General features: G+C 42.5%; 52 protein-coding genes and 3 pseudogenes. 48 read left to right on the top strand and 7 right to left on the bottom strand.

Features of this window, described 5'->3' with window-relative positions:
- Positions 1 to 150 precede the first annotated feature (150 nt).
- The 9 genes from STRDD13_RS02395 to STRDD13_RS02355 all read left to right on the top strand — a co-directional run bounded on the left by STRDD13_RS02395 (position 151) and on the right by STRDD13_RS02355 (position 10,427).
- Positions 151 to 822, top strand: a complete 672-nt coding sequence (locus STRDD13_RS02395; RefSeq protein ID WP_067101396.1) for a GTP diphosphokinase — start codon at positions 151 to 153, stop codon at positions 820 to 822.
- Positions 806 to 1,624 carry an NAD kinase gene (locus tag STRDD13_RS02390; RefSeq protein ID WP_156471230.1) on the top strand — a complete coding sequence of 273 codons (819 nt, stop codon included), beginning with the start codon at positions 806 to 808 and terminating at the stop codon, positions 1,622 to 1,624. Before STRDD13_RS02395 ends, STRDD13_RS02390 begins: the two co-directional genes overlap by 17 nt.
- Positions 1,624 to 2,538, top strand: a complete 915-nt coding sequence (locus tag STRDD13_RS02385) for an RluA family pseudouridine synthase (RefSeq protein WP_067101390.1) — start codon at positions 1,624 to 1,626, stop codon at positions 2,536 to 2,538. Before STRDD13_RS02390 ends, STRDD13_RS02385 begins: the two co-directional genes overlap by 1 nt.
- Positions 2,525 to 3,511: a phosphate acetyltransferase gene (gene pta / locus STRDD13_RS02380; RefSeq protein ID WP_067101388.1), complete on the top strand. Its 987-nt coding sequence runs from the start codon at positions 2,525 to 2,527 to the stop codon at positions 3,509 to 3,511. The genes STRDD13_RS02385 and pta overlap by 14 nt, the downstream gene beginning before the upstream one ends.
- Positions 3,512 to 5,245: an ABC transporter ATP-binding protein gene (locus STRDD13_RS02375; protein WP_067101385.1), complete on the top strand. Its 1,734-nt coding sequence runs from the start codon at positions 3,512 to 3,514 to the stop codon at positions 5,243 to 5,245.
- Positions 5,242 to 7,008 carry an ABC transporter ATP-binding protein gene (locus tag STRDD13_RS02370; RefSeq protein WP_067101381.1) on the top strand — a complete coding sequence of 589 codons (1,767 nt, stop codon included), beginning with the start codon at positions 5,242 to 5,244 and terminating at the stop codon, positions 7,006 to 7,008. Before STRDD13_RS02375 ends, STRDD13_RS02370 begins: the two co-directional genes overlap by 4 nt.
- Positions 6,989 to 8,734, top strand: coding sequence for a glycosyltransferase family protein (locus STRDD13_RS02365; RefSeq protein ID WP_067101378.1), 1,746 nt, complete (start codon positions 6,989 to 6,991; stop codon positions 8,732 to 8,734). Before STRDD13_RS02370 ends, STRDD13_RS02365 begins: the two co-directional genes overlap by 20 nt.
- 92 nt (positions 8,735 to 8,826) lie before the next feature.
- Complete coding sequence (gene mutY, locus STRDD13_RS02360; protein ID WP_067101375.1) at positions 8,827 to 9,981, top strand: A/G-specific adenine glycosylase; 1,155 nt, start codon at positions 8,827 to 8,829, stop codon at positions 9,979 to 9,981.
- Positions 9,978 to 10,427 carry a low molecular weight protein-tyrosine-phosphatase gene (locus STRDD13_RS02355; RefSeq protein ID WP_067101372.1) on the top strand — a complete coding sequence of 150 codons (450 nt, stop codon included), beginning with the start codon at positions 9,978 to 9,980 and terminating at the stop codon, positions 10,425 to 10,427. Before mutY ends, STRDD13_RS02355 begins: the two co-directional genes overlap by 4 nt.
- 149 nt (positions 10,428 to 10,576) lie before the next feature.
- Here STRDD13_RS02355 and STRDD13_RS02350 read toward each other — a convergent pair.
- The 4 genes and pseudogenes from STRDD13_RS02350 to STRDD13_RS02335 form a co-directional block, all read right to left on the bottom strand.
- Positions 10,577 to 12,291, bottom strand: a pseudogene (locus STRDD13_RS02350) (phospho-sugar mutase).
- A 72-nt stretch (positions 12,292 to 12,363) separates the two neighbouring features.
- Positions 12,364 to 12,933 carry an ECF transporter S component gene (locus STRDD13_RS02345; RefSeq protein WP_067101369.1) on the bottom strand — a complete coding sequence of 190 codons (570 nt, stop codon included), beginning with the start codon at positions 12,931 to 12,933 and terminating at the stop codon, positions 12,364 to 12,366.
- Positions 12,920 to 13,468: a phosphopantothenoylcysteine decarboxylase gene (gene coaC, locus STRDD13_RS02340; protein ID WP_067101366.1), complete on the bottom strand. Its 549-nt coding sequence runs from the start codon at positions 13,466 to 13,468 to the stop codon at positions 12,920 to 12,922. The genes STRDD13_RS02345 and coaC overlap by 14 nt, the downstream gene beginning before the upstream one ends.
- Before the next feature lie 4 nt (positions 13,469 to 13,472).
- Positions 13,473 to 14,153, bottom strand: coding sequence for a phosphopantothenate--cysteine ligase (locus tag STRDD13_RS02335; RefSeq protein WP_067101362.1), 681 nt, complete (start codon positions 14,151 to 14,153; stop codon positions 13,473 to 13,475).
- 201 nt (positions 14,154 to 14,354) lie between these two features.
- Between STRDD13_RS02335 and STRDD13_RS02330 the strand changes: the two genes are divergently transcribed.
- From STRDD13_RS02330 to STRDD13_RS02225, 25 genes are all read left to right on the top strand, one after another.
- Positions 14,355 to 16,025 (top strand): formate--tetrahydrofolate ligase, encoded by a 1,671-nt coding sequence (locus STRDD13_RS02330; RefSeq protein ID WP_067101359.1) that lies wholly within the window; start codon positions 14,355 to 14,357, stop codon positions 16,023 to 16,025.
- A 70-nt stretch (positions 16,026 to 16,095) separates the two neighbouring features.
- The gene (locus STRDD13_RS02325) at positions 16,096 to 16,614 is read left to right on the top strand and encodes a GNAT family N-acetyltransferase (protein WP_067101356.1); all 519 of its coding nucleotides are present in this window, start codon (positions 16,096 to 16,098) and stop codon (positions 16,612 to 16,614) included.
- Positions 16,615 to 17,059: 445 nt separating this feature from the next.
- Positions 17,060 to 18,136 carry an aspartate-semialdehyde dehydrogenase gene (locus tag STRDD13_RS02315; RefSeq protein WP_067101350.1) on the top strand — a complete coding sequence of 359 codons (1,077 nt, stop codon included), beginning with the start codon at positions 17,060 to 17,062 and terminating at the stop codon, positions 18,134 to 18,136.
- A gap of 85 nt (positions 18,137 to 18,221) precedes the next feature.
- On the top strand, positions 18,222 to 19,157 hold the full coding sequence (gene dapA / locus STRDD13_RS02310) for a 4-hydroxy-tetrahydrodipicolinate synthase (RefSeq protein ID WP_067101347.1): 936 nt from the start codon (positions 18,222 to 18,224) through the stop codon (positions 19,155 to 19,157).
- Positions 19,158 to 19,246: 89 nt separating this feature from the next.
- Positions 19,247 to 19,585, top strand: coding sequence for an ATP cone domain-containing protein (locus STRDD13_RS02305; protein WP_067101344.1), 339 nt, complete (start codon positions 19,247 to 19,249; stop codon positions 19,583 to 19,585).
- A gap of 917 nt (positions 19,586 to 20,502) precedes the next feature.
- Positions 20,503 to 21,357 carry a ribosome biogenesis GTPase YlqF gene (ylqF, locus tag STRDD13_RS02300; RefSeq protein WP_067101341.1) on the top strand — a complete coding sequence of 285 codons (855 nt, stop codon included), beginning with the start codon at positions 20,503 to 20,505 and terminating at the stop codon, positions 21,355 to 21,357.
- On the top strand, positions 21,344 to 22,114 hold the full coding sequence (locus STRDD13_RS02295; RefSeq protein WP_067101338.1) for a ribonuclease HII: 771 nt from the start codon (positions 21,344 to 21,346) through the stop codon (positions 22,112 to 22,114). Before ylqF ends, STRDD13_RS02295 begins: the two co-directional genes overlap by 14 nt.
- Positions 22,115 to 22,263: 149 nt before the next feature.
- On the top strand, positions 22,264 to 23,106 hold the full coding sequence (dprA, locus tag STRDD13_RS02290; protein ID WP_067101335.1) for a DNA-processing protein DprA: 843 nt from the start codon (positions 22,264 to 22,266) through the stop codon (positions 23,104 to 23,106).
- 225 nt (positions 23,107 to 23,331) lie between these two features.
- Positions 23,332 to 25,416, top strand: a complete 2,085-nt coding sequence (gene topA / locus STRDD13_RS02285) for a type I DNA topoisomerase (protein WP_067101332.1) — start codon at positions 23,332 to 23,334, stop codon at positions 25,414 to 25,416.
- 267 nt (positions 25,417 to 25,683) lie between these two features.
- A complete protein-coding gene (locus STRDD13_RS02280; protein WP_067101329.1) occupies positions 25,684 to 26,115 on the top strand; it encodes a zinc ribbon domain-containing protein in 432 nt (143 codons plus the stop codon).
- A 9-nt stretch (positions 26,116 to 26,124) separates the two neighbouring features.
- The gene (locus STRDD13_RS08195) at positions 26,125 to 26,355 is read left to right on the top strand and encodes a double zinc ribbon domain-containing protein (protein WP_082781160.1); all 231 of its coding nucleotides are present in this window, start codon (positions 26,125 to 26,127) and stop codon (positions 26,353 to 26,355) included.
- Positions 26,352 to 27,782, top strand: a complete 1,431-nt coding sequence (locus STRDD13_RS02275; protein ID WP_067101325.1) for a zinc ribbon domain-containing protein — start codon at positions 26,352 to 26,354, stop codon at positions 27,780 to 27,782. Before STRDD13_RS08195 ends, STRDD13_RS02275 begins: the two co-directional genes overlap by 4 nt.
- Positions 27,779 to 28,123 (top strand): TcaA NTF2-like domain-containing protein, encoded by a 345-nt coding sequence (locus STRDD13_RS02270; protein WP_067101321.1) that lies wholly within the window; start codon positions 27,779 to 27,781, stop codon positions 28,121 to 28,123. The genes STRDD13_RS02275 and STRDD13_RS02270 overlap by 4 nt, the downstream gene beginning before the upstream one ends.
- A gap of 168 nt (positions 28,124 to 28,291) precedes the next feature.
- Positions 28,292 to 30,076 (top strand): excinuclease ABC subunit UvrC, encoded by a 1,785-nt coding sequence (uvrC, locus tag STRDD13_RS02265; RefSeq protein WP_067101319.1) that lies wholly within the window; start codon positions 28,292 to 28,294, stop codon positions 30,074 to 30,076.
- Positions 30,077 to 30,147: 71 nt separating this feature from the next.
- Positions 30,148 to 30,273 (top strand): DUF4044 domain-containing protein, encoded by a 126-nt coding sequence (locus tag STRDD13_RS08190; protein ID WP_082781159.1) that lies wholly within the window; start codon positions 30,148 to 30,150, stop codon positions 30,271 to 30,273.
- 82 nt (positions 30,274 to 30,355) lie between these two features.
- Positions 30,356 to 31,672: a GTPase ObgE gene (gene obgE, locus STRDD13_RS02260; RefSeq protein WP_067103156.1), complete on the top strand. Its 1,317-nt coding sequence runs from the start codon at positions 30,356 to 30,358 to the stop codon at positions 31,670 to 31,672.
- Positions 31,673 to 31,717: 45 nt separating this feature from the next.
- The gene (locus STRDD13_RS08410) at positions 31,718 to 31,885 is read left to right on the top strand and encodes a hypothetical protein (RefSeq protein ID WP_156471229.1); all 168 of its coding nucleotides are present in this window, start codon (positions 31,718 to 31,720) and stop codon (positions 31,883 to 31,885) included.
- 282 nt (positions 31,886 to 32,167) lie between these two features.
- Positions 32,168 to 32,362, top strand: coding sequence for a helix-turn-helix transcriptional regulator (locus STRDD13_RS02255; protein ID WP_067101315.1), 195 nt, complete (start codon positions 32,168 to 32,170; stop codon positions 32,360 to 32,362).
- A 24-nt stretch (positions 32,363 to 32,386) separates the two neighbouring features.
- Entirely contained in the window at positions 32,387 to 32,863 is a 477-nt protein-coding gene (locus STRDD13_RS02250) for a DUF6773 family protein (RefSeq protein ID WP_067101312.1), read from the top strand.
- Positions 32,864 to 33,265: 402 nt separating this feature from the next.
- Positions 33,266 to 33,691 (top strand): hypothetical protein, encoded by a 426-nt coding sequence (locus STRDD13_RS08680; RefSeq protein ID WP_231852542.1) that lies wholly within the window; start codon positions 33,266 to 33,268, stop codon positions 33,689 to 33,691.
- A gap of 41 nt (positions 33,692 to 33,732) precedes the next feature.
- Entirely contained in the window at positions 33,733 to 34,170 is a 438-nt protein-coding gene (locus STRDD13_RS08675; protein WP_231852541.1) for a hypothetical protein, read from the top strand.
- Between the two features lie 222 nt (positions 34,171 to 34,392).
- Positions 34,393 to 35,379 carry an oxygen-dependent tRNA uridine(34) hydroxylase TrhO gene (gene trhO, locus STRDD13_RS02240; RefSeq protein WP_067101309.1) on the top strand — a complete coding sequence of 329 codons (987 nt, stop codon included), beginning with the start codon at positions 34,393 to 34,395 and terminating at the stop codon, positions 35,377 to 35,379.
- 123 nt (positions 35,380 to 35,502) lie between these two features.
- Positions 35,503 to 36,369 carry a DUF4299 family protein gene (locus STRDD13_RS02235; protein WP_067101306.1) on the top strand — a complete coding sequence of 289 codons (867 nt, stop codon included), beginning with the start codon at positions 35,503 to 35,505 and terminating at the stop codon, positions 36,367 to 36,369.
- Positions 36,370 to 36,799: 430 nt separating this feature from the next.
- Positions 36,800 to 38,128 (top strand): branched-chain amino acid transport system II carrier protein, encoded by a 1,329-nt coding sequence (gene brnQ / locus STRDD13_RS02230; RefSeq protein ID WP_067101302.1) that lies wholly within the window; start codon positions 36,800 to 36,802, stop codon positions 38,126 to 38,128.
- A gap of 111 nt (positions 38,129 to 38,239) precedes the next feature.
- Positions 38,240 to 38,806: a DNA-3-methyladenine glycosylase I gene (locus STRDD13_RS02225; protein ID WP_067101299.1), complete on the top strand. Its 567-nt coding sequence runs from the start codon at positions 38,240 to 38,242 to the stop codon at positions 38,804 to 38,806.
- Between the two features lie 217 nt (positions 38,807 to 39,023).
- Here the strand turns inward: STRDD13_RS02225 and STRDD13_RS02220 are convergent, their stop codons facing one another.
- Both STRDD13_RS02220 and STRDD13_RS02215 read right to left on the bottom strand, forming a co-directional pair.
- Positions 39,024 to 39,764: an amino acid ABC transporter ATP-binding protein gene (locus STRDD13_RS02220; protein WP_067101296.1), complete on the bottom strand. Its 741-nt coding sequence runs from the start codon at positions 39,762 to 39,764 to the stop codon at positions 39,024 to 39,026.
- The gene (locus STRDD13_RS02215; protein WP_067101293.1) at positions 39,764 to 41,935 is read right to left on the bottom strand and encodes an ABC transporter substrate-binding protein/permease; all 2,172 of its coding nucleotides are present in this window, start codon (positions 41,933 to 41,935) and stop codon (positions 39,764 to 39,766) included. Before STRDD13_RS02215 ends, STRDD13_RS02220 begins: the two co-directional genes overlap by 1 nt.
- A gap of 326 nt (positions 41,936 to 42,261) precedes the next feature.
- On the opposite strand from STRDD13_RS02215, the gene uvrB reads away from it, so the two are divergent.
- The 5 genes from uvrB to STRDD13_RS02185 all read left to right on the top strand — a co-directional run bounded on the left by uvrB (position 42,262) and on the right by STRDD13_RS02185 (position 47,941).
- Complete coding sequence (gene uvrB / locus STRDD13_RS02210; RefSeq protein WP_067101290.1) at positions 42,262 to 44,250, top strand: excinuclease ABC subunit UvrB; 1,989 nt, start codon at positions 42,262 to 42,264, stop codon at positions 44,248 to 44,250.
- 14 nt (positions 44,251 to 44,264) lie between these two features.
- Complete coding sequence (locus tag STRDD13_RS02205; RefSeq protein WP_067101287.1) at positions 44,265 to 44,888, top strand: NAD(P)H-dependent oxidoreductase; 624 nt, start codon at positions 44,265 to 44,267, stop codon at positions 44,886 to 44,888.
- A gap of 29 nt (positions 44,889 to 44,917) precedes the next feature.
- Complete coding sequence (locus STRDD13_RS02200) at positions 44,918 to 45,448, top strand: hypothetical protein (RefSeq protein WP_067101285.1); 531 nt, start codon at positions 44,918 to 44,920, stop codon at positions 45,446 to 45,448.
- Positions 45,449 to 45,899: 451 nt separating this feature from the next.
- A complete protein-coding gene (locus tag STRDD13_RS02190) occupies positions 45,900 to 46,367 on the top strand; it encodes an 8-oxo-dGTP diphosphatase (RefSeq protein WP_067101282.1) in 468 nt (155 codons plus the stop codon).
- A 755-nt stretch (positions 46,368 to 47,122) separates the two neighbouring features.
- Positions 47,123 to 47,941 carry a transporter substrate-binding domain-containing protein gene (locus STRDD13_RS02185; protein WP_067103154.1) on the top strand — a complete coding sequence of 273 codons (819 nt, stop codon included), beginning with the start codon at positions 47,123 to 47,125 and terminating at the stop codon, positions 47,939 to 47,941.
- Positions 47,942 to 48,021: 80 nt separating this feature from the next.
- Here STRDD13_RS02185 and STRDD13_RS02180 read toward each other — a convergent pair whose 3' ends face one another.
- Positions 48,022 to 48,951, bottom strand: coding sequence for a LysR family transcriptional regulator (locus STRDD13_RS02180; RefSeq protein ID WP_067101279.1), 930 nt, complete (start codon positions 48,949 to 48,951; stop codon positions 48,022 to 48,024).
- A gap of 296 nt (positions 48,952 to 49,247) precedes the next feature.
- Here STRDD13_RS02180 and STRDD13_RS02175 point away from each other — a divergent pair, with 296 nt between their 5' ends.
- The 9 genes and pseudogenes from STRDD13_RS02175 to STRDD13_RS08580 form a co-directional block, all read left to right on the top strand.
- Positions 49,248 to 50,048 carry a dihydroorotate dehydrogenase electron transfer subunit gene (locus STRDD13_RS02175; protein ID WP_269450093.1) on the top strand — a complete coding sequence of 267 codons (801 nt, stop codon included), beginning with the start codon at positions 49,248 to 49,250 and terminating at the stop codon, positions 50,046 to 50,048.
- Between the two features lie 8 nt (positions 50,049 to 50,056).
- On the top strand, positions 50,057 to 50,998 hold the full coding sequence (locus STRDD13_RS02170; protein WP_067101272.1) for a dihydroorotate dehydrogenase: 942 nt from the start codon (positions 50,057 to 50,059) through the stop codon (positions 50,996 to 50,998).
- A gap of 232 nt (positions 50,999 to 51,230) precedes the next feature.
- Positions 51,231 to 51,928 (top strand): annotated as a pseudogene (gene pyrF / locus STRDD13_RS02165) (orotidine-5'-phosphate decarboxylase).
- A gap of 60 nt (positions 51,929 to 51,988) precedes the next feature.
- Positions 51,989 to 52,624, top strand: a complete 636-nt coding sequence (pyrE, locus tag STRDD13_RS02160) for an orotate phosphoribosyltransferase (protein ID WP_067101269.1) — start codon at positions 51,989 to 51,991, stop codon at positions 52,622 to 52,624.
- A gap of 110 nt (positions 52,625 to 52,734) precedes the next feature.
- Positions 52,735 to 54,258 (top strand): glycosyltransferase family 39 protein, encoded by a 1,524-nt coding sequence (locus STRDD13_RS02155; protein WP_067101266.1) that lies wholly within the window; start codon positions 52,735 to 52,737, stop codon positions 54,256 to 54,258.
- A gap of 278 nt (positions 54,259 to 54,536) precedes the next feature.
- Entirely contained in the window at positions 54,537 to 55,190 is a 654-nt protein-coding gene (locus STRDD13_RS02150; protein WP_067101263.1) for a uracil-DNA glycosylase, read from the top strand.
- 39 nt (positions 55,191 to 55,229) lie between these two features.
- Positions 55,230 to 55,715 carry an NUDIX hydrolase gene (locus STRDD13_RS02145; protein WP_067101259.1) on the top strand — a complete coding sequence of 162 codons (486 nt, stop codon included), beginning with the start codon at positions 55,230 to 55,232 and terminating at the stop codon, positions 55,713 to 55,715.
- Between the two features lie 10 nt (positions 55,716 to 55,725).
- Positions 55,726 to 56,996 (top strand): annotated as a pseudogene (locus STRDD13_RS02140) (dihydroorotase).
- On the top strand, positions 56,983 to 57,473 hold a 491-nt coding region (locus STRDD13_RS08580; protein WP_197457142.1), incomplete at its 3' end, for a hypothetical protein. The pseudogene STRDD13_RS02140 and the gene STRDD13_RS08580, both read left to right, overlap by 14 nt.

Raw genomic sequence — 57,473 nt, 5'->3', positions numbered from 1 at the left:
AAGCCGACTAAATTCTGACTGGCTTAGTAAGGTTTTGTACTCAATTTCTAAGTGATTCATTTTTAATAGAGAGAAACCCCTTTCATATGGTATAATTATCTTTGTGCTAATTCTATAAAAAAATGGAGAAAATGACAAGAAAGGAGAAAAATGGATATCAATTGGGAAGAATTCTTGGATCCTTATATCCAAGCTGTTGGAGAATTAAAAATTAAATTACGCGGTATTCGTAAGCAGTTTCGGAAACAAAATCTTCATTCCCCTATCGAATTTGTGACAGGACGTGTCAAGCACGTCGATTCGATTTTAGAGAAAATGGCTCTTCGACATATTCGCCCAGAGCGGCTGGCCGAAGAGATGCAAGATATTGCTGGATTGCGCATCATGGTGCAGTTTGTGGATGACATACCTGAAATATTGGCAATTTTGCGGAAACGAAAAGATATGACCATTGTCAGTGAAAGAGATTATATCAGCAACATGAAAGAATCGGGTTATCGGTCTTATCATGTGATTATTGCTTATCCAGTAGATACCATTAATGGGAATAAAACGGTTCTGGCGGAGATTCAATTGCGGACCTTATCGATGAATTTCTGGGCGACGATTGAACATTCTCTGAATTATAAATACAAGGGAAATTTTCCGGCTGATATTAAGGAGCGGTTGGAAAAGACAGCGAGGATTGCCAGTCAGTTGGATGAAGAGATGAGGCAAATTCGAGATGATATACAGGAGGCTCAAGCGATGTTTGACCCCGCTTATCGGAAGATAGAAGATGGGGTGGGCAATAGCGATGATCAAGATGAAGAATACAGATAGAAAAAAAATAGCTCTGATGAGCAGTAGAAACCCAAGGAGCCAAGAAGTTTCGAAGGAGTTATTTGAAAAACTCAAACAAGAAAATTTTATCTTGACGCCTAAAAATCCAGATATTGTGATTTCAATCGGAGGAGATGGGATGCTGCTGTCTGCTTTTCACAAATACGAAAATATCTTGGATCGGGTAAGGTTTGTTGGAGTGCATACTGGACACCTTGGTTTTTATACAGATTACCGGGATTTCGAAGTAGATCAACTGATTGAGAATTTAAAATTAGATTCAGGATCTAAGGTTGCCTATCCGATATTGAATGTTCGGGTGCACTTAAAGAATGGGAAGGTCATCTCGTCACGAGCTCTGAATGAAGCAACTCTCAAACGCCTGTCAAAAACGATGGTGGCCGATATCTCCATTAATCAGGTTCCATTTGAACGTTTTCGAGGAGATGGGATAGCTGTTTCAACACCAACGGGCTCAACTGCTTATAATAAATCTTTGGGAGGAGCTGTCTTGCATCCCACCATCGAAGCCTTGCAGATTGCAGAAGTAGCAAGTTTGAACAATCGGGTTTATCGGACTTTGGGCTCTTCAATCGTCGTTCCCAAAAAGGATAAAATTGTCATCACGCCCATTCACTCAGACCGTTATTCCTTATCTGTCGACAATCGGACGTTTGTCTATGACAATATTGATTTTGTCGAATATGTGATTGACAGCAATAAAATACATTTCTTAGCGAGTCCTAGTCACACCAGCTTTTGGAACCGTGTCAAGGATGCTTTTATAGGTGAGGTCGAATAATGCAGTTTGACTTCATCGCAGATCAGCATACCAAGATCAAAACGTTTTTAAAAAAACACGATGTTTCCAAAGCTCTTTTGGCCAAGATTAAATTTGAGGGAGGAGATATCCGAGTCAATGGTGTGACACAAAATGCCATTTACCTATTGGATATTGGAGATCGTGTGACCATTATCATCCCGAGTGAAGAGGATAAAAGTGGGAGCTTGCAAGCCATTGACTTTCCTTTGGAGATTGTCTATGAAGATGACCATTTTTTGGTATTAAATAAACCAGTTGGTTATGCTTCTATTCCGAGCATCTTGCATTCCTCGACGATGGCCAATTTTGTAAAAGGCTATTATATCCGTCAGGGGTATGAAAACAAGCAGGTGCATATCGTAACACGCTTGGACCGGGATACATCTGGTCTCATGCTTTTTGCCAAACATGGCTATGCACATGCGAGGCTAGATAAACAATTGCAGGCCAAAAAAATTCACAAACGATATTTTGCATTGGTGAAAGGGAGTGGTATAATAGAGGACAAGGGTGAAATTATTGCTCCGATAGGTCGTCCGAAAGATTCAATCATTACTCGACAAGTTATGTCGGATGGGAAATATGCCCATACATCCTACGAACGGCTTCAATCTTGGGGAAATATTCATTTAGTTGATATCCAACTTCATACGGGACGGACTCATCAGATTCGGGTTCACTTTGCTCACATAGGTTTTCCCTTATTAGGAGATGACTTATATGGAGGGAGTATGAAAGAAGGAATTGAACGACAGGCACTTCATTGCCACCAGTTAACATTTATCAATCCATTTGAGGATAAGAAACTTATCTTAGAAAGTCCTATCCCTACTGATTTTCAAACGGTGATAGAACAACTTAATGTAGAAGGAGAAACTTATGGAAATTCGTAGTCTTTTTGGTGAACTTAGAGGGAAAATCGTCGGCCAAAATTTAAAAATTGTCTTGCCAGAAGGGGATGATGAGCGGGTCCTTCGGGCTGCAGCTCGCTTAAAGTTTGAAGGTTTGTGCGAACCTATCGTTTTAGGAGAGCGTCAAGCAATCACAGACTTGCTGGCTAGCCTTGGTTTTTCAAGTCCTGAATTTGACATTATCAACCCAGAAGAATACGCTGGATTCGAGGATATGAAGAAAGTGTTCTTGGAGTTGCGCAAAGGGAAAGTTAATGAAGAAGATGCGGATGCAATCTTGCGTGATGTGAACTATTTTGGTGTCATGTTGGTACAGATGGGATTGGCCGATGGGATGGTTTCAGGTGCGTCTCATTCCACTGCGGACACAGTTCGTCCAGCTCTTCAAATCATTAAGACCAAACCAGGTGTTTCACGGACTTCAGGTGTCTTCTTGATGATTAAGGAAGACAAACAGTTTCTCTTTGGGGATTGTGCAATCAATATCGATCCAGATGCGCAAACCTTGGCTGAAATTGCGATTAACTCGGCTTCAACAGCAAAAACTTTTGGAATTGATCCAAAGATTGCCATGGTGTCCTATTCCACTTTGGGATCAGGTTCAGGACCAAAAGTTGAAAAAGTAGTCGAAGCAACAAAAATAGCAAAAGAATTGCGTCCAGACTTAGTCTTAGACGGAGAATTGCAAATGGATGCAGCCTTATCAGAAAGCACTGCCCGTATCAAGGCGCCAAATAGTCCAGTAGCTGGCCAGGCGAATGTCATCATTTTCCCGGGTATCGAAGCAGGGAATATCGCTTATAAAACAGCCGAGCGTTTAGGTGGATTTGATGCTGTTGGACCAGTCCTTCAGGGATTGAAAAAACCAGTAAATGACTTATCTCGTGGCTGTAGTGCAGAAGATGTTTATAAACTTGCTATTATTACGGCAGCACAAGCTTTGGATGTTGAATAAATGAAATTTTTCCTACAATATTTTAAGCAGTATAAGAAAGAAACGATTCTAGGACCCTTATTTAAGCTTCTAGAAGCTTGTTTTGAACTCGTTGTTCCCTTAGTCATTGCCGCAATTGTAGACAATATCATCCCTCATAGCAACCGACCTAGTTTGGTTGCTATGATTTTATTGTTGGTACTTTTTGCTAGCATTGGGATTACGGTGTCTTTAATTGCCCAGTATTTTTCAGCAAAAGCAGCTGTTGGAGTCACCAAGGAGTTGACACACGATCTCTATCAAAAGGTCTTGTCACTTCCAAAGTCCAGTCGAGATGAGATTTCGGCGGATAGCTTATTAAACCGCTTGACAAGCGACGCTCTGCAGATTCAGACAGGGATCAATACCTTTTTAAGGCTTTTTTTAAGAGCACCCATTGTGGTTTTTGGCGCATTTTTAATGGCTTTTTTCATTAGCCCTAGCCTTTCTCTTTTATTTCTCGTGATGATCCTGACTTTGACAGGTATTATCGCTTTTATTTCTTGGATTTCCAATCGCTATTATGCTCGCCTACGAAAACAATTAGATCGCTTAGTCGGTTTAGTTAGGGAAAATGTACTGGGGATTCGCGTCATTCGGGCTTTTGGACAGGAAGAACGTGAAATTCAGACTTACACGACGGAAAATCAAGCCTATCTCCAAATCCAAACAAAAGCCAATTATTGGTCTTCTATTCTTTCACCAGCAACTTTTATTGTCGTTAACGGCACCTTACTGTTGCTGATTTATCAAGGAAATGTAGCAATTGGATCAGGACTCTTGGAACAAGGGAGCTTAGTAGCGCTCACCAACTATCTCTCACAAATCTTGGTGGAACTTGTCAAGATGGTAACGACTGTTTCAACGATGAATCAGACCTATATTAGTCTGAAGAGGGTGAAGGAAGTTTTCCAATTGGAATCCGAAAATCTAGACCAGGACTTGCCTGTTTCAAAAGCTCCTCAATCGAGTGACCAGATAGAAATAAAGGGCTTAAGTTTTGCCTATCCTCACGCAGCAGAAGAAGCTTTAAAAAATGTCTCCTTTAAGCTTTCCAATCACCAATTTATGGGAGTGATTGGAAGTACTGGATCAGGAAAATCTACTCTGGTCCAATTACTCTTGCATCTTTATCCTGCTAGTAAGGGTGAAGTGTTGGTCTATAAAGATGGGCGAAGTCCTCGGAGTCTAAGAGAATGGCGGCAGCTGTTTGCCATTGTCCCTCAACAAGCTCAACTTTTTAGTGGAACTGTTCGTTCCAATCTTACTTTAGGATTAGATAGAGAAAAAATTAGTGATGAACAAATCTGGAACGCTTTGCGAATAGCTCAGGCGGCAGATTTTATCGCTCAAAAAGATGGTTTGGATACGGTTGTGGAAGCATTTGGCCGGAATTTCTCCGGGGGACAACGGCAACGGTTGACAATCGCGCGTGCCTTATTGCATCCTGCGCCCATCCTACTCTTGGATGATTCAACATCTGCTTTAGACTATCTGACGGAAAGTAAGTTGTTGTCAGCGATTCGAAAGGAACTTCCCGAAAAGAGTCTTATTATGATCTCACAGCGAACGAATAGTCTCAAGCAAGCCGATCAAATTCTTGTGTTAGACAAGGGACAGCAAGTTGGTTTGGGACGGCATGAAGAATTATTGAAAGAATCTTCTGTTTACAAGGAAATTGACGCATCCCAACACAGTCGGAAGGAGGAAGCATGAGAAAACGAACAAAATCGTCTTCAGGGACTTTAAATAAGCTGTTTAAACGCTTGTATAAACATCCAGTTCAACTAATCCTCATCTTGTTCTTGACAGTTGCCCAAGTATCGCTTACCGTTTTTCTTCCGATTTTACTTGGACGTGCGATTGATACCGTTATCCTACCCCATAATGTTTCCTTACTAGGGAATATTTTGGGACAAATGTTCATCGTAATTGGATTGAACACCTTGATTCAATGGATCAATCCTATTCTCTGTAACCGATTGATTTATCAAATGGTGGCTGAGCTACGCCAAGAAGTATTTGAAAAGATTCACCAACTTCCCTTATCCTATATCGATCGACAAAGTGTCGGGGATGTCGTTGCCAGAATTTCCAGCGATAGTGAGCAATTAACAAATGGTCTTTTGATGATCTTTAATCAGTTTATTGTTGGGGTTTTAACGATTGTATTCACCATCTTTACAATGGCTGAATTAGATATGTTGATGATGGTATTAGTAGTGGCTCTGACGCCTTTGTCTTTATTTATCGCTCGTTATATTGCTCAAAAAAGCTATCTTCTCTATCGTCACCAAACGAGCTCGAGAGGAGAGCAGGCCAAGTTGTTAGAGGAATCCATTGGACAGCTGACCTTGATTCAGTCTTTTAATGCTCAAGAACAGTTGAATGGACAATTTCAGACCATCAATCAAACCTATGCCAATTATTCACAGTCGGCTATTTTTGCCTCTTCAACGATTAATCCAACTACCCGATTTGTTAATGCCCTGATCTACGCACTGTTAGCGGGCATTGGGGCCTTACGGATTATGTCAGGGAGTTTCACAGTTGGTGCACTGACTACCTTTCTTAGTTATGCTAGTCAGTATACCAAGCCCTTCAACGATATCTCTTCTGTGCTTTCGGAGTTACAGAGTGCACTTGCTTGTGCAGAGCGATTATTCGATATTGTCGAGCAAGAAGTGATTGCTGAAGTAGGAGAAGGAAAATTCGAATTGGACCAGATTCAAGGTCATGTCGCTTTCGAAAACGTTTCTTTTTCCTACCAAAAGGGTAAAGAGCTTATCAATAACTTGAACCTTGATATTCCTGCAGGTTCGAAAGTAGCCATTGTTGGACCAACCGGGGCAGGGAAGTCTACCTTGATTAACCTACTCATGCGGTTTTACGATATTGACTCTGGAGTAATTACTCTAGATGGACACAATATTGCCAACTACAGTCGTAGTTCCCTTCGGTCTCTGGTTGGGATGGTTTTGCAAGAAACCTGGTTAAAGGAGGCGACAGTCTATGAGAATATCGCATATGGCTATCCCAATGCTACACCGGAGTTGGTGAAAGAAGCAGCGATTGCGGCCAATGCAGACTTTTTTATTCGACAATTACCTCAAGGATACGATACCTATTTGTCTGATGCAGGTGCTTCTTTATCTCAAGGGCAAAGACAGTTACTAGCGATTGCTCGTGTCTTTGTGAAACTCCCCAAAATATTGATATTGGATGAAGCAACGTCATCCATTGATACAAGGACAGAAATCCTTATCCAAGAGGCTTTTGAAACGCTTATGAAGGGTCGTACCAGCTTCATCATTGCTCACCGATTGTCTACGATTCAATCAGCGGATCTCATCTTGGTTATGGTGAATGGAACGATCGTGGAACAAGGGAACCATCACTCTCTCATGGAGGCAAAAGGCGTCTATTATCAAATGCAAAAGAGTCAAGGGAGTCTGCAAAATGATGAAGAGAACCATTAAATCAGATTTTGAAGAAAACATGAAGGCTCGAAAACCATGGAACAAAAGGAATCTGCTCATAGGAGGCAGTTTCCTTCTTTTTGCCCTCTTGCTAACTCTACCAGACCTCCTTAGAGGAGGAGTTTTGCTAGGAGATGATTTTATCTTTCATTACAATCGTTTCTATGACAGTATGATGCAATGGAAGGAAGGTGCAGGTTCATCTTTTCTCTCGCTGTATGGTTTTCAGCAGTCAGGGCGCATGATCAATGTCCTCTACGGTCCGCTTTTTGCGAGTATCCAGGGACTCGTCCTATTATTAGCGGGTTCGTGGTTTCGTTATTACCTCTTGTCTAATCTCCTCTTGTCTGTCTCGGCATCCTGTAGCTTGTTTCTTTTTCTTCAGGTGGCAAAGATTCCCAGAAAGATTGCATTTCCCCTATCTGTTTTGATCCTGACAACCTATAGTGTGCAGTATTGGTGGGTCAACCAAGGATTCACGAGTTGGGCTCTAGCTTTCTTCCCTCTCTGTCTGATTGAGCCAATCAAAGCGATCCAAACTAAAGAAATCAGACCAGTACAAATCGCTCTATCGATAAGCTGGATGCTCCAAATCCACATGTTATCTGCATTGTTTTTGATTCTTGCTTATAGTGTAATTTATTTTAATCTCTTCATCAGAAGTCATCAAAAAGGGCGTTTTTTTAAAAAAATCTTACGATCCTTCGTGATTTTCTTGTTTTTGACCCTTAATATTTGGCTACCTTATCTACAGATTAGTCAGTCAAACCAGCTCGTCAGTCCGTTTATCAATCGAAATTTTGTACACAACACCATCACGGATGCGAATTTTTCCTTGATGACTTACCCTTTCTTTTTTGTCTTTCTTTTAATCGGTGTTTGGTTTTACGCTTTGTTTCAATGGAAGAAGGGAGATAAGGTCTTTCGCCTGGCGCTTGTTTTGTTTTCCTTATTTTTTCTTATGGCGAGCAATGTTTTCCCTTGGCAATTCGTTGCAGGAAAAGGGATTAAGGCGATTGAATTGTTGCAATTTCCATTTCGATTTTTCCTTTATGCGATTATTTTTTTCTTTCTATTAGCAGGGAAGGTATTTTCAAATCTTAAGCAGTATCGTTTGGTTCAAGTATTTTTATGGGGAACGGTCGTATTGGGCATTTCCGCTAGTCTATGGACACATTGGGAGCGCCTAGATCAGACCTATTTTTCTGATCAATTTTTGGAGAATCAAGCCAATAGTATCATTTCCTCAGATAAAGTAGGCTTAAGAAAGGCCCTCCATTCGAATGATTTAGGTCAGTTTTTGACACTCGTTCAGAATGCCTCGCCTGATTATCTTCCCCAGTATAATAGCAAATGGACCAAAGATGGCTTGGGCAATACAGCTTCTTATCGCTTTTATGTATTGGAAAATCAAAATGGATTTCATAAAGAAGTGAAGGGACAAGAACTAAGCCTAACATGGGAATCTGCTCAAGCAGAAGAACGTGTCCTTCCCTTGGTTGTTTATCACGAATCTAAGATCATTCTGGATCAGAAGGATACCGATCCATCTTCCCTGAAGCTTACACAGATTGGAAATCCTATTATATCGTCCAGTCCTGGCCGGCACCAGCTGATCCTTTCCTATCGTTCCAGTTATGCTTATGATATTCTTTCCTGGATTGTTTTTGCTAGTAATGGAGCCAGTTTGCTCTATTTATGGCGACATAGGAAGCATGAAAAATAAGGGATGCTCCTAGATAGAAAATATCGGAATAAAGAAAGTGGCTGAAAAGTCACTTTCTTTATTCCTGTTTTTAACTATGGTATACTAGCATTATGATAAACTTTAGTGACTATGGCATAGAAATGTGGCCTGAGGAGCGGATTGAAGCATTTCGAAAGAAACTTCTTTCGTGGTATCATGAGCATAAACGGGATCTTCCCTGGCGGAGAACGCAAGATCCCTATGCTATTTGGGTATCTGAGATTATGCTCCAACAAACAAGGGTCGATACTGTGATTCCCTACTATGAACGATTTTTGAATTACTTGCCTACAGTTCATGATTTAGCCCATGCATCAGATGACTTGCTTTTAAAATTATGGGAGGGTCTGGGATATTATTCGCGTGTTCGCAATATGAAAGAAGCAGCTCAACAAATCCTCGAACGCCATGGGGGACAATTTCCCTCTCGCCATGAGGACATCGCTCGCTTAAAGGGGATTGGACCCTATACAGCTGGGGCTATTTCCAGTATTGCCTTTGGACTTCCGGAACCAGCTGTTGATGGAAATGTCATGCGCGTGGTTAGTCGTTTATTTGAAGTAGACTACGATATCGGAATTCCAAGTAATCGAAAGATTTTTCAATCCATTATGGAGGTTTTAATTGACCCTCATTATCCTGGCGATTTTAATCAAGCTATGATGGATTTAGGTTCTGATATCGAATCTCCGGTGAATCCTCGTCCAGAGGAAAGCCCGGTGAAAGATTTTAGTGCAGCCTATCAGCATGGGACAATGGACCGTTATCCTATCAAAGCCCCTAAAAAAAGGCCCATTCCTCAACGACTCCAGGCGCTAATTATCCGCAATGAACAAGGTGAGTTTCTCCTAGAAAAAAATGAAGAAAAGGGCTTGTTATCCGGTTTTTGGCATTTTCCCCTTTTCGAGCTTCAAGGTCATTCGGACGATTCAAAGGAAGCAGGCGAGTCTGCCATTGTTTTTTCAGAACAAAGAGATGTGAAGAAGTGGTTTGCTTCAACCTACGGGCTGGAGATAGACTGGGAGGAAAACGTATATCCGAAAGTTCAACATATCTTTAGCCACCGGAAGTGGACGATTGAGATTTTGAGTGGCCTTTCAAAAAAAGAATGCCCTAACAGCCCTCATCTAAAGTGGGTTTCTGTGTCCGATTTTCATGAGTATCCCTTTGCAAAACCACAACATAAAATGTGGGATGCCTTTCGACAAGGAGAAAGAATAGAATGAACGATCAAAAAATCAAGATTGTATTTGTATGTCTGGGGAATATTTGTAGAAGTCCCATAGCTGAGTTTGTTATGAAATCCCTTCTAGGTGATCGTTGTGCGATTGAAAGCCGTGCAACCTCTAGTTGGGAGCATGGAAATCCTATTCATTCCGGTAGTCAAGAAGTGATGAAAGAGCACGGAATTTCGTTTGATAGCTCAAAATCATCTCAGCAGATTGATTTGGTCGATTTTTCGCATTTTGATTACATCATTGGGATGGATCAGTCTAACCTGCGTGATCTAAAGCAGATGGCTCCCCAGTCACTTCATCATAAGATTTATGCTTTTTCGGAGCAAGATATTCCTGATCCCTGGTATACAGGAGACTTTCAAGAAACCTATGATCTCATTGTACAGGGCTGTCAGGATTGGAAGAGCCGTCTGTCCAAGTCCCATCATTTTTAATTGACTAGTCTTAGCATTTGAAACTTTATTGAAGATCAAGTTCTGTACTTTACAGGACCTGGTCTTTTTCTATCCAATAGAGCATCAAAAAACCCCAATATTAGAAAACAGTGTCTAACATTGGGGTGTGACATGGAACGTGTCAGTGCTTATCCAATAAATGTGTTTATTTCAGCTTCAATTGCTGCGATTTTATCCTGGGCGTCTTGATTGTCTTGTCCGATGGTTGCAAGATAAAATTTATTTTAGGTTCAGTACCCGAAGGACGAACAGCGATCCAAGATCCATCTGCCAACGTATATTTGAGGACATTGCTTGGAGGAGTGGTTAGTTTTTCAACACCTTGAGCTGAACGAGCTGTCTGCTCTAAGAAGTCTTCTACTTTGACTACTTGTGATTGGTTGAAGTGTTGAGGTGGAGTCGTTCTAAATTTATCCATAATGGCTTTGATTTGCGCTGCCCCATCTACTCCAGAGAGTGTGACAGAGATGGTTTTTTCAGCGAAATAACCGTATTCCCGGTAAATTTCGTCTATGCCATCTGCCAAAGTCATTCCACGAGAACGGTAGTAGGCTGCAATTTCAGCAACAATTAGAACAGCTTGAATGGCATCCTTGTCTCGAACAAAAGGTTTAATTAAATAGCCGAAACTTTCTTCAAACCCAAACATATAGGTGTAATTGTTGACATCCTCGAACTCTTGGATTTTCTCTCCGATAAATTTAAATCCTGTAAGGACGTTAAACATCTGCGCACCGTAGCTTTCAGCAATCTTCGTAACAAGATCTGTAGAAACGATAGATTTGCACAGAGCAGCATTTTCAGGCAATGTCCCTGCTGATTTGTGAGCTTCCAGAATGTATTTAGCAATCAGAGCACCAATTTGATTGCCTGAAAGATTCAAGTAGCTACCATCTGGTTGGCGAATCTCAACTCCAAGTCTATCAGCATCCGGATCAGTTGCAACAAGAACATCCGCATCGACCTTTCTTCCTAATTCTTCCGCAAGGGCAAAGGCGGATTGGCTTTCTGGATTAGGCGATTTTACGGTCGAGAAGTCTGCATCTGGAATCGCTTGAGACTCAACGACCTGAACTGCAGCAAATCCAGCTTGAGCGAGGGCACGACGAGCTAACATTTCTCCAGTTCCGTGTAGTGGCGTATAGACAATTTTCATGTCTTGTCCGTATTCTTGAATCAAGGAAGGGTTAATAGTGACGGATTTGACTTCTTTCAAATACTCGGCGTCAATCTCTTCACCAATCACCTGAATCAGTCCTTGTGCTTTACTTTCTTCTAAGTCAGCGAGCGCGATGGTAAAGGGCTGTTGAATAGCACGGATATAGTCCGTTAAAGCATCAGCATCTTGAGGGGGCATTTGTCCACCGTCTTCTCCGTATACTTTATAGCCATTGAAAGGTGCTGGATTGTGACTAGCTGTAATCATAATCCCAGCAGTGGTTTTTAAGTGACGGACAGCAAACGATAGCTCTGGTGTAGGTCGAAGACTTTCAAATACATAGGATTGGATACCATGTGCAGCGAGCACTTGGGCAGATTCGAATGCAAATTCAGGGGAGAAATGACGGCTATCATAGGCAATGGCCACACCACGTTTTTTAGCTTGTTCACCTTTGGATTCGATAAGTTGGGCAAGGCCTTCTGTTGCTTGCCGGACTACATAGACATTAATCCGGTTTGTCCCAGCACCAATCAATCCACGCATACCAGCCGTTCCAAATTCAAGAGTCGTATAAAAGGCATCTTCTTTGGTCTTTTCATCCATTTCAAGCAACTCTTCCCGGAGGTAAGCAGGCAAAGCCTCAAAATCAAGCCATTTTTGATAGTTTTCTTGATAGGTCATAATTCTCTCCTTTATAAATGGTTATCGCTTACATTATAACATGATGAAAAAAAAATCACGATTATTCGTGATTTATTGACTTATTTTTTTAAGACGTGGGACGATGGAGATGGTTAAAACAACTGAGAGAACAGCCTCAGCGATTGAATTTGTTCCAAGAACGACAGCGAGTAACTTTTGAACATCTCCATTATAGACATTCGCAAAGAGGAAGAAAATTCCTCCAAGGACGAAGATTGTATTGGTCAATGAGCCAACAGCTCCGGCAAGACCTAATCCAAAAGAAGACTTGTTCCATCGATATACCAAAGAAGGTGTGATCCCAATCAGAACACGCGGTATCACAGCAATGAAGATAGAATAGAGATTTCCTTTTTCTACGAAGGGCGAAAAAAGGTAACTCGACGCTTGTAAAATGATGGTGTTGTGAAGGATGCTCATGAACCCCATTAGAAGACCGAGACTCGCACCGATCTTTGGCCCATAAAGGATGGAAGCAATGATAACAGGGATATGAACCAAAGTTGGATGAATTTGAAATGGAAGAACGCTAAAAATGATAGTACCAACAATATCCAGAACAATCATAGTCGCAAAGAAAATAGAAATCGTAGCAAGTTGATTGGATTTATTTCTTCTCATTGAGGGACTCCTTTACTAGGTCAAGAATGACAGAAAGATCTGCCAGGGCACCGGTGCCAATATCTCCACAAGCTAGAAGCGACTCTCTAGGTGCAATTTCAACAAAGCCATCTTCTTTTAAAAGGGCTATGTTCCGCTGTGTAGCTGGGTGAAAATACATATTGGTGTTCATGGCTGGTGCTACTAGCTTGGGTGTCTCTGGTGGTAAAGCAAGAGACACAGCTGACACCATATCATTGGCAAATCCATGCGCTAGCTTTGCAATCGTATTGGCAGATGCTGGGGCTAAAAGAAAAAGATCTGTTTGTTTGGCAATATCAATGTGTTTGATGGATTGTGGATCTTCTTCTAAAAGCAAGTCTGTTTGCACTTTATTTTTGGTAAGAGATTGTAAAGTTAAGGGGGAGATAAATTCTGTAGCGGAAGAGGTCATGAGCACTGTCACCTGATGACTCATTTTTGTGAGCTGGTTGGCTAAGTCTGCCGCTTTATAGGCAGAAATAGAGCCAGATACCGCAAGGGTAATATTTGCCATAAGTTTATCCTTTTGTTTTTCTATAAATCAAGTCAGCCAGTTCGTCTTTTGTATGGGCGATCTCCACCTGATCTTGTGAAAGTAGGTAAGCCAAATGTTGGTCTCCATCAATTTGATGGAGGTCATTTGCAACGATAAAGTCTGCATGATTTTTTTTCAGACTTTCCCGAGCAACATGCAATAATTCTTCTAGAGAAACTCCGACTAACAACTTAAACCCAATCAGTCGAATCGCTGGATTCCACTTTTTAATCATGGAAATTAATTTGGGAGTTTTTTTCAAGAAGAGAACCTGGATCTCATCAGAAGAAGAAATTTTCAATTCTTGATTTTGATTCTGAGCGAGACCCTGCAGGTCCTCTGTCTGCAAGACTGAATCAAGACCTGTCATGTATGTCGGACTGTAGTCAGATACCGCCATCGAATGCACGATCACATCATGGTGAGGGACTTGTTCTTGTAAAGCTTGTTCAAGACTTTTGACAGTATCTACCAAAATGATCGTTAAATGAGGGTGGGAAGCAGGTTTCTCAGACCGTTTGGTGGTGATCAGAGTGACCTCGTCGCCATGGGTGAGATAGGTTTCAGCGATTTTAGCACCAAGACGGCCTGTGGAATGGTTGGTGATAGAGCGAACGCTATCAATGGGTTCACTCGTTCCACCTGAGGTAATTAAGACTTTCATAGCAATATTTTACAAGAAAAGGCCGGGTAAGTAAAGTTTCAAATCGAATGGAGAATTAGCTATTATTTCTGATTGAAAGAAGTATAAAGAGGAATGAAAGTAAGAAGAAACCGAACATTTATCCTTGAAAAGTTCAAAAAAACGTCGAAATTGCTTCCTTATGATACAATATGATTAGAAAAGAATAGAGGAGTCATCAAAATGAAGACAGATATCGAAATTGCTCAAAGTGTGACACTTAAGCCAATCGTTGATGTGGTTGAAAAGCTTGGCTTAACCTACGATGATTTGGAATTGTACGGAAAATACAAGGCTAAACTTAGTTTTGATAAGATTCGGCAAGTAGAAAAGAATCCAGTCGGGAAGTTGATTTTGGTGACGGCGATCAACCCAACTCCTGCTGGAGAAGGGAAATCCACCATTACCATCGGTCTTGCGGATGCATTGAATAAAATTGGGAAGAAAACCATGATCGCCATTCGCGAACCGTCTCTTGGACCTGTGATGGGGATTAAAGGTGGTGCAGCGGGTGGTGGCTATGCCCAAGTCCTTCCCATGGAAGACATCAATCTTCACTTTACTGGGGATATGCATGCCATTACGACAGCTAACAATGCCCTTGCTGCCTTGATCGATAATCACCTGCACCAAGGAAACGAGCTTGGAATCGACCAACGTCGCATTATCTGGAAGCGGGTTGTGGACTTGAATGACCGTGCGCTCCGTCATGTGACAGTAGGACTTGGTAGCCCACTCAATGGGATTCCGCGTGAGGACGGTTTTGACATTACCGTAGCTTCTGAAATCATGGCTATTCTTTGTCTAGCAACCGATATTGAAGACTTGAAACGCCGCTTGGCCAATATTGTCATTGGTTATCGTTTTGATCGCACCCCTGTGACAGCTGGTGATTTGAAGGTTGAAGGAGCTTTGGCGCTCATCTTAAAAGACGCCATTAAACCAAACCTGGTGCAAACCATCTATGGAACACCTGCATTTGTTCACGGCGGGCCGTTTGCCAACATTGCTCATGGATGTAACTCTGTCCTTGCGACGACAACAGCCCTTCACTTGGCAGACTTTACCGTGACAGAAGCTGGATTTGGTGCGGATCTTGGTGCTGAGAAATTCTTGGATATCAAGACACCGAACTTGCCAACCTCTCCAGATGCAGTGGTTATTGTTGCGACCCTTCGCGCCCTTAAGATGAATGGTGGTGTTGCGAAGGATGCTTTGACAGAAGAAAATGTGGAAGCGGTTCGTGCTGGCTTTGCTAACCTCAAACGCCACGTTGAAAACATCCGCAAATTTGGAATTCCAGCAGTTGTGGCGATTAACGAATTTGTCTCTGATACAGAAGCAGAAATTGCAGTTTTGAAAGAACTTTGTGCTTCAATCGATGTTCCAGTTGAACTAGCAAGTGTCTGGGCAAATGGGGCTGAAGGTGGCGTAGCGCTTGCGGAAACTCTTGTTGAGACGATTGAAAAAAATCCTGCTAATTACACACGTCTTTATGACAACGATCTTTCTGTGCAGGAAAAAATTGAAAAGATTGTGACTGAAATCTACCGTGGTAGCAAAGTGAACTTTGAGAAGAAAGCTCAAACGCAAATCGCTCAAATCGTTCAAAACGGTTGGGACAAATTACCAATCTGTATGGCTAAAACTCAATATAGCTTCTCAGACAATCCGAATGCCCTTGGAGCACCAGAGAACTTCGAGATTACCATTCGCGAATTGGTACCAAAACTCGGTGCAGGCTTTATCGTAGCTCTTACCGGTGATGTGATGACCATGCCTGGACTTCCAAAACGACCAGCCGCACTCAATATGGATGTTGCTCCAGACGGGACAGCTATTGGTTTATTTTAGTCAATGAATTTCAGGAAGAGGGCTGCAAAGCCTTTTTCTGCTCTTGTAAGATGGATGAGAGGAGGTTTACATGGAGATTAGACATGTCCGGATAGAAGATGCGTCGGATTTGCGATCAATCTACGCACCATATGTGACAAATACAGCGATAACCTTTGAATATGCTGTTCCTTCTGTTGCAGAATTTGAAAGTCGAATTGACAAGATTGTGCAAGATTATCCCTATTTAGTCGTCGAAGTGGAGGGAAGGATCGTTGGGTATGCCTATGCATCCCCATATTCTGAACGCGCGGCGTATCATTGGGCGGTAGAGCTGTCCATTTATATGGATGAATCGGAGCGTGGGAAAGGACTGGGAAGACTTTTATACAAGGCATTAGAAAAGGAGCTCTTAAAGCGTGGCTATTTACGTTTTTTAGCCTGTATCGCGCTCCCAAATGATGCGAGCATTCAGTTTCATCAAAAGCAGGGATACCAACAAGTTGCTCATTTTCCTAACATTGGGTATAAGTTTCACAAGTGGCACGATATTATCTGGATGCAAAAGTCTATCGAAGGAGAAGCAGACTCCTTGAATGGCTGCTTCTAGGATTTTTCCCTTGTGTGAACGACTCTTTTATGATATAGTAAGAGTGTGCGATGAGTCGATTGGCAGATTATCTGCCCATTGAAGCATGGGAGGTCATAGACGCAGGAGCGGACCTTGGTGAGCTGTGTGAACCAGTTCATCACATGAAGATGCCCCTAGTCCTTAGTTTTTGAACTAAGGACTTTTTTTATCTTACGCAAAGGAAAGCCAAAGCTTGTTAGAGCGATCTAAAGAAAGGAAAACATTGGCTCTATCACCCGTTGAGGAATCGTATTTTAAGGATGCAAAGCTGGATACTCGATTTAAGTCAGTGCCTGGATATTTTTCTCGATTTCTATCCCGTCAACTGAACATATTTTCAGATGGAAAATGTGTATAAGGCTTTTCAACTGAGTCTGAAAAGAGTATAATAATACTATCTATTTTTATTTATGAGGAGACTTTTATGGGGTATACAGTAGCGGTTGTAGGTGCGACAGGAGCCGTAGGGACACGCATGATTCAAGAGTTGGAACAATCTAATCTGCCGATTGATCGTTTGCGTCTGTTGGCATCAGGACGTTCAGCAGGGAAGGTTTTAACCTACAAAGGTCAAAATATCACGGTGGAAGAAACGACAACTGATGCTTTTGAGGGTGTCGACATTGCGCTATTTTCAGCAGGGGGATCAATCTCAGCAAAATTTGCACCATATGCTGTAAAGGCTGGCGCTGTAGTGGTGGACAATACCTCTTATTTCCGACAAAACCCCGATGTCCCTTTGGTGGTGCCAGAAGTGAATGCTCATGCCTTGGATGCCCATAATGGAATCATCTCTTGTCCGAACTGTTCAACCATTCAAATGATGGTCGCTTTGGAACCGATTCGTCAAAAGTGGGGGCTAGAGCGAGTGATCGTTTCTACTTACCAAGCCGTTTCCGGTGCAGGTCAGTCAGCCATCAACGAAACCCTTCGTGAAATTAAAGAGGTCATTGATGAAGGGGTCGAACCCAAAGACCTGCAGGCGGATATTCTGCCATCTGGTGGGGATAAAAAACATTACCCAATCGCCTTTAATGCTCTTCCACAGATTGACGTCTTTACAGACAATGACTACACTTATGAAGAAATGAAGATGACTAAGGAAACCAAGAAAATCATGGAAGACGACCGTATCGCTGTATCAGCGACCTGTGTCCGGATTCCAGTCCTTTTCTCTCATTCTGAGTCTGTCTATATTGAAACAAAAGAAGTAGCCCCTGTTGAAGAGGTCAAAGCAGCGATTGCTTCCTTCCCTGGTGCTGTTTTAGAAGATGATGTGGCCCACCAAGTCTACCCACAAGCTATCAATGCTGTTGGAAAACATGAAACTTTTGTTGGGCGTATTCGCAAAGATTTGGATGCTGAAAAAGGCTTGCACATGTGGGTGGTTTCAGACAACTTGCTTAAAGGGGCAGCTTGGAATTCTGTTCAAATTGCTGAAACACTCCATGAACGTGGTCTCGTTCGTGCAACGGAAGAACTAAAATTTGAGCTCAAATAAGCAAGGGCCAAGCTCATTTTATGGATTGAAAAGAGGGAGAGAAAGAGAATTTCCTCCCTCTTGCTATAAGCTAAAAAGGAGAGATATGTCATATAACGATTTAAAAGACTGCAAACTCATCACCGCTTTTATCACGCCTTTTCATGAAGATGGGGCCATCAACTTTGATGCAATCCCTGCTTTGATTGAACACCTCTTAGCCCACCATACCGATGGCATTTTACTGGCTGGTACCACTGCGGAAAGCCCAACTTTAACCCATGATGAGGAATTAGAGCTCTTTGCAGCGGTGCAAGAGGTAGTAGCGGGACGCGTTCCTTTGATTGCTGGGGTGGGAACCAATGACACACGTGATTCCATTGAATTTGTGAAAGAAGTTGCTTCTTTTGGAGGCTTTGCGGCAGGTTTAGCCATTGTTCCCTACTATAACAAACCCTCACAAGAAGGCATGTATCAGCATTTTAAAGCCATTGCGGACGCTTCTGATTTACCAATTATTATCTACAATATTCCTGGTCGGGTCGTGGTAGAAATGACCCCAGAAACCATGTTACGCCTAGCTGACCATCCGAATATTATCGGTGTCAAAGAGTGTACTAGCTTGGCGAATATGGCCTACCTCATTGAAAACAAGCCAGAAGAATTCTTAGTATACACAGGGGAGGATGGAGATGCCTTTCATGCGATGAATTTGGGAGCTGACGGTGTGATATCTGTTGCTTCTCATACCAATGGCGACGAGATGCATGCCATGTTGGAAGCTATTGAGCATAATGATATTAAAGCAGCAGCGGCTATTCAACGGCAATTTATTCCAAAAGTCAATGCCCTCTTCTCTTACCCAAGCCCAGCTCCTGTGAAAGCTGTTTTAAACTATCTTGGATTTGCAGCAGGTCCAACACGCTTGCCTTTGGTACCGGCCCCTGAAGAAGAAGCCAAACGCATTATCAAAGTCGTAGTAGATGGAGACTATCAAGCCACAAAGGAAACCGTTACCGGCGTCTTGCGTCCTGATTATTAAAAATGTCTTTCAAGAGAGATTTCAAACTTGACAAATGGCCTTTTTCAACAGATAATAAAAGTAAGAATATTCGCTAAGGAGGTGCAAGTATGCAAGTAATCAAACGTAGTGGTGAAATAGTGGACTTCGATCCTGAAAAGATTTACCAGGCGATTTTGAAGGCTGCTCAAACGGTTTATGTAATTGATGAAACCTGGCGTCAAAACCTGGCACAGGTTACGAAAAAAGTGATGTTAGATTTGGAAGAAGCACAGACAGAGCGTCCAACTATTTCCATGGTTCAATCACAAGTGGAACATCGCTTGTTAGATGCTGGTTACATCACGATTGCAGAACATTATATTTCCTACCGTCTCCAAAGGGATCTGGAACGAAATGGATATGCTGATAAGATTGCGGTCCACCTGCACTTTGAACAATTAAGATAAGAATAAGAGGTCAGAATTTATTTCTGGCTTTTCTTCTTTCAGCAAATGGTCCTCACCAAGTTTTCTTACAGCTCTTGCTATCCTATCTGTTGGCTCAGACTTCTATCTGAAAAAAGAGTATAAGTATCAAGAGATTGAAGCGTTGGATAGTGAGTCTAGAATGATTGCCCTTAATGACTTAAAATTTATTTTCAGAAATAGAAGTGTGTCCTCAGGGGATCTACGAAATAGAGTTAGCTTCACAGACGGATAGTGCCCCAGTACGAAAGATGAACAAATTTTTCATGAAATCCCTAGACGGACTTTCGTGCTTCTCTTAAGGCACTAAAAACGGTGACGAGTTAACATAATAGTGTTCGAGAGAAAATGAGACATTTGCTTACTTTTTAGATACTAGATAAACTCATCAGAGGTTAATCACTATCTACTGACCATTGAATAATGGTTATGCAACAGGTTTGCATGAAAAATGTCTTGCAATTCTTGACCTGTATGAAAAAGTGTATTTTAAAGCCAAGCATAGAAGAAGAAAAAATGATAAAATAGCTGAGTATTCATCTTTTCTTTTCTCGTTGTCCTGTCATCGTTTTTATAAGAAAACGAAGGTCAATCGATGATCGATAAATCAAATAGGAAGATCACATCAGACCATTTAGAGGAACCGTGTTCCGATTACTGGCAAACAGAAAAGAACTTCTATAACTTTTTTAAGGAATACGTCAGAAGCTTTTATGCGAGCTGAGAGAGAACTTCACATCAAATTTGATGTCAGATTGGAAGAAGTCTCTCTGATCAAAAGGGAGACCATTGTTCCTTTTCGTGAGCGAACAGAAAAAGGTTATTAGCTTTTGATTCGTCAATCAGAAAAACAGTAAAACAGGTCTTGAAAGACCTGTCATATCAAAGGAGAAACATTCATGGCTACTATTCAATGGTTTCCAGGACACATGTCTAAGGCGCGACGTCAAGTCCAGGAAAACCTAAAACATGTGGATTTTGTGACGATTCTAGTGGATGCACGTTTACCATTATCTAGTCAAAATCCCATGCTGACAAAAATTGTTGGGGACAAACCAAAATTATTGATTCTAAACAAGGCCGACTTAGCGGATCCTACTCGAACTAAGGAATGGCGCAGTTATTTTGAACAACAAGGTCTTAAAACCCTTGCCATCAACTCAAAGGAGCAGTCTACGGTGAAATTGGTCACAGATGCTGCGAAAGAATTGATGAAAGAGAAGCTGACCAAGTTGCGGGAACGTGGGATTCAAAAAGAAACCTTACGGACCATGATTATTGGAATTCCAAATGCAGGGAAATCTACTTTGATGAATCGGTTGGCTGGAAAGAAAATTGCTGTTGTTGGGAACAAACCTGGTGTGACCAAGGGACAACAGTGGCTTAAGTCCAATAAGGAGTTAGAAATTCTGGACACACCAGGGATTCTCTGGCCGAAGTTTGAAGATGAGGTGGTCGGGTTAAAATTAGCCTTAACAGGTGCTATCAAGGACCAGCTCTTACCGATGGATGAGGTGACAATTTTTGGTCTGAATTACTTTAAACAGTACTATCCAGGCCCCTTGAAGGAGCGTTTTAAAGGCATCGATTTAGAGGCAGAAGCTCCAGATATGATCATGACGATGACGCAAAAGTTAGGATTTCGAGATGATTATGACCGCTTTTACTCCCTTTTTGTCAAAGAAGTTCGTGATGGAAAGCTTGGTCGCTACACCTTGGATCTGGTAGGGGTGGATGTAGATGGCGACCATTAAGGAAATCAAAGAACAACTGTCCCTTTTAAAGAGTTTGTCCGATCCCCAATGGAGTGCATTTGAAGCAGATTCTCGCGCTGGTGTGCAACGCGCCATCCAACAGCGTCGTCAGGCCATTCAAAAAGAAAAGGCAGAAGAGGACCGTCTAGAAGCCATGCTTACTTATGAAAAAGACTTGTATAAAAAGGGTTTTAATTGTATTGCAGGGATTGACGAAGTAGGACGTGGTCCTTTAGCAGGTCCAGTGGTCGCAGCGGCAGTGATTTTGCCCAAAAATTGTAAAATTCAAGGACTGAATGATTCGAAGAAAATTCCCAAGAGTCGGCACCTTGCTATCTATCACGCTGTGTTGGACCAGGCCATAGCCGTGGGGGTTGGGGTGATGGATAGCCGAACCATTGATGAGGTCAATATCTATGAAGCGACAAAACTGGCTATGAAAGAGGCTTTCTTCCAACTAGCAGTCCTTCCAGACTTTCTACTGATCGATGCAATGAAGCTAGACTTGCCTACGCCACAAGAGTCGATTATTAAAGGAGATGCGAATTCCTTATCCATCGCGGCGGCCTCTATCGTGGCCAAAGTGACACGGGACCAGATGATGGCAGCGTACGATGTGCAATATCCGGGATATGGCTTTACTAAAAATGCAGGATATGGAACCAAAGAACACCTTCAAGGATTGGAAAAACAAGGAGTTTGTCCGATTCATCGACAATCTTTTGAGCCTGTGAAGTCCATGATAGCCAAATCTTGATTCTATTTTCGCATATTTCACCTATCTTAGAAAAAAGATGTTCTTCCATTTGGAGGGATTTCTTTTTGTCTCTGAGAACGAATCCAATGATTTTTAAGTCCTTCTTTATCTCTATTTCCTTTTCGAATAAATAAATGAGAGGAGTAGATATGAATAATTTTGAACTTTACAAATTACAACGTGCTGGACTACAAAACCATCAGATTTTAAAGGTTATCCACTATGCCAAAATGCACAAAAAGTCTCTGTCCTTAAGGGATGTAGCGGTTGTGTCCGAATGTCGAAAACCCGTATTGTTTATGGAAAACTACCGGAGCTTAGATCTTCTTGCTTTGAAGAAAGAGTTTAGGAAATATCCTACGATATCTCTATTGGAAGAAGACTATCCAGAGCAATTAAAGGAAATGTATGATCCGCCAGTCTTACTCTTCTACCAAGGAAACAAGGAATTATTAAAGCTTCCTAAGATAGCAGTAGTCGGTGCGCGTGATGCAACGAAGATCGGTATTCAGTCGGTCGAAAAGGTCATTGCTGGTCTAGAGGGCAAGTTTGTGATTGTCAGTGGATTGGCCAAAGGGATCGATGCGGCAGCCCACTATGCTAGCATTCGAAATCAAACGCCTACCATTGCAGTGATTGGTACAGGTCTTGATATTTCCTATCCCAAAACAAATGCTCGATTGCAAGAGTACATCGGGAAGCATGGGTTGATTCTGTCGGAATATGGTCCCGGACAAGGTCCTCATAAATTCCATTTTCCAGCAAGAAATCGGATTATTGCAGGTCTATCGATGGGCGTTATCGTCGCAGAAGCTCGAATCCGCTCTGGAAGTTTGATTACCTGTGAACGAGCGATGGAGGAAGGGCGAGAAGTTTTTGCGATTCCGGGGGATATCCTCAGTGGCCATTCAGCTGGTTGTCATTCCCTGATCAAAGAAGGCGCTAAGTGCATCACGTCGGGCTTAGACGTTCTTTCAGAGTATCCTTTTTGAAGCTCGTTTTCCTATAGGAAAAAATATTTTCTTGACAGGTCTAGAATTTTAGTTTATTCTTTTTTGTGTTGTGAGTAGGAAAGTTCCCGTGGGGAGGCCTCCTATTTTCGATTTTCATACGGAAAAACAAATCATTTCCTCCTTTTCTTTTTACAATTTGAACAACTTAGGAAAAGTAGGAACTTGTGATGCTATTTTGAAAATCCAATCCAAAGGAAGAGTGCTATGGCAACTGTTACCAAGAAAAAGAAAACTGTCAAGAAGAATCTTGTGATCGTAGAGTCACCTGCAAAAGCAAAAACCATTGAAAAATATCTAGGCCGTAGTTATAAGGTTGTGGCCTCTGTTGGTCATATTCGGGATTTAAAAAAATCTTCGATGTCCATTGATTTTGACAATGACTACCAGCCCCAGTATATCAATATTCGTGGAAAAGGTCCTCTGATCAATGATTTGAAAAAAGAAGCTAAAAAGGCCAAACAAGTCTACCTGGCAAGTGACCCGGACCGGGAAGGAGAGGCGATTGCTTGGCATTTAGCCCATATTTTAAACTTGGATGAGTCTGAAAAGAATCGTGTCGTTTTTAATGAGATTACAAAGGACGCGGTTAAGGATGCATTCAAGGAGCCTCGAACGATTAACCAAGATTTGGTAGATGCCCAACAAGCTCGTCGTGTTTTAGACAGGATTGTCGGTTACTCTATCTCTCCAATCTTATGGAAAAAGGTCAAAAAAGGCTTGTCAGCAGGGCGCGTGCAGTCTGTTGCCTTAAAGTTAATTATCGATCGTGAAAATGAAATCAAAGCTTTTAAACCAGAAGAATATTGGACGATTGATGGGACCTTTAAGAAGGGAAACAAGAAATTCCAAGCGAATTTTTATGGTTTAAACGGCAAAAAAATGAAGCTGGAAACCAATGAGCAAGTACAAGAAGTATTGGCTCGGTTGACCAGTGATGATTTTACCGTAGAGCAGGTCGAAAGAAAAGAGAGAAAACGTAATTCTCCTCTACCGTATACCACATCTAGCATGCAAATGGATGCGGCGAATAAAATCAACTTCCGAACTCGTAAGACCATGATGGTGGCGCAACAACTCTATGAGGGAATCAATGTCGGCTCTGGCGTGCAAGGGTTAATTACCTATATGCGGACAGACTCTACACGGATCAGTCCGTTAGCACAAGGACAAGCCGCTCAGTTTATTAAAGAAACTTATGGTGAGCACTATTCTCGAAACGGAAATCGTGTCCGAAACGCGACCAGCGCACAAGATGCTCATGAGGCAATCCGTCCATCAAATGTGAATTTAACACCAGAGTCTATTGCCAAATATTTGGATAAGGATCAGCTGAAACTGTATACTCTTATTTGGAATCGCTTTGTTGCCAGTCAAATGACTGCGGCTATTTTTGATACGATGAATGTCCGTTTGGAACAAAATGGTGTGGTCTTCACCGCAAATGGAAGTCAAGTCAAATTTAACGGCTATATGATTGTATACAATGACACGGACAAAAATAAAATGCTCCCGGATATGGAAAAAGGTGATATTGTTCAACGTTCGGTCACTCAACCTGAACAGCATTTTACCCAGCCACCGGCTCGCTATTCAGAAGCGACCCTCATTAAGACATTGGAAGAAAACGGTGTGGGACGCCCATCTACCTATGCCCCAACGATTGATACCATCCAAAAGCGATACTATGTGAAATTAGCTGCCAAACGGTTCGAACCAACTGAGTTGGGTGAGATTGTCAATAAATTAATCGTGGAGTTTTTCCCAGACATTGTCAACGTCACATTTACGGCAGAAATGGAGCAGAAATTGGATGATGTTGAAATCGGGAAAGAAGAATGGCAGCGAGTCATTGATGAGTTTTATCAGCCTTTCAAAGTGGAATTGAGTAAAGCTGAAGAGGAAATGGAAAAGATTCAGATCAAGGATGAACCTGCTGGTTTTGACTGTGATGTCTGTGGTCATCCGATGGTGATTAAACTCGGTCGATTTGGGAAATTTTATGCTTGTAGTAATTTCCCAGACTGTCGAAATACCAAGCAAATCGTTAAATCGATTGGTGTGACCTGTCCAGAGTGTCATAAAGGTCAAATCATTGAGCGCAAGAGCAAGCGAAATCGCCTATTTTACGGATGTGATCGCTATCCTGAGTGTGAATTTACGTCTTGGGATAAGCCAGTCGGACGTGACTGTCCAAAGTGTCACGCGGCCTTAGTCGAGAAAAAAGTACGTGGTGGTGGCAAACAGGTCGTATGTCCAAACGGAGACTACGAAGAAGAAAAGACCAAATAAAACGGACTTGGAAAAGTTTGCAAATCGTTTTTATTCTGTTACATTTTCAAATAAGAGAACATTCCTAGGAAGTCTAGCTTATGTGATAAGCGTTAGGCAGTTGTCCTAGGGATGTTTTCTTCTTTCGCGTAGAATGTTTGGAAATGGAACAACCAGTCCAAACATGTCTCTCTCGCTAAATCATGGTATAATGTTTACGAAAGACGGTTTATAATCAGGTATGATCCGGAATGAAACTGATTTATAGAATAACGGAAGGAGATTAGGATGCATTCATTCGAAGAAATTCGTCATCAGTTAGAACAAGTTGACTCTAGGGCGTTAGAAGAATCCTTACAACCCTTGCAGGACTATCGTGATCAACTGATCTATCAGCTGGGGCTGATGGTCTATCAACAAGAAATGAACCAACCAATGGGAGTCTTTCCTCAGCAAATTGCAGGGATTTTAGATTCTTATTATCGGCTTTACCATAGTCAAGAAATCCTCCAAAAAAGATGGGAGGAGGAGCAATCCTTATTATGCCCAAATTGCGGATATCAGTCTGAAGCAAGTGACCGATTTTGTGGAAATTGTGGGACCAGACTTGAAGGGACTAGGGAGGCAGTTCAGCCATTTCCGATGAAAACCTGTACAGTTTGTCAGACGGAAAATCAGCTCGAAAATCGCTTCTGTGTTTGCTGTTCACATGCTGTCTAGGAGAGAGAGATGAGAAAAATCTGTTCAAAATGTGAAGCGATGAATGATGAGCGGGATTTATTCTGTTCATCTTGTCAGTCAGCGCTGGATTTACCGCATACTTCAAGAGTAGTCCAAAAGCCGATTTCTCACTGTTATCATTGCCAAAGTGCAGTCAGTGGACAAAATTTTTGTGGAAGATGTGGCGCACCAGCTAGTCAGATTCAGATCACTCAGGTCAAGAAAGAGGGGGAACGATGAATTTTTGTACGAATTGTGGGAAGAAAAACGACCATGGTCAGAAATTTTGTACGAATTGTGGTAGTTTCTTGCGTACGAAAGATGAAGATAAACCAGTAGAGGAAAGTTATCTGTCTAAACAAGGAATGCCTGACTCAACCATTCCGAGAGAGGCAGGATCTTCACCCTTACCTTCAGAAGGGACGATCGAGTCAGTGTCTGAGACAAGTACCCAGCCGGCTCCCGATGCGCCTCAGCTATCAGAAAATCAAGGTTTGGCTTTTGAACAAGAGGACTGGACAAGACATACTACAGTCGAGGCAGGACAGTATCCAGACGAATTGATTGATGATGGATTTCCGGATCCTCGGACTCTCTTAGCAGAGTCAGGTAGCAGCCCATTTGAGGCTGGGGTGTTACCAACATCTGATGATCACCCTTCTGTGGAACCGGAATACTCAGCGGCGGTCGCCAAAGATTCAAGCCCGAAAGTAAAAGGAAGTTCTAAGAGTGGGAAGTCACGAAAGAAACGCATTGTCTTTCTACTGTCCTCTTTGCTTCTTTTACTTGGTCTTGTGTTTGGATATTTTTATATTTCTTCGATTTCAGGAAAGCAGGTAGCGATCGATCAGTTTACGAAGGCTGTATCGGAAAAAAATTATAGCCAAGTTGCCAAGCTCTTATCAACCTCTAAAGATGAGTGGACAGATACTGAGGCAGAGAGTTTTGTGACTTATCTAGAGGAGCAAAATATCCAACTGCAGACTGCTTTAGAAGATAGTGCCCGAACGGATACACCTGTTTCGGATAAGAATGGGAATCAGTTGTTAAGTGTCGAGAAAGATCAAAAGATATTTGTCTTTTTTGATCAATACAAGATCACTTCTCATCCGATCAAGGTAACTGTCCAAACCAATTTGTCGGGTGTAACAGTAGCTGGAAAAGACTTCAAGAAGGCAGAATCAGCTGAACTAGGGCGTTATCATTTTGCTAGTCAAAAGTTTCCTGTAAAAGCCACGACCAATGTTGGAGACTTTCAGACGGAGCTCATCCTTCAGTTGAGTGAAGTAAAAAATAATCAGCTTGATTTAGTTGTTGAGACCAGTGAAAAAACATTGCGGGTTACGCTTCCATCTGGTATTCCAGCCCTATCAAATGTGAAGCTCTATGCCAATGATGTGCAGATTGGGAATGCCTTAAATACGAGAATCCCAGTCATTAATGATCAAAAATTAGAAGTCTATGCAACCTTTACTGTCGCCGGGCAGGAGCTTACAACGGAAAAGAAAACACTGACTGCATCAAGTCAATCGAACGTGTTAGAGGCCGATTTGTCCTTAACCAGTGATGCGCAGACGAAATTAGACAAAGCGCTTGCGGACTTGAAGAAGCAGGAGGAAGAAAAAAGGAAAAAGCAAAAGCCAAGGAAAAACTCAAATCAGATGTGACGGACTTTCTTCAAGACTATCGAGATGCCGTCTTTGAAGGGGTTAAAAATCGCACGGCTAACTATAGCAAATACTATGATAACGATAGTTTATTTGAAGAAATGAAAAAATGGACGACGCAGGAAGTAAAAGATAAATACATCGATTACTATACGCCGATTGAGTTGACCGTTCAAGAAATTTCTGAAGATGGGGATACGATTACTGTTAAGACACACGAAGAGTTCCGTGTAACTTATACCAAATCAAGTATCAAAGAAAATGTCAATAAACGAGATAAGGTCTATACCCTTAAAAAAACAGGAAATAGTTTTGTGATTACGAACCTCGTCACGAACTAGTTTCATTTTATTCATGCCAAGAAAGCACGCGCATACGCTAGGCTGTCTTGGCTTTTTTATCTTATCGCTTATGGGCTGACTCTTCTTGCTTCTTAGGAAGGAAAAGAGTGATGAGACCAAGCTAGATTGGAAAAAGGGAAAAAGAGGGAAACGTGGTATAATAGCAGTATGAATTCATGGATAAGACACAAATTGGAATTGCTACCGGATAGTCCGGGTTGTTACATTCACAAGAACAAATTTGGGAAAATCATTTATGTGGGGAAGGCTAAGAATCTTCGAAATCGCGTACGTTCCTATTTTCGAGGCTCCCATGATACCAAGACAGAAGCTTTAGTCGCAGAAATCGATGATTTTGAGTTTATTGTGACGGAATCCAACATTGAAGCTCTCCTGTTAGAAATCAATCTGATACAGGAAAACAAGCCTCGCTACAATATCATGCTCAAGGATGATAAGTCCTACCCTTTTATTAAGATTAGCAATGAACGGCATCCTCGCCTTTTGATTACACGTCAGGTCAAGAAGGATGGTGGACGGTATTTTGGTCCCTATCCAGATGTTAATGCGGCCAATCAAACCTTGAAATTATTGAATCGACTTTTTCCGTTCCGAAAGTGCAAATTACCTGAAAATAAATATTGTCTCTACTACCATTTGGGCCAGTGTCTAGCACATGGTGAACAGATGCCCAGTCGAGCGGACTATGCTAGGATGACAGAAGAAGTGGCCCAGTTTTTAACAGGACATGACGACAAAATCATCGACGACCTAAAGCGTAAAATGCAGACAGCTGCGACAGAAATGGAATTTGAAAAGGCTGCAGAATATCGGGATCTTCTTCAGTCTATCGCAACCTTACGAACCAAGCAACGGGTGATGGCCAAAGACTTGCAAGATCGCGATGTTTTCGGCTATTATGTCGACCGGGGTTGGATGTGTGTTCAAGTTTTCTTTGTACGGCAAGGAAAATTGATTGAACGGAATGTGCAGTTATTTCCTTACTATAATGAGGCAGAGGATGATTTTTTAACCTTCATTGGTCAATTTTATCGGGAGCAACAACACATCATTCCCAATGAAGTATTGATCCCAAAAGATATTGATAAAGAGTCAGTGGAATACCTAGTAGACACCAAAATTTTGCAGCCTCAACGGGGGGAAAAGAAACAGCTGATTAATCTAGCAATCAAAAATGCGCGCGTGAGTTTGGAACAAAAATTTAGCTTGGTCGAAAAGGATTATCAAAGAACCCAGGGTGCAGTGAACAATATTGGAAAACTCCTTGGGATCTCCACTCCGCGTCGGATTGAAGCATTTGATAACTCGAATATTCAAGGGACTAGCCCGGTCGCTGCAATGGTTGTATTTGAAAATGGACAAGCCAATAAGAAGGAATATCGAAAATACAAAATCAAGACCGTTGTGGGACCGGATGATTATGCTTCTATGCGTGAAATCTTAAGGAGACGCTATGGTCGTGTGAAACGAGAAGGCTTACCCCAGCCAGACTTAATCGTTATTGATGGCGGGCAGGGGCAAGTAAGCAGTGCCAGACAGGTCATTGTGGATGAGTTAGGTCTATCCATTCCCATAGCTGGTTTGCAGAAAAATGAGAAACATCAGACGCATGAACTCTTGTTTGGAGAGCCCTTACAGGTTATCCCTTTGGAGCGCCAGTCTCAGGAATTCTTTTTGTTGCAACGGATACAAGATGAAGTTCACCGATTTGCTATCACATTTCATCGGCAGCTTCGGTCGAAAAATTCCTTCTCGTCAAAATTAGACGATATTCAAGGTTTAGGACCAAAGCGGAAGCAATCCTTGCTCAAGCATTTTAAATCGATGAGTGCTCTTCAAGAGGCTTCTATCCAAGAAATTGCAGAAGCAGGTGTCCCTTATAAGGTGGCAGAAGCCGTTCATCAGAAGTTGACGAAAGAGAAGGAACATTGAATTTCATAGCTTTTCATGGTACACTAATAAAGACAATTCAAGAAAGATTATACAGAAAGAAGGATTAGCCTATGGCTTTTGGAGAAGAAAAACATAAAAAGTCTACATTTGAAAAAATTACGTTATTTGTCATTGTCATTATGGTCCTAGTAACGATTGCCGGCCTATTGCTACAAGCGATCAGTGCAATCTGGTAATAAGATAGGATAAGGAGGACTCCCTCCTTTTCCTTTGCAGGACGAACCATATGATGAATGGGAAGGAGTCGAAAAGGTAAAAATGAGTATGTTTTTAGATACAGCAAAAATTTCCGTTAAAGCTGGTAAGGGTGGTGACGGGATGGTTGCCTTCCGCCGAGAAAAATATGTCCCCAATGGAGGTCCTTGGGGGGGCGATGGAGGCAAAGGGGGCTCTGTCATCTTTCGTGTCGACGAGGGATTGCGAACCCTGATGGATTTTCGCTACAACCGGAAGTTCCGCGCCAAAGATGGTGAAAAAGGAATGACTAAGGGGATGCATGGCCGGGGTGCAGAAGATCTAGTTGTCCGTGTACCACAAGGGACAACCGTTCGGGATGCTGAGACTGGTAAGATTCTCACTGATTTGGTCGAAAATGGGCAAGAATTTGTGGTTGCTCGTGGGGGCCGTGGTGGACGAGGCAATATTCGTTTTGCGACACCAAAAAATCCTGCACCAGAAATCTCCGAAAATGGAGAACCTGGCGAGGAACGTCAGTTGGAATTGGAGTTAAAAGTTCTAGCTGATGTTGGGTTGGTTGGTTTTCCATCTGTGGGTAAATCCACTCTACTTAGCGTGATTACTTCAGCAAAACCAAAAATTGGAGCCTATCATTTTACAACGATCGTTCCGAATCTTGGGATGGTTCGCACCAAATCTGGAGAATCCTTTGCTGTTGCGGATCTTCCGGGACTGATAGAAGGAGCCAGTCAGGGTGTCGGATTGGGGACTCAATTTCTCCGCCACATTGAGCGGACGCGGGTGATCTTGCATGTCATCGATATGTCAGCTAGTGAAGGACGGGACCCTTATGAAGACTATTGCCAAATTAATAAAGAACTGGAGACATACAATCTCCGTCTCTTGGAACGTCCGCAAATCATTGTGGCCAACAAGATGGACATGCCAGATGCTGCTGAAAATCTAGAAGAATTCAAGAAAAAATTGACCTCCAGCTACGACGAGTTTGATGACCTGCCTATGATTTTCCCTATTTCGAGTTTAGCGCATCAAGGATTGGAAAATCTCCTGGAAGCAACAGCAGAACTTTTGGAAAAAACGGATGAGTTTCTACTCTATGATGAAGCGGATTTCCAAGAGGAAGAAGAAGTTTACTATGGATTTGATGCGGAAGAACGTCCTTTTGAAATTCACCGTGATGATGATGCCGCTTGGGTCTTGTCTGGCGAGAAATTGGAACGTCTCTTTGTCATGACCAATATGGAGCGGGATGAGTCTGTGATGAAATTTGCCCGTCAATTAAGGGGAATGGGAGTAGACGAGGCGCTTCGTGAACGAGGAGCCAAAGATGGCGATATTGTCCGTCTAGGCAACTTTGAGTTTGAATTTGTAGATTAGGATAAAGGGCACCTGGAAGATTTGCGACAGGTGCAGGAGGTAGGAATGGGAGATAAACCCATATCTTTTAAGGATAAGAACGGAAATTTTGTCTCAGCAGCAGATGTGTGGAATGCTGAGAAGTTAGAAGAGCTTTTTAATACGTTGAACCCTAATCGCAAATTGCGCTTAGAACGAGAACGTCTCGCAAAAGAAAAAGACGTTGCAGAGTAAGTAGCTGTTGAGCCGTTTTGAAATAAGACCTGAACGATCGTCTCTAAGTGGACTTACACTGGATAGAAATAAATAATGAAACACTAGCTTAGGGAGGCCTATGCTAGTGTTTTTGACTTTTCAGATAACCGGATGGTGGAAAGACAGAATAATCTTTTAGAATTCAAAACGATTCGACATAACATTCTTTCTTTAAAAATATCTTACAAAAAGAAATATATATATTGCAAAAGATAAAATATAGTGTACAATATGCTTATAAACTAGAGAAAGGAAAAAGATGTGGCAAAGAATCTTAAACTAAAAATGGCCCGGGTCGAGCATGACATGACGCAAGGGGATCTAGCAGATGCCATCGGGGTGACTCGCCAGACCATTGGTTTGATCGAGGCTGGGAAATACAACCCGTCGCTTAGCTTGTGCCTTGCCATTTGTAAGACCCTGGAAAAGACGCTAGATCAACTATTCTGGGAATAATTGCTTAAAAGAGGGAGAACCAAAATGAAACAAAAGAAAGAAGTTATTGTCAAAGATGAAAGGACGTTATTACTGGATGGGAAGGTTGCTAGCGAAATCGTCCTAGGGATGCTCTTCTTTATCGCAGTATCGGTCCTTGTGAAAGTTTATGTTTTAGATTTGGAGCTAATGGCTTATCTACCAGAAGGTCTTCTACTGATGGCTATAGGAGTCTATGCTTTTATAAGAAGATGGAGTTTAGGAATTGATATTCGGGATATGTTTGAAATGCATGGCTGGTTCAGCCGTATTGGATCGGGTCTGTTATTCGCTCTATTTATGACGGGCTTAGATATTTTCGGAAGAAGAGAATCGACAAGCTTCATGCTGAGTCCTAAATATCTGATAAAGATTTTACTGGAAATACTTATCTTTGTTCTTTTGACTTACCTTATGGAAAAATGCTTATCCTTTATCAATCAGAAGAAGCAAGAGAAGATAGAGGCAGGGTTAGAAGATTAAGATTTTGAATGCCATAGTGGGCTAAGACGAGATCATCATCTGTTTAGGGAGGGATCACGATCGAGACAAATAGGTTGGTAGAAGGACCCCTACAAATGGGTGATTTCTCAAGGAGGGGGTCTTCTCTTATATCGATCGATCCTGTAAGGTTCAGTGGATATTGGTCATTCAGAAGCTATCCGCGCAAGGGGTTCGTGCGAACTTTAGGATTATATGGTTTATCTCGGTACGACAATGGAGATTCTCTATCCCTTATCAGGGGATGTGATTCTAGCTACTTGGAATCTAGACAACGAGTCGCAGTAATTCAATATCGAAGGAGGATGTAAAGTGATTTTTATCGTATTTGGCCTACTCACTTTTCTCATTCTAAAAGACTTAAGGAAAGAGAAAGAGAAAGGGATGAGAGAAATTGAAGGGACTCTTAAGAGAAGGAATCCGATTGGAATAGGTTGTTTCACCCTCATGACCACACTTGCTGTATTGTTCATCTTAGGTCCGATTGTTGCGATGTTACAGATGTGGGGTGTGTTTACGAATGCCAGCCGATCGGAAATCGAGCAAGCTGTGCACCGGTCTTATCAAAACTACGGTCTGACCGGTCAGTTTAAATTGGAAGATTATCACAAAGATTTTATAGATGTGGAAGGTTATACCATCATTGGAACCTATACTGAAAATATTGCGGGAACACCCTATCATGCTAAGACGCGTTTTACCTACTATACTCCAACGTCTGGTTCTTCGAAAAAAGAAATCGATAGAATGACAGATGCAGAGGTTGATTTCAAACAAAACAAAAAATCTACAATGCTTTCCCAGAATTAGCCTATTTGGGGATTGAAGCTAGTCCAGGCACGAGCGACTTTTTGAAATCATTGGAGAGCGCAATCAAAGAATCGACAGTATCTGGATTAAAGTTTGAAGGCCTTCATTTTGAATTTAACGACCAGTCCGACCATATGGCCTACTATGATCAAATTCTAAAGAAAAATCAACAAGAACGACGGCCTCTACAAGGCATGTACCCCATGGATGTACAAGAACTGTTCCAAAAGGAAATTTTTATACCGAAATTAGAACTTCAGTATCTTGTTCCAAATGATCAAAATAATCTCCCCGATGAGGCCTATATGAACGATCTTGAGACGCTCATAAAGGAATTTTTGAACAAGAAACCACTACCAAACGGACTTTATGCTGTGGAGATTGCACAATATAAGGAAGATAAACTTGTCAGAAAAGGCGTATATTACGTGAGGATGAACAATCATCAGGTAGTAGAATTTTTGAAAGACTTGTCGTAGGAGTGGCTCGTGTGCGCCTGGCAATTCTTCTTAAAAGAAATCGTGTATGCCCTGTTGATGAGATGAAACGATTGCGGAAGGTCAACTAATTATTCTGTATCAGGAGCGTAGAGCAATGGGTTTTCAAGCAAATAAATTGCATTCCCTAACTGAAGCCGGTATACTAGAGGTATTAGATGAAAAAATTCTGAAAATTCAAGATTAGAAAAGAGAAGAAATCTTATGGCAAAAGATATTCGTGTCTTACTGTATTACCTCTACACACCGATTGAAAACGCAGAGCAATTTGCAGCTGACCACTTGGCTTTCTGTAAGTCTATCGGTCTCAAAGGTCGGATCCTTGTCGCTGATGAAGGCATTAACGGAACGGTTTCCGGTGATTTTGAAACCACGCAAAAATACATGGACTACGTTCACAGCCTTCCAGGTATGGAAGACCTATGGTTCAAGATTGACCTTGAAGAAAAGCAAGCCTTCAAAAAGATGTTTGTCCGTTACAAGAAAGAGATTGTCCACCTTGGTTTGGAAGACAATAACTTTGATAATGATATCAACCCACTTGAAACAACAGGGGCTTACTTGTCACCAAAAGAGTTCAAGGAAGCTTTACTTGATGAAGATACCGTTGTTTTGGACACCCGCAATGACTATGAGTACGACCTAGGTCACTTCCGTGGCGCTATCCGCCCAGACATTCGCAACTTCCGTGAGTTGCCTCAATGGGTCCGTGATCACAAGGAAGAATTTATGGACAAGCGCGTGGTGGTTTACTGCACGGGTGGTGTCCGCTGTGAGAAATTCTCAGGTTGGATGGTCCGTGAAGGCTACAAGGATGTCGGCCAATTGCACGGTGGGATTGCAACTTACGGTAAGGATCCTGAAGTTCAAGGCGAGCTTTGGGATGGAAAGATGTATGTCTTTGACGAGCGGATTGCCGTTGACATCAACCATGTAGACCCTATCGTTGTCGGGAAGGACTGGTTTGATGGGACGCCTTGCGAACGCTATGTCAACTGTGGAAACCCTTACTGTAACCGTCGTATCTTGACTTCAGAGGAAAATGAAGCGAAGTACCTCCGTGGTTGTTCACACGAATGTCGGGTGCACCCACGTAACCGCTATGTGGAAGAACATGGCTTGAGTCAAGAAGAAGTGGTTGCACGCCTTGCGGCTATCGGAGAAAACCTTGAGCCAGTACCAGCAGTTTAAGGATCTAGCAGCCCTTTGGGGCTGTTTTTCTATGCTTTTTACCGAAATTGTTAAAGTTTGTTTCAGTTTTTTTCAGAAAAATGGTGTATACTAGTGTAAACGATTACACAAAGGAGAGAGACTATGGTGAAACGATTCCTTATTCCAAATAAAATTAGTGTATTAGGGGAACAGGAAATTCTAACGGCTAAGGCGGTACTCGGGTTAGTAGATGGCCTAGAATCCCATTCGTATGAGGCATCTCATTTTCTAGAACCACTGGATCGTCTTCAATACATGGAATGTGCTCTAGTAGGGAAGTCACGCTTTCTATTTAAAGTATCTTATGCAGATTCTCAAAAAGCCTATCAAGTCGAGCTTCCAGATTTGTTGACGAGAAAGGATTGGGCAGTGGCATTTGCTCTGATTCAAGCGCTTTCGACTATCACAGGAAATCCCGTTGCAGGCCTAGAGGACTTTTCGTTTGACCGTTATTTTCAGGAGAGCGTCAGAACCTATTTGACAGATAAGAAGGTACGTTTTACCTTGATCCAGGGAATTTTTCATCCCATATTTTTGAGTCAAGAAAATCTGGAAAGTTTTTTAGAGGCTGATGGTTTGGAACAATTTGAAGCCCTGGTGGATCGTGTTCAGTTTTCGGATGCTCATTTTGGAACGGCTACTTTCTATCAAGACCAAGAGCAGAGGATTCATGGTGTTTATCGCTTGGCCCAAGGAGTGAAAACCGTCTTGCCAAAAGAACCATTTGTACCCGCTTCCTACGTAGGTCAATTGGCGGGAAAAGAAGTCCACTGGGAGCTCCATCTGGTCCAAGTTAAAGGAGACGGATCCAAACCCGAGGATTACGAGGCCATTGCGGGTCTAGATTACTTCGTCTTTTTGAACTCTTTGTCAGAAGAGCTGCTCCACGAACTAGATGCCAATCAATTGGAAATCTCCCCTCTTTCTCCAGAAGAATTTGAAAAATTAAGTTTAGTGTCAACGATTTGATCATCATAGCAAAATAAGCAAGAATAGAACAAAAGAACCAAGAATGGCGATTTTGTTCTATTTGTTTTTATGTAAAATAGTAAAATGTCTGTGAACTCTGAAAATGGGGAAGATCGAAAAGGAATAAAAGAAATGCAGAATGAATGGAAGTTCTAAACCTATTTACATGTTACAGCTGAATGATCGTTGGCTAATGCTATTTAGGACTATCGAAGCAGGCACAATAGAGTTTCAAATATAGGCATCCTCTTTTTTGATAGAAATGATAGAATAACTGACCTTTTCGTTAGCAAGGAAAAGGTTGGAGCTTACTTTTTCACATACAAGGACAAGCCGTTTTCGGATCTCTTATCTTTTAGTCACAAGACTTTGTTTCAAGCCTTTTTCGTGGTATACTAGGTCAGTATTTAGAAAGTTTAAGGAGATATTTATGGCTAAAAAAGGAGCCTTAACTGGCTTGTTGTTATTTGGGATATTTTTTGGAGCCGGTAATCTGATTTTTCCTCCTTCGCTAGGAGCTTTATCGGGAAATCAATTTTTACCAGCTATTTTGGGATTTGTCTTATCGGGTGTCGGACTAGCTGTTCTGACCTTGATAGTGGGGACCTTGAACCCTAAAGGGTATATTTACGAGATTTCCCAAAAAATCTCCCCATGGTTTGCTACTCTCTATCTGTCCGTATTGTATTTATCGATTGGTCCTTTCTTTGCTATTCCACGGACCGCGACCACAGCCTATGAGGTAGGAATTAGTCCTCTCTTGTCAGAAGCGGGAAAAGGGATAGGATTGATTGTTTTTACCATTCTTTACTTTGCGGCAGCTTATCTCATTGCACTCAATCCTTCGAAGATTTTGGATCGGATTGGCCGAATTTTAACTCCTATTTTTGCGCTATTAATTGTCATTCTAGTCGTTCTCGGTGCTCTTAAGTATGGTGGAAATGTTTCACAAACCGCCTCAACAGCCTATCAAGCTTCAGCATTTGGGACCGGATTTTTGGAAGGTTACAATACGCTTGATGCCTTAGCCTCTGTTGCCTTTAGTGTCATTGCTGTACAGACATTAAAACAACTTGGATTTTCAAGCAAGAAAGAATACATCTCTACGATATGGGTGGTGGGTATCGTCGTTGCCCTTGCTTTTAGTGTTCTTTATATTGGCTTGGGCTTTCTCGGCAATCACTTCCCTGTGCCAGCAGAAGTGATGAAGGGGGGAACGCCAGGAGTTTATATTTTATCGCAAGCCACACAAGAAATCTTTGGACCGACTGCACAGCTCTTTCTGGCTGCCATGGTGATTGTCACCTGTTTTACAACGACAGTTGGTTTGATTGTCTCAACCGGAGAGTTCTTTCATGGGCGTTTTCCACGCATTAGTTATCAGGTTTATGCGACGGCCTTTACGTTCATTGGCTTTGCCATTGCCAATCTTGGTTTAGAAGCTATTATCCAATACTCCCTGCCCGTTCTAGTCATTTTGTATCCGATCACGATTACGATCGTGATGATTGTGATTGTCAATAAGTTTCTCCCGCTCTCAAAGCCAGGTATGCAATTGACAGTTGGACTAGTAGCTCTGATTGCGTGCGCAAGTGTCCTGGGAGATGGGTTTAAACTAAGCTTCCTCACCAATCTGATTGAACAACTTCCTTTTGCAAAAGCTTCGCTACCTTGGCTCCTACCAGCGCTTGTTGGCCTTCTGCTTTCCTTGTGTTTGCCTAATAAACAAAAGAGCGAACCATTTGAAATGGATGAATAAGGAGCAATGCTACAAGGCCTGCTAGCTTAATAGAAACGAAAATTGTAGAAGGCTCTATTCATTCGAATCCCTCTTTGTTTCCCATCAGTTTTAGAAAGCGAGAAAGAACAAATGACCAAACGATGTGCTTGGGTCAAATTAGCCAATCCCCTCTATGTTGCCTATCATGATCAGGAGTGGGGCCAAGCCCTCCATGAAGACCAGAAATTATTTGAGCTGTTATGCATGGAGACTTATCAGGCTGGTTTATCTTGGGAAACAGTGCTGAACAAGCGTCAAGCTTTTCGAGAAGCATTTCATTCCTATCAACTCCATCGTGTGGCGGAAATGACAGACGCTGAGTTGGAAGTTTTACTGAAGAACCCAGCTATTATTCGAAATCGTGCCAAACTCTTTGCAACCCGTTCAAACGCACAAGCCTTTTTACAGGTTCAAGCAACATATGGAAGCTTTGCTCGCTATTTATGGTCTTTTGTGGATGGAAAAACAATTGTCCATGATGTTCCAGATTATCACCATGTCCCTAGCAAGACGGAGTTATCCGAGCGACTAGCTAAGGACCTTAAAAAACTTGGGTTTAAGTTTACGGGTCCTGTGGCCGTTTTATCTTTTATTCAGTCAGCCGGATTGGTTGATGACCATGAGAATGATTGTGAGTGGAAAAGAAGACCTGACTAAGTAGGAGTTGAAGCTGTTTTCTAAAGTATTGATGGATTAAAGTAGTGTTCGTATTTTTAGGAATACCAGATAAACGATCAATTCCCTTATTGCGACATCATAAAACACCCCAAATGCTAGAACTTCTGATCTAGCGTTTGGGGTGTTTTCTATGGTGTATTTTTGCTGGAAAATGGATGTTGAGAGACATTTGGAATTTCTCTCCGTTTCTCAATGTTTATACGTTGAGGACCTTATCCAAAAACTCTTTCAAACGAGGATGCTGCGGGTGGTCGAAGATTTGATCTGGTGTCCCATCTTCTAAAAACTCTCCATCAGCCGTGAAAATGACACGATTAGCGACTTGGCGTGCAAATCCCATCTCATGGGTAACGATAATCATGGTCATTCCCTGTTGGGCCAGTTCCTTCATAACGTTCAGGACATCCCCAACCATTTCGGGGTCTAAAGCAGAAGTAGGCTCGTCAAAGAGCATAATATCAGGGTTCATTGCCAATCCGCGAGCAATCGCTACCCGTTGCTTTTGACCACCCGATAGGCTGTCTGGACGAGCGTTGGCTTTATCCGCAAGCCCGACCCGCTCTAAAAGGTCTAGCCCGACTTGTTGTGCCTCTTCTGAGGACATACGTCCCAGTTCGAGTGGTGCGAAGGTCACGTTTTCAAGTACGGACATGTGTGGGAAGAGGTTGAAATGTTGGAAGACCATCCCGATATTTTCACGCGCCTTATCCACATTTGTTTTTGGATCGGATAATTCAAACCCGTCTACAACAACTTTACCTGAGGTGATGGATTCTAGGAGATTGAGTGTACGAAGGAAGGTCGATTTTCCGGATCCGGATGGTCCGATGATACAGACCACATCCCCTTCGTAAAATTCAGTTGAGATTCCTTTTAGGACCTCATTTTTTCCATAGGATTTATGTAGATCTTGAACACTGATTTTTAATTCAGACATTAGTGGCCTCCTTTGTCGAGTCTACGAGCCAGTCGTGTTAAGAGAGTGATTACGACAAGATAGATAATTGCTAGTATCGCATACATACGGAAGGATTGATAATTTCGTCCGATGATGATTTTTCCTGCGTAGAAGAGTTCTACCAGACCGATAGCCGAGATAATCGTTGTGTCTTTTAGAGTGATTACAAATTGATTGATAAAGTTTGGCAACATCAGGCGAGCAGCTTGCGGTAGAATGATTTTACTCATGGTTTTCTTATAAGAAATTCCAAGACTTCTTGACGCCTCCATTTGTCCAATCGGAACGGCCTGTATCCCACCGCGGACGATTTCGGCGATGTAGGCTCCCGAGTTGAGGGAAAGGGCAATTGTTCCAGCTAGGAAGGCATTAATTGGAGTTTGCTGATTGGTGAAGGATTGAATCAGATTTGGAATTCCCCAGTAGATAAAGGCTGCAACGATCATGAGAGGAATTCCTCGGACGACATCAACAAAGATAGCTGAGAGAACGCGGAGAAGCTTGTTTGGGCTAACAGCCATCATACCAAATAAGATTCCAATCAAAATAGCAAAGAAGAAGGACAAAAGAGCAAGGGAGACGGTCACCCAAAGACCATCTAATAACTGACGGTAGTTATTAGATAGAATTTCCCAGACAGTTGTTTCATCAGCCGTTGATTCGCTTGTCTGACTTTGGCTATCTTGATCCAAATATTTGCTCATGATGGTATTGTAGGTTCCATCCTTCACGATTGCTGCAAGACCGTTGTTGAACATTTGGATCAGCTCTGGATCACTTCCTTTACGGACAGCAAAACCAATCTTACCAGATTCAATCCCCTCGATTGGTGTTGCGAACTTCCGACCTTTTTGGATGGCATAGAGAAGAACCGCTTCGTCGTCCATTATCGCATCGATCGATCCGCTATTGAGACTGTCATAAAGGGATGAAGCATCATCATAGGGTTGAACCGTAAAGCCATATTTTGAGGCATTTTCGTTCAGCCAACTTTGGGAAGCTGTTCCGTTTTTGGCTCCAACCGTTTTTCCCTTTAAATCTTCGTAGGAAGAAATATCAGAGCCCTCGCGGACAGCGATTCGGATGTTGGCTGTATAGTAGGCATCGGAGAAGTCGAAGGTGTTTTTCCGCTCATCTGTGATCGTCATGCCAGCGATGACACCGTCTGCTTGGCTAGATTGGACAGCATTTAGAGCTGCATCGAATCCTGGATTTGAAATTTCAATTTCAAATCCTTGCTGTTTGGCGATGGCTTGGATCAACTCCATGTCGATTCCAACGTATTGATGATCTTCATCCTGGTACTCAAATGGAGCAAAAGAAGAATCGGAAACGATTTTGTACACTTTTTTCTTTGGAGTAGCCTTTTGATCGGCATTTCCTGTAAGCGTCAGCTGTGAACCGTAATCACTTGCCAAATAACGTTTGATGATAGTGGCATAAGTTCCATCTGCTTTCATTTCAGCCAACGCTTTGTTGAAATCAGTAATGAGGGATTCGTATTTGCTGCCTTTTTTGACAGAAAATCCAAAGGATCCAATAGCTTCCCCAGGCATATTGATTGCAAGATCCTGCTGTTTGCTGATTGCATATTGAATGACTGCTTTATCATCCATCACAGCATCGATTGTTCCAGAAGCTAGAGAAGTATACATTTGGTCACCCGTATCATAGGTGACAATCTCGTAGCCATACTTGTCTTTATTTTTCTCAAGGAAGGTTTGGGCAGCGGTTGAGTTTTTTACACCGACTTTTTTGCCCTTTAATTGGTTGTAGTCGCTGACTTTATTTTTAGCCGTTGTAGCCACGACGATTTCTGTATCAAAATAGGGATCTGAAAAGGTCAGTACTTTTTTCCGGTCTTCTGTAATGGTAGTACCTGCCATCAAGGCGTCTGACTGGCCAGATAAAACCTCATTCAAAGCGGCCTCAAACCCTGGGAAGCTCTTTTCGACATCCCAACCGGAACGTTTGGCAACTTCATTTATAATGTCAACATCGAGCCCCTTGTACTGTTGATCAGAATCCTTAAACTCAAAGGGGGCATAAGTGGAGTCAAAGGCAATTTTTATCGTATCAGCTTTAACCTGTGGATAGAAACAAAACAAGGGAAATAACCCTGCTAGAAGGATGAGGAATTTTTTCTTCATCAGTATTCTCCTTTTATGATAGTTGTCAGAAAGGTATAGAGGTCCCTTCGTCCAACGGATATAAATGATTAGACGATTGAAGAAACTCTCTCGTCTGAATAACACCGTTCTATTATAGCAAATGATAGATAGAAGTGCAAAAAATTTGAGTTTCTATGTCATAAGTTCTAACATAGGTCGTGGTGACCATCGATTAATTGGAAAAAATAGAAGTTAGGAAAGAGGTGTGATAAAATGAAAGGTGTTATGTTTAGCAAGAAAATGCGGTTGATAGATGTTTTTGAACCAAAACATCTAACCCCCTTTTTATCATATAGGAGAATAGTATGATTCATCGTATCACGGATAATTCATTTAAACTGGTTTCAAAGTATGAACCTTCCGGAGACCAACCCCAAGCCATTGAACAATTGGTCGACAATATCGAAGGTGGAGAAAAGGCCCAAATCCTCATGGGAGCGACCGGTACCGGAAAGACCTATACCATGAGTCAGGTCATTGCCAAAGTCAATAAACCAACCTTGGTCATCGCCCATAATAAAACCCTAGCAGGCCAGCTCTATGGAGAGTTCAAGGAATTTTTCCCAGATAATGCGGTCGAGTACTTTGTCTCCTACTATGACTACTACCAGCCAGAAGCCTATGTGCCCTCTAGTGATACCTATATCGAAAAGGACAGCTCGGTCAATGATGAGATCGACTATCTGCGGCATTCGGCAACAGCAGCCCTCTTAGAACGCAATGATGTTATCGTTGTTGCATCAGTTTCTTGTATCTATGGGTTGGGAGATCCTAAAAATTACCGGGATAATGTCGTCAGCCTTCGTCCCAATCAAGAAATCTCTCGGGATAAACTCTTAAATGACTTGGTTGATATTCAGTTTGAACGCAATGACATCGACTTTCAACGGGGACGTTTCCGTGTGCGCGGAGATGTGGTGGAGGTTTTTCCCGCTTCTCGTAATGACAATGCCTTTCGGATCGAGTTTTTCGGTGATGAGATTGAACGCATCCGTGAGATCAATCCTCTGACAGGACAAGTCCTAGCAGATGTCAGCCATTTGGCCGTCTTTCCTGCGACCCACTTTGTCACCCAAGAAGAGCATTTAGAAGAAGCCCTCGCTCAAATCGAAGCTGATATGAAGGTGCAAGTGGAGCAGTTTGAACAAGAAGGCAAACTGATCGAAGCGCAACGCATCCGCCAACGCACGGAATATGATATTGAAATGCTGCGGGAGATGGGCTACACCAATGGCGTAGAAAACTATTCCCGCTACATGGATGGTCGAAAGGAAGGCGAACCGCCGTATACTCTACTCGATTTCTTCCCAGAAGATTTCCTCATCATGGTGGACGAGAGCCACATGACCATGGGGCAGATCAAGGGCATGTATAACGGAGACCGAGCACGAAAAGAAATGCTGGTCAACTATGGTTTCCGTCTGCCATCAGCCCTAGATAACCGCCCTCTTCGTCGGGAAGAGTTTGAAGGTCACGTTCATCAGATCGTCTATGTGTCAGCCACACCAGGGGATTATGAGAAAGTGCAAACGGATACCGTCATTGAACAAATCATCCGACCAACTGGGCTACTTGATCCAGAAGTAGAAGTACGTCCTACCATGGGGCAAATCGATGATCTTCTTGGAGAAATCCATGCACGTGTTGAAAGGAACGAACGGACTTTTATCACAACCTTAACCAAAAAAATGGCGGAAGACTTGACCGATTATTTCAAAGAAATGGGTGTCAAGGTCAAGTACATGCACTCGGATATCAAGACCTTGGAGCGGACCGAGATTATCCGTGATCTCCGTTTGGGAGTCTTTGATGTCTTGGTTGGGATTAACCTGCTGCGGGAAGGGATTGACGTTCCTGAAGTCAGCCTGGTTGCCATCCTTGATGCAGATAAGGAAGGCTTCCTTCGCAATGAACGAGGGCTCATTCAGACCATCGGCCGGGCTGCGCGAAATAGCGAGGGCCATGTCATCATGTATGCTGACACGGTGACCCAGTCCATGCAACGGGCTATGGATGAAACAGCCCGTCGTCGTCAGATCCAGATGGCCTATAATGAAGAACATGGCATCATCCCTCAGACCATCAAGAAAGAAATTCGTGATTTGATTGCTGTAACCAAGGAGATGGAAACGGAAGAGGTGACTGAAGTCGATATCACCAGCCTCAACAAGCAAGAACGCAAAGATCTGGTCAAGAAACTGGAAAAACAAATGCAAGAAGCGGTCGACGTGCTTGACTTTGAACTCGCAGCTCAGATCCGTGATATGATGCTGGAAGTCAAGGCCTTGGATTAGATAGGAGAAAACTCATGAAAATTCTAGTCATCAACGGGCATCCGGATAAGGAAAGTTACTGCCAGGCTATTTTTCAAACCATTGTCGAAACTATTGACTCAAATCGCCACGAGCTCCAAGTGATCAATCTCAATGAAGAGGACTTTGATCCGGTCCTTCGCTATGGTTACCGAAAACGGATGGAAGAAGATCAGTTTATCCTTCGTTCTCAGGAATTAATCCAATGGGCAGATCATTTCATTTTTGTTTATCCTATCTGGTGGAGTAGTATGCCGAGTCTCATGAAAGGTTGGATCGATCGGGTCTTCACACCTGGGATTGCCTACTCGGCCAATGATCAGGGAATCTTCATCTGGAATTACCTGAGAGGCAAGCAATTCAAGAAGTTACTCAAAGGGAAAACGGCCGGTATTTACGCGACCTCCATGGCGCCTACTTGGTGGTACAAGATCTTTTCAGGCCCTCTCAACATTCCAGATAGTTATGGCATCTCTGTTTTGAAAAATGCCGTCTTGAACCACTGTGGGATTAAAACCAAGCGCGTCTGCATCTTGGGAGAAGTTGGTCGGGATGTGAATACCGCTAGCATGCGGGAGAAGCATCTCCGAAAGGTAGCAACAGAAGTGAAGAAACTCTAGTAAATCCTTAACGTTAGGAAATGAGGGGAATGAAGCAAAAGAAAAATACTATAAAGAAGGTCAAGCATAAAAATAGGATAAAGAGAACAAGAAGCTGGTTAGATCGCTTAAACTTGTGGCTTGAAAAGCATTCAGGTGTTGGCATGCTTTTGGATTTTATCCTATTTTTGGCAATGGGAGCGACCCTAGGTGTCTTTCTTTTTGACAATGATCTAATCCCAAGGACTTACCGTGATTTTAATTATCTATTTCCTTTATTCATGAATCTATATTTATTGCTGAGTGGATTGTATTTTAATGTCTTTCGAGTGCAGAAAGAAGACCGAGCTTCCATTGGAGATTTCGCAACCGTCTTTTTGTACGTGAATGCAATTACGTCTGTTTTGCATATTGGGTTTGGGATCAAAGGGCGACATATAAGAGATCTTATTCCAGCACTTTACACCTTGAATCCAAAATACATCTGGTTTCCTATCGTGACCTATGCGATCTTCTTTATTCTAGCGGCCTTGATCTTGTTCATAATAAAATTGAGGAATAAGAAGAGCAATCAGGAATGATAAAACTCATAAAAGTATTTCAAATTATTTATATTCTTTTACTGACTTTCATGCTTGCTAACGTCCTTTTAGGATTGTTTGGCTACGCATTTACGCCACTTCTTTGGAATCCTTGGTTGTATCTTGAAGTTGTGACAGCTATTAGTCAGATCTGGTATCGCTTCTATCGAAAATACCCAAAATTGGAAGAACCTTTTTAGTGTTCTTTTGAGTCTCTTTGCTAGCCTGATCTTGGTATTTTTCATTGGGTTGTTCTTTACCTTTGATGGCCATGGTCCGGTTACGATTCACTTGGAATACTCGCTAAAAGAGAAGACTATTGTCTTTGAGAGAGGCTTCCTTTTGGACGGATTTGATGAATATCATGAGCTGGTCAATCCCTTTGTGATGACGAAGGAGATAAAGAAAAAGTTTATTTTGATTGACGAATTGCATTATAGAAAGGAAAACGATGTCTCGTTCCCAATTAACCATTCTTACCAATATTTGTTTGATTGAAGACCTCGAAAGTCAGCGCGTGGTTATGCAGTATCGCTCTCCTGAAACCAATCACTGGTCTGGCTACGCTTTTCCAGGAGGTCATGTTGAGAATGGCGAGGCTTTTGCTGAGTCTGTCATTCGCGAAATCTACGAAGAGACAGGACTGACGATTCGAAATCCTCAACTAGTCGGCATAAAAAATTGGCCACTAGACGAGGGAGGCCGCTATATTGTCTTTTGTTATAAGGCGACTGAGTTTACGGGCACTCTCCGTTCTTCAGAAGAAGGAGAAGTTTCCTGGGTAGAAAAAGACCAGATTCCAAACTTGGATCTGGCCTATGATGTCTTGCCTTTACTCGAAATGATGGAAAATCCAGCTCAGTCAGAATTTTACTATCGAAAGCGAACCAGTGACGGCTGGGAAAAAGAAGTGTTTTAATGAAAGAAATCCTACCGTTTTTCAGATTCCCTTTTAAAGAAGGAGCCCAAATGAGCAAACACTTATGTTTATATGCGTGTTTTGTGGGAGATTGGCTTTTGTATGACGGATATACCAGAAGAAATGGCTAAGAAAAATGAGTCGTATTTATCTCAATAGCTGAAAATATAGAAGACTAGACTGGTTCTATTGAGGGGGCAAAGCCGATTTTTCTATCTTTAAACTATGAAATGGAACGGCTAACTCTTGCTTCTAGTGATCACAAGCCGTCTCAGGATAAGATTCGCCAAAATAAGCTTCTTTCTATCTCTGATGGAAATATCTTTTATCTCTGGCAAGAATGAAAGAAGAAGGTACTGCTTCCTGTTCTGAAAGAGTAGTCATAGAAGGAGTTGTTGCTGTAGGAGAGACCGCTTGAGCCATCATAGCTTCGAGTGAAATTGATGATCGTCATATCATGGAGGGCAAATCTGTGACGCCAGAATAATTGGAAACGACGGCTTTTCGATGGTAGATTTTTATACACTTTTCCATATGGGGAAGCTCTATATAAAGAGACCAGTAGAAAAACTCGAGAAACCGATAGTCACAAGACCCATCTTCTACCTTGAACGAATCAGGGGGTAAGTGCTCGTAGTGGGGAATCAGATATTCTTTTTAATAACTTTTAAAATATCGCATAAAAATACTTGACAAGTGTATAAAATTAAGTTACACTTGTTTTAAGTTAAATTTAAGGAGAACTCATTATGAACATTAAAAAAATTTTTGCCCTAGCAACGACTGCTGTACTCGCTGGTTTAGCTCTAGCAGCCTGCTCCTCCACTTCGTCCAATACGGATGCCTTGAAAAATATACAGGAAAAGAAAAAATTGGTGGTGGCCACAAGTCCGGATTACGCTCCCTTTGAATTTAAAACCATGATTGATGGAAAGGATCAAACGGTCGGAGCAGATATCTTATTAGCTCAAAAGATAGCAGATGAGCTTGGAGTAGAATTGGAAGTGGAAGAACTAAGCTTTGACAATGTCCTAGCAGCGGTTCAAAGTAAGAAAGCAGATATTGCGATCGCTGGTTTAACGGTCACAGACCAACGGAAGAAGTCTTTTGATTTTTCTGAATCTTACTATGATATTTCGGATGCTGTCTTGATTAAGAAAACGGACTTGGACAAGTTGACAACCGTAGATGCTTTGAAAAAAGCTAAAATCGCTGTTCAGACCGGAACTACCCAAGAAACCAATGCCAAGGAAGACTTGAGCGGAGCTAGCATCACCTCTATCTCTGATATGAGCGAGGCCGTAAGCGAACTGAAGGCCGGAAAAGTAGAGGCTGTAGTGATGGATAAAATCGTAGCACAAGGATTCGTTGATAATAATTCCGACTTGGCGCTTGCGACCGTTGAGTTGCCAACCCATGCCAATAACTCAAAAGCCATTGCCCTTCCAAAAAACAGTGGGGATTTGAAAGAAAAAATTGATGAGATTATCAAGAAATTAAAAGCATCTGGGGAATACGATAAATATATTGAGCAAGCGAAAGCCTACTCTGTCTCATCTAATGAATCCAAATAGAAAGCGATTTGATCACGATCCTTTGGTTTCATCGGATGTTCAAAAGAAAAGGATGTCGACCTATTCTGTCGGCATCCTCTTTAATTTTCATCCGTTGAAGGTGTTTGTTGCATTTTGACCTCTTCCAGAAGGTAATCAATATAGGCTTCCCCCATTTGGGAAAGATTGTTTTTATGGTGCTGGATATAGATGAGTTCGATCTGGTCCTCATACTCCAATGGGATGGAGAGAATATTGTCTCCATTTAAATTGGAATTCAAAATCCCCGTCGCAATCGTATAGCCATTTAAGCCAATCAAGAGATTAAAGAGTGTGGCACGGTCCGACACCACGATAGATTTTTTGTGGGGAAGCTGGGAGAGGATTTCTTCTGAGAAATAAAAGGAATTATTGATCCCTTGTTCATAGGAAAGATAGGGAAAGTCCTCCAAATCTTCCAAAGTGACCGATTTTTTCTGAGCCAGGGGATTGGTTTTGCTTACAAAAACATGAGGTTGAGCTGTAAAGAGCGTGGTGTATCGCAAATCATTGTCTTCAATGAGCTTGGTCATCACATCACGGTTAAACTGGTTTAAATAAAGAACACCGATCTCGGAGCGAAAACTTTTTACGTCTTGAATGATTTCCCACGTTCTTGTTTCGCGCAAGAAAAGTTCATAGTTTTCCATATCTCTACGCTTGAGGAGGGAGACAAAGGCATTGACCACAAACGCATAATGCTGGGAAGATACGCTAAATACCTCTCTTTTCTGATTAGGGTTTTTATAGCGATTTTCCATCAGCTCTGCCTGTTCGACGATTTGTCGCGCATAAGAGAGAAATTCCATGCCATCTTTGGTGAGGGTGATTCCTTTGGGATTTCGATGGAAAATTTCAATTCCCATCTCTCGTTCTAGGTCTTTTACGGCATTTGAGAGGCTGGGTTGCGTGATATAGAGGCGTTTGGCCGCTTCGTTCATAGAGCCGACTTCAGTGATTTTGATGATGTAGCGTAATTGTTGAATTCTCATACTGCTATTGTATCATGATTCCTAAATTTCCTGTATTTTTATCTCCATCTAAGTCTCCTCTAACTTGTAAACTTTATCGTCCGGTAGTTGACAAAGGTGCTGGTAAAAGGATATAATGAATAAAATTTATCCTTTAAACTTACCCCGTGAGGTAGGCAAGGTGCAACAGTAGAAAAAGTGGTTTTTCACTATGTTTTTGTGTAGCCTTGTAGAGCTGGATACAAGGCTTTTTTTGTATCGTAACCGAAGGATGAAGAGATTTCGATTGGGCCAGTCTTCAGGCTCGTAACCTCTGGTTGGATGATTCATCAGAAAGGAAAACGATGATTTTAAAAGAAGATTTATGCATTGTTCGTCAGACAGAAATAGCTCCCCGGATTTTTGAGTTGGTCTTGAAGGGGGAGATGGTGCAAGACATGCAAGCAGGTCAATTTCTACATTTAAAAGTTCCAGATCCGAGTAAGCTTCTGCGTCGGCCAATCTCTATCTCAGAGATTGATAAGGAGCATAAGGAGGCGACCTTGGTCTATCGTGTGGAGAGGGCCGGGACAGAAATCTTATCTAAATTAAGGGAGGGGCAAACCATTGATACGATGGGTCCGCAGGGAAATGGCTTTGACTTATCTGTCGTTGGCTCGGGCCAGACAGTACTCTTGATTGGTGGGGGGATTGGTGTCCCCCCTTTGGTGGAAACGGCTAAGCAACTTCATGAAAAAGGTGTTAAGGTTGTTTCGGTGATTGGTTTTGCAAACAAAGATGCAGTTATTTTAGAAGAAAAACTCAGTAAGTATGGTCCAGTAGTTGTGACGACGGATGACGGATCTTATGGTCGGAAAGGGTATGTATCTGAGGTCATAGAAGAGATGGACTGGGTACCGGATGCCATCTACTCATGTGGGGCACCTGGAATGCTGGCCTATGTCGACCAGCGGTTTGCGGATCATCCCCATGCTTATCTTTCCTTGGAATCCCGAATGGCTTGTGGCATGGGAGCTTGTTATGCCTGTGTCGTTCCTCTAAAAGGAAAAGGACAAGACCAGAATCGACGCGTCTGTGAAGATGGTCCAGTCTTTGCAACAGGATCTGTACAGTTATAGGAGGACTTATGCAGCAAGAACGCTTAGCAGTGACTCTACCGGGATTGGACTTAAAAAACCCAATCATTCCTGCATCAGGCTGTTTTGGATTTGGTCAAGAATACGCTAAATATTATGACCTGAATCGCCTTGGCTCTATTATGATCAAGGCAACGACCCGAAAGCCCCGCTTTGGAAATCCTACTCCTCGTGTTGCAGAGACGCCTTCGGGCATGTTAAACGCTATCGGATTGCAAAATCCAGGAGTTGATCAAGTACTAGCGGAAAAACTTCCCTGGCTAAAGCAACATTATCCAGATCTCCCTATTATCGCAAATGTGGCAGGCTTTTCGACAGAGGAGTACGCGGAGGTTTCGGATAAGATTTCTCAAGCTGAAAATGTAAAAGCAATTGAGTTAAATATCTCTTGCCCCAATGTGGATCATGGCAATCACGGGTTACTGATCGGCCAAGACCCTGAGCTAGCCTATGATGTAGTGAAGGCTGCAGTTGCCCATTCTCACGTTCCGGTTTATGTAAAGTTAACACCAAGTGTGGCAGATATTACGACTGTCGCAAGTGCGGTGGAAGCGGCAGGTGCAAGTGGTTTTACCATGATCAATACCTTGGTCGGAACTCGCTATGACTTGCATAGTCGTCGGCCAATTATTGCAAATGGTCAGGGTGGGATGTCCGGGCCAGCGGTTTTTCCAGTGGCCCTCAAGTTAATCCGACAGGTTGCTTTAACAACCGATTTACCGATTATTGGGATGGGAGGCGTTGATAGTGCTGAAGCAGCCATTGAAATGTTTATTGCAGGCGCTTCGGCTATTGGAGTTGGGACCGCAAATTTTACAGATCCCTTTGCTTGTCCGTCTATCATCGATCGGCTTCCAGTAGTAATGGATCGATACGGAATTGCGAGCCTTGAGGCCCTCCGAGCAGATATCCGAAAGGAGTTGCGGCCGTAATGGCTCATCGGTCATTGTAAAGGTATTTAAACAGTGCAAAATAGAAAAAGCCTGATAATCTTTACAAACTGCCCTAAAAGGGGTAAAATAAAAGAAATAAATCTTTAACCGAGTCCAGAGAGGCGAGGAAGATGGTCAAAAAGATGCTATCGTATTCATCAAGAAACGATGAGGAATTGTTTTGTGCTACCTTCGCTTTTTTGGCGGAGGTTTTTGTCTGAAAGGATTGAATATGAGAGAAAAGCGTCCAGTAATCGCCCTTGATTTCTCGAGTTTGACCGAGGTAAAAGACTTCTTGGCCTTGTTTCCAACAGAGGAAAAGCTCTACGTAAAAATCGGGATGGAACTCTATTATGCGTCAGGGCCGGAAATTGTCCGATATGTAAAAGCGCTTGGGCATAGTGTCTTTTTGGATTTGAAATTACATGATATCCCCAATACTGTTGAGTCTGCAATGCGTGTATTGGCCGGTCTGGGAGTAGATATGACCAATGTGCATGCAGCAGGAGGTGTGGAGATGATGGCCGCAGCCCGTCGGGGGCTTGGCGAAGGTCCTATCTTGATAGCGGTCACCCAATTGACTTCGACTTCAGAAGAGCAGATGCAGGATTTCCAAAATATCCAGACAAGTTTGACAGAATCAGTCCTTCATTATGCTCAAAAACGGACGAAGCTGGTCTGGACGGGGTGGTTTGCTCAGCCCAGGAAGTTGCTTTGATTAAACAACACACTTCTTCTGACTTTGTCTGCTTAACTCCGGGAATCCGTCCCGCAGGAGCTGCTGTTGGAGATCAGAAGCGGGTGATGACACCAGCACAGGCTCGTCAGATTGGCTCTGATTATATCGTTGTGGGCCGTCCAATCACAAGAGCTGAAGACCCTGTCGCTTCTTACCGGCAGATTTATGAGGAGTGGAATCAAGTGGACTAACAGTCTGGATTTAAGTGTATATCGTTATCATCAGGTGAACAAAACAAAAGGAGAAAAACTATGAGCCTTGCAACACAAATCGCATCGGATTTATTAGATATTAAAGCCGTTTATTTAAAACCGGAAGAACCGTTTACTTGGGCATCCGGGATCCAGTCCCCGATTTATACGGATAATCGAATTACCCTTTCTTATCCGGAGACGCGTACCCTGATTGAAAATGGTTTTGTCTCTAGCATCATGGAAGAATTTCCCGAAGTCGAAGTGATTGCTGGGACTGCTACAGCAGGGATTCCTCATGGAGCCATTATTGCTGATCGAATGGGCCTTCCATTTGCCTATATTCGTAGCAAACCCAAAGACCATGGAGCTGGAAACCAAATCGAAGGGCGCGTAGTTAAGGGGCAAAAGATGGTGATCATCGAGGATTTGATCTCTACGGGAGGCTCTGTCTTAGATGCGGTTGCAGCTGCTAAACGAGAAGGAGCAGAAGTATTGGGTGTAGTTGCCATCTTTACCTATGAGTTGCCGATCGCTAAGAAAAACTTTGAAGAAGCAGGTGTTCCCCTCGTCACCCTATCGAATTATTCCGAATTAATCAAGGTGGCAAAGGTGCAGGGGTACATCACAGCAGATGGTCTTCAGTTGTTGAAAAAATTCAAAGAGAATCAAGAAACGTGGCAAGAACAGAAATAAGCTTCATTGATTCAAATCAACTTGAAGGTAGAAGAGTTCAAAAATGAACAGCTTATAAAAGGCTGTTCATTTTGATTTGTTTTCCGTAAGGCTTATGCTATACTAGCCTAATGATGCAAATATATCAGAAAACATTTAAAGTTCTCCAAATCATCTTGCTTCTTATAGCAGTACATTGGCTGGTGGTGGCCATCACTCAGATTTCTACGATTACTTCCTGGAGCGATCCTTTTTTGTGGATCCTAGTCCTTTTGTCAATCGGGTCTGTGAAGTGGTGGAAACAATGCTATGTATTTCTCGTAAATCACAAGCGATTGATTACACTTGTAGCCGTTGCTCTTCAAGTCCTCTTTCTGATATCATCAGAATTACTGATCCGACGGGATGCAGCAGTCGTTTTTCAAGGGGCTTTTAGAATTATCAGTGATCAGTCGATTTCCAACTACCTGACGAGAAATCCCAATAATCTTTCCTTATTTCTCTATGAGCGATTCTTTTACAATATGTTTGGTTTTTCTAGCCTATGGATCCTGCAAGGGGTGAATATGCTGTGCACCAATGCAACAGCCTGGATTCTCTACCGAGGCACTAGTCGTCATTTTGGATCTCAAGTAGGAAATGCTATTTTTATCCTTTATGTTGGATTGCTTGGTTTTTCCCCTTACTTTTACTCCATGTATACGGATATCCTGCCCCTTCCGTTCATTGCCTTGCAGTTGATATTCGCCTTGGATATCCTAGCGTCTCATGATCGGGTACAAGTGGTCAAAAAGTCTCTTCTTCTTGCGGGGATTTCTGCACTGGCGATAGTGATTCGGCCGACTACTTTTATTGTTCTTATCGCATTTTTGATGACGTTATTGTTCAAAGGAAATTGGAAAAAGACAGGTTTGGTTTTCTTGCATATTGGAATACCTTTTGTGCTAGCTGTTGGAAGCTTAAACTGGTTCATAGATCGTCAAGAAGAAGTCACGCTCATAGAAGGACAGGGTTTAGCAAAAGGGCCTTTGCTCTTTGTAAACTTGGGCCTAACGAGTACAGGTCATGACCAAGAGGATATGAAAGAGGGCTTACTTCAGTATATTGAGCCGGAAAAGCGTTCCGAATACAACAATGGAATGTTCCTGAGAGAAAATGTTGTCAAAGAAATCAAGCGTCGACTTGGCCAGTATACCTTATTTTCTTTTGTGAACCACCTGATAGAAAAACAAGAGTTGACAGTTTCAGAAGGAACGCTAGGCTGGCCTTATCGTGACATTGACAATGAAAAAACACCGGTCCTGAATCCGCTGTATCGCTATACGAAACATTGGGGGATCAGCTCCTGGATTCGGAAATACTTCCTGAGTATTGATAAGAGTGAGTACCGGTACTATGCTTTGGTTAAGCAGTTTCTTTGGATTGTGATGGCTGTAGGGTTGGTGCTAGTTTTTCTCCGCTTCAAACTAAGCGATTCTTTGAATTTTTTGAGCCTTGCTGTCTTTGGAGGTCTCCTCTTTCTTCTGATTTTTGAAGGAGGAAAGACACGGTATTTGATTCAATTTCTTCCACAAGTTCTCATCTTGGCTGGCTTAGGTTTGACTGGATTGACTAAGAAACCGAAAGGCTTCTGGAAGGAAGAATTGGAAGGTTAGTGACAAACCGAAAGGAAGAAGAGAGTGGGACAGAAATCGGTCATTCCTTAGAATTCGATTTCGTCGTCCCACCTCCGCACAGTTGAGTCGAGCTGTAAAAGCTGATGAAATCAGCCTAGCAGAGCCCACTCAACCACTGCGTCTTACTCGACCATCCAAAAACAATGGAGAGGCTAGGACATTTGTCCCAGCCTCTTTTTCTTCTTGATCGTCGAGATACGAAAGAGACTTAATATGGTATAATAAGGCCAAAGATTATTTTTAGAAAGGAAGAGAACATGCAACATTCAAGCTGGCATGGAGCGATTCAGTCTAAGCTTCCTGAGCATTATTTTGGGAAAATTAAGGCCTTTTTGGACCAGGTGTACGCTCAAGGAAGGGTCTATCCACCAAGAGAAAAGGTCTTTGCCGCCTTACAAGAGACTCATTTAGAGGATGTCAAGGTAGTCATTTTGGGTCAGGATCCTTATCATGGACCGATGCAAGCTCAAGGTTTGTCTTTCTCCGTCCCGAATGAATTGCAGGCACCCCCTTCTTTACAAAATATCTTAAAAGAATTGGAAGATGACATCGGGGTCAAGGTCAATCACGACTTGACGTCTTGGGCAAAGCAAGGAGTGCTATTGCTGAATGCCTGCCTGACCGTCCCTGCTGGACAGGCTAACGGTCATGCGAATATCATCTGGGAACCATTCACAGATGCCATCATCCAGCTGGTCAATGAAAAGGAGACACCGGTGGTCTTTATCCTCTGGGGAGGCTTTGCTCGAAAGAAAAAAAGTCTCATTACCAACCCTAGCCACTTGGTGCTAGAGTCTGCTCATCCTAGTCCTCTTTCAAGCTATCGTGGCTTTTTTGGTAGCCACCCCTTCTCGAAGGCGAATAGCTTTTTGGAAGACAAAGGTCAAGCCCCAATTGATTGGTTGAAGTAGGAGAGTCTAAAGAAAAAGGGAAGTGAGGAGGCGATTGGTGTGGGAAAGACAGTGCAGTTAGCGACGATTTGTTACTTGGACAATGGACGGGAGTTTTTACTTCTACACCGCAACAAAAAGGAAAAGGACATTCACGAGGGAAAATGGGTCTCCGTTGGTGGGAAACTGGAAGCTGGTGAGACACCGGAAGCCTGCGCCATCCGTGAAATCAGGGAAGAGACAGGGCTGACAGCTACTAGAATAGACATGGTGGGGCACATCACCTTCCCAGATTTTACACCAGACAAGGATTGGTATTGTTATGTCTTTCGTGTGACGGACTTTACAGGGGACCTGATTGCAGACTGTACGGAAGGAACCCTAGAGTGGGTCCCTTATGGAGACATGCTCAAGAAGCCTATGTGGACGGGGGATCGACTTTTTTTGGACTGGATGTTGGAGCGAAAGCCGTTCTTTTCAGCTAAGTTTTGTTATAAGCAGGAAGTTTTGACAGATTGGTCTGTTGTATTTTATGGAGGAGAATAAGGAGAAAGTTATGTTACTCATCAAAAATGGTCGTGTCATTGATCCCAAAACACATCTTGATCAAGTGTGTGATGTTCTGGTAGAGGGGAAAAGAGTCCTCAAAATCGCTGAACATATTGTCCAAGATGGTGCAGAAGTGATTGATGCGACGGGTCTCGTCGTTGCACCTGGTTTGGTGGATATTCATGTACATTTCCGTGAGCCTGGTCAGACTCACAAGGAAGACATTCACACAGGGGCTTTAGCTGCTGCGGCTGGTGGCTTTACCACCGTCGTCATGATGGCCAATACCAATCCGACGATTTCGACGGTTGATACTTTAGAAGAAGTTCTGGCATCGGCTGCAAAGGAAAAATCCATGTCCTAACCAATGCCACTGTTACGACGCAATTTGATGGTCAACACCTGACAGATTTCGAGGGTCTGATCCAAGCGGGAGCTGTCGGACTGTCTGATGACGGGATTCCCTTGGAAGACACCGGAGTTGTTCGCGCGGCTTTCAAAAGGGCCAAGAAATTGGATGTCGTCGTGGCTCTTCATGAAGAAGATCCCAAGCTAAATGGAATCCTTGGACTCAATGAAGGTGTGGCCAAGCAACATTTTGGTTGTGGTGGAGCTCGTGGTGTGGCGGAGTATAGTATGGTTGCCCGTGACGTTATGATTGCCTATGAAATTGGGAATAAATTCCACGTCCAGCACTTGTCCAAGGCCGAGTCTGTTAAAGTTGTGGAGTTTGCACAATCATTAGGTGCCAAAGTGACAGCAGAAGTAGCTCCGCAACATTTCTCACGGACGGAAGATTTACTCCTAGTCAAAGGGCCAAATGCCAAGATGAACCCACCTCTACGGACGGAAGAAGATCGCTTGGCAGTCATTGAAGGATTAAAATCAGGGGTTATCTCCATTATTGCGACAGATCATGCTCCCCACCATGCGGATGAAAAAAATGTAGCAGATGTGACCAAAGCTCCCTCTGGTATGACGGGACTGGAGACTTCCCTATCTCTTGGCTTGACTCATTTAGTAGCGGATGGCCATCTCAGTTTATCTCAACTTCTATCTAAGATGACCCATAATCCTGCCGCTCTTTACGGCTTTGATGCTGGCTATCTAGCAGAAGGTGGTCCAGCGGACATCGTCATTTTTGCAGAGAATGAGGAACGTGTAGTCACAGCTAACTTCCACTCCAAAGCAGCCAATTCACCTTTCATCGATGATACCCTAAAAGGTGTAGTGAAATATACTATTTGTGATGGAGAAGTAGTTTATGAAGAAAAATGAGAGACAGAAGCTTTCTTTAAACTTTAAAAAGTTATTTCCTAAAGCTGAACGGTCCGCTATGGAGAGCCGTAGCCAGGAAGTCTATAGTCTCTGGGATGGAGAGGAGTATCTCCTTTTGAACCCTACGGATCTGACGGAACGAGAACAGGTTTTATTAGACTATTTCTTAAAGGAGAAGGAGCAGCATTCTCCGCAAGATCCGTGGTTGGAATTTCTATCCGGGAGGACTCCCCATGCTCCGAATCAGCTTGAAACGGTACAGTTTTTCTATTTATCTCATTCAGAAGCGCTAGACGCTGGTCTTCAAGCGATTCTTGAAAATTTGCTCCCTCCCATCCTCTATCGGTGTCCCATTGCAGAAGGTGAAACGATCTTTCTTTTAGAGTGGGGACTAGATGCGGACAGTCAACAACAATTAGCTAGTCTGCTCCCCACCTTAGAAAATGACTTTAGTAATCGGTTATCGATGATGGTGGG

The organism is Streptococcus sp. DD13 (assembly GCF_001578875.1).
Classification (GTDB): domain Bacteria; phylum Bacillota; class Bacilli; order Lactobacillales; family Streptococcaceae; genus Streptococcus.
Note: the sequence above shows the minus strand (reverse complement) of the source record. Positions and strands in the feature narration are given on the sequence as shown.

Coding starts and splice junctions, on each gene's coding strand:
- STRDD13_RS02395 (WP_067101396.1), top strand. CDS start 151: ATGGATATCAATTGGGAAGAATTCTTGGATCCTTATATCCAAGCTGTT.
- STRDD13_RS02390 (WP_156471230.1), top strand. CDS start 806: ATGAAGAATACAGATAGAAAAAAAATAGCTCTGATGAGCAGTAGAAAC.
- STRDD13_RS02385 (WP_067101390.1), top strand. CDS start 1,624: ATGCAGTTTGACTTCATCGCAGATCAGCATACCAAGATCAAAACGTTT.
- pta (WP_067101388.1), top strand. CDS start 2,525: ATGGAAATTCGTAGTCTTTTTGGTGAACTTAGAGGGAAAATCGTCGGC.
- STRDD13_RS02375 (WP_067101385.1), top strand. CDS start 3,512: ATGAAATTTTTCCTACAATATTTTAAGCAGTATAAGAAAGAAACGATT.
- STRDD13_RS02370 (WP_067101381.1), top strand. CDS start 5,242: ATGAGAAAACGAACAAAATCGTCTTCAGGGACTTTAAATAAGCTGTTT.
- STRDD13_RS02365 (WP_067101378.1), top strand. CDS start 6,989: ATGATGAAGAGAACCATTAAATCAGATTTTGAAGAAAACATGAAGGCT.
- mutY (WP_067101375.1), top strand. CDS start 8,827: ATGATAAACTTTAGTGACTATGGCATAGAAATGTGGCCTGAGGAGCGG.
- STRDD13_RS02355 (WP_067101372.1), top strand. CDS start 9,978: ATGAACGATCAAAAAATCAAGATTGTATTTGTATGTCTGGGGAATATT.
- STRDD13_RS02345 (WP_067101369.1), bottom strand. CDS start 12,933: ATGAGAAGAAATAAATCCAATCAACTTGCTACGATTTCTATTTTCTTT.
- coaC (WP_067101366.1), bottom strand. CDS start 13,468: ATGGCAAATATTACCCTTGCGGTATCTGGCTCTATTTCTGCCTATAAA.
- STRDD13_RS02335 (WP_067101362.1), bottom strand. CDS start 14,153: ATGAAAGTCTTAATTACCTCAGGTGGAACGAGTGAACCCATTGATAGC.
- STRDD13_RS02330 (WP_067101359.1), top strand. CDS start 14,355: ATGAAGACAGATATCGAAATTGCTCAAAGTGTGACACTTAAGCCAATC.
- STRDD13_RS02325 (WP_067101356.1), top strand. CDS start 16,096: ATGGAGATTAGACATGTCCGGATAGAAGATGCGTCGGATTTGCGATCA.
- STRDD13_RS02315 (WP_067101350.1), top strand. CDS start 17,060: ATGGGGTATACAGTAGCGGTTGTAGGTGCGACAGGAGCCGTAGGGACA.
- dapA (WP_067101347.1), top strand. CDS start 18,222: ATGTCATATAACGATTTAAAAGACTGCAAACTCATCACCGCTTTTATC.
- STRDD13_RS02305 (WP_067101344.1), top strand. CDS start 19,247: ATGCAAGTAATCAAACGTAGTGGTGAAATAGTGGACTTCGATCCTGAA.
- ylqF (WP_067101341.1), top strand. CDS start 20,503: ATGGCTACTATTCAATGGTTTCCAGGACACATGTCTAAGGCGCGACGT.
- STRDD13_RS02295 (WP_067101338.1), top strand. CDS start 21,344: ATGGCGACCATTAAGGAAATCAAAGAACAACTGTCCCTTTTAAAGAGT.
- dprA (WP_067101335.1), top strand. CDS start 22,264: ATGAATAATTTTGAACTTTACAAATTACAACGTGCTGGACTACAAAAC.
- topA (WP_067101332.1), top strand. CDS start 23,332: ATGGCAACTGTTACCAAGAAAAAGAAAACTGTCAAGAAGAATCTTGTG.
- STRDD13_RS02280 (WP_067101329.1), top strand. CDS start 25,684: ATGCATTCATTCGAAGAAATTCGTCATCAGTTAGAACAAGTTGACTCT.
- STRDD13_RS08195 (WP_082781160.1), top strand. CDS start 26,125: ATGAGAAAAATCTGTTCAAAATGTGAAGCGATGAATGATGAGCGGGAT.
- STRDD13_RS02275 (WP_067101325.1), top strand. CDS start 26,352: ATGAATTTTTGTACGAATTGTGGGAAGAAAAACGACCATGGTCAGAAA.
- uvrC (WP_067101319.1), top strand. CDS start 28,292: ATGAATTCATGGATAAGACACAAATTGGAATTGCTACCGGATAGTCCG.
- STRDD13_RS08190 (WP_082781159.1), top strand. CDS start 30,148: ATGGCTTTTGGAGAAGAAAAACATAAAAAGTCTACATTTGAAAAAATT.
- obgE (WP_067103156.1), top strand. CDS start 30,356: ATGAGTATGTTTTTAGATACAGCAAAAATTTCCGTTAAAGCTGGTAAG.
- STRDD13_RS08410 (WP_156471229.1), top strand. CDS start 31,718: ATGGGAGATAAACCCATATCTTTTAAGGATAAGAACGGAAATTTTGTC.
- STRDD13_RS02250 (WP_067101312.1), top strand. CDS start 32,387: ATGAAACAAAAGAAAGAAGTTATTGTCAAAGATGAAAGGACGTTATTA.
- STRDD13_RS08680 (WP_231852542.1), top strand. CDS start 33,266: ATGAGAGAAATTGAAGGGACTCTTAAGAGAAGGAATCCGATTGGAATA.
- trhO (WP_067101309.1), top strand. CDS start 34,393: ATGGCAAAAGATATTCGTGTCTTACTGTATTACCTCTACACACCGATT.
- STRDD13_RS02235 (WP_067101306.1), top strand. CDS start 35,503: ATGGTGAAACGATTCCTTATTCCAAATAAAATTAGTGTATTAGGGGAA.
- brnQ (WP_067101302.1), top strand. CDS start 36,800: ATGGCTAAAAAAGGAGCCTTAACTGGCTTGTTGTTATTTGGGATATTT.
- STRDD13_RS02225 (WP_067101299.1), top strand. CDS start 38,240: ATGACCAAACGATGTGCTTGGGTCAAATTAGCCAATCCCCTCTATGTT.
- STRDD13_RS02220 (WP_067101296.1), bottom strand. CDS start 39,764: ATGTCTGAATTAAAAATCAGTGTTCAAGATCTACATAAATCCTATGGA.
- STRDD13_RS02215 (WP_067101293.1), bottom strand. CDS start 41,935: ATGAAGAAAAAATTCCTCATCCTTCTAGCAGGGTTATTTCCCTTGTTT.
- uvrB (WP_067101290.1), top strand. CDS start 42,262: ATGATTCATCGTATCACGGATAATTCATTTAAACTGGTTTCAAAGTAT.
- STRDD13_RS02205 (WP_067101287.1), top strand. CDS start 44,265: ATGAAAATTCTAGTCATCAACGGGCATCCGGATAAGGAAAGTTACTGC.
- STRDD13_RS02200 (WP_067101285.1), top strand. CDS start 44,918: ATGAAGCAAAAGAAAAATACTATAAAGAAGGTCAAGCATAAAAATAGG.
- STRDD13_RS02190 (WP_067101282.1), top strand. CDS start 45,900: ATGTCTCGTTCCCAATTAACCATTCTTACCAATATTTGTTTGATTGAA.
- STRDD13_RS02180 (WP_067101279.1), bottom strand. CDS start 48,951: ATGAGAATTCAACAATTACGCTACATCATCAAAATCACTGAAGTCGGC.
- STRDD13_RS02170 (WP_067101272.1), top strand. CDS start 50,057: ATGCAGCAAGAACGCTTAGCAGTGACTCTACCGGGATTGGACTTAAAA.
- pyrE (WP_067101269.1), top strand. CDS start 51,989: ATGAGCCTTGCAACACAAATCGCATCGGATTTATTAGATATTAAAGCC.
- STRDD13_RS02155 (WP_067101266.1), top strand. CDS start 52,735: ATGATGCAAATATATCAGAAAACATTTAAAGTTCTCCAAATCATCTTG.
- STRDD13_RS02150 (WP_067101263.1), top strand. CDS start 54,537: ATGCAACATTCAAGCTGGCATGGAGCGATTCAGTCTAAGCTTCCTGAG.